Origin of the sequence: Thalassospira lucentensis MCCC 1A00383 = DSM 14000, assembly GCF_000421265.1 — a bacterium.
Lineage (GTDB): Bacteria > Pseudomonadota > Alphaproteobacteria > Rhodospirillales > Thalassospiraceae > Thalassospira > Thalassospira lucentensis.
Genome location: NZ_ATWN01000012.1, coordinates 1 through 57,671, shown reverse-complemented (window position 1 = coordinate 57,671; position 57,671 = coordinate 1). Strand labels below are relative to the sequence as shown.

Sequence of the window (57,671 nt, the reverse complement as noted above, 5' to 3'; positions counted from 1 at the left end):
ACAAAAGCTGTTGCCAAATTCTATCCATACCGCCAACTGGCTGCATCAATGTTGGCTGCCAATCGATATTAAAATTATTAAACAGGAATGATCCTGGCGAGAGTTCGGGATTAGCATCGGCATCGCCAATGAACTGTGAAGCAAGGATGTCATCCAGGCTGATTTGCGAGCGTGTTTTACCCCCGTCGTTCCAGCCCCCCGGTATTTTTTCATAGCCCCCCCTTGTGCTGCCCTCGAATTGGCCGTTTTCGCTAAGATCGCCAAACAGCTGATAGAGATTTTCAAGCTGCTTTTTTTCGTCGGTAGAGAGCGTCTTACCCTGCAGCATGCACCCTTCTTGAATGGCGGTATACATCATCTCCGCCATTTCGCCATAAAGGTTGTAGGTTACATCTCCCATCGGCGCGGGTTTGCCATTGTTGTAAGTAGGGCTTTGCATCAGATTGGACATCGACTGGAAAATATAGGTCTCCAAGTCCACACCAATCTCTTGGCACAAGGCAATCAGATTGACATGATTGGACGGAATGCGACCTGGCCCAGCATTGAGGAATAACTCAACCGGATCGCCCTGATAACCTGAACTCTTCCATTCTTTATCCATGAAGGTACAGGTTTGTAAGTCTGACGCCGGGCTTTCTGATCGCTCCTGATAACTGTCGGCATACATTTCTGGAAACAGATTCGCATCCGGATATTGGCTAAACCACCATTCTTTATACTGCGTATTTTCAGGACGTGCCGTAAGACTTCTACCGCCGTAGCGGTCGTCGGCTTCAAGCACTGCAACTTTGAAACCGGCGTTGGCTAATTTGTAGGCTGCGGTCAACCCCGCAACCCCAGCGCCAATGATGGCGACAGATTTTCCTTTACCGAAATCCGGCGGCAAATCGGGCATCGTGGTTTGGTAGGCAGCATTAGCTATGCGAAAACCTGTCAACAAAGAGGGCGCAGCATATGCGCCAGCCAACGCTGTCATACCTTTTAACAATGTACGTCGCGAGAAAGTGTATTTTGAGCCAGACATCGCTTTTCCCCCTTTTGAAGTGATCTCTCATTTCAACTCAAAAAGGGTAATATGAGAATATACTATTAAGAATAGATCCCTCTCTAATTGTATAGCATCGTCAAATAAAAATCTTGAGTTGCTCTTGCATGGGTGTGACTAGAGCTTTGCGTTCACATTCCGACCTGACATGTGTCGCAAAAGCGATAGGTGTTCTGGACACGCTGAGGATAGTCGTGACATGCTGATTTATCATCGACTAAATAGCATATGCCGTTGACGATTTCGCACGAATAGGAATATCTCTATGCAGCTTGAAACATGGCTTTTATTCATAGGTACGACATTCTTTGTGTCAATCGCCCCTGGGCCCAATAACCTTCTGGCGATGTTTAACGGCGCGCGTCACGGTGTGTCTGCGGCGGCTGTGGGCGGGATTGGTCGGCTGATTGCCTTTGCCTTGATGATTACGGTGACGGCAATGGGGCTTGGCATTGTTTTGGGTGCAAGTGAGATTGCCTTTGGGATTATCAAATGGGGCGGGGCGATTTATCTGGTCTATCTTGGCCTTAAAAGCTGGTTTGCCAAAGTATCGGAAGGAAAGGACAACGGTTCTGATGGCACGGCTGAAGCCCTGATGCCCTATCCCGGTGCGATGACTTTGGCGCGCACGGAATTCTTCACCGCCATCGGTAATCCAAAAGCGATCCTGTTCTTCACCGCCCTTTTCCCGCAATTTTTGGCACCTGATGTGGCCTATGGTGGGCAGTTTGCCGTGATGGGGGCGACCTTTATCGCACTTGAAGGCACAGTTTTGCTGGGCTACGGGTTGATCGGTGGTCAGGTCAAAGGCGTGATCCGTTCAGCACGCCATATGCGCTGGCTAAACCGTATCAGCGGTTCGTTACTGATGGCAGCGGGTGTCTTGCTTGCCTTTACCAGCCGGTCACGAAGCGCGGTCTGATCATTCCGGCAGTATTGCGAAAACACCCCTAAAATGCGCAGGGGCGCAGCTGGTTACAGCGCGCCCCCTTGCTCCCTTGTCTACCCGGAAAACCTGTTTGGCCATCCGGGCGATCACCTGTTGTCAGGCGATTTCTTCGACCCGATGGCACGCCACCTCTCGGCCTTCGAACATGCGCAGTTCCGGGCGGACCTGTGCACAATGTTCGTTGGCGAACGGGCAGCGTTTATGAAACGCACAGCCCGATGGCGGGTTAATCGGCGAAGGCAGCTCACCGGTAAGCGGTTCTGCCTTCACGCGTTGTGCCGGGTCGATCTTTGGCGCCGATGCCAAAAGTGCCCGTGTATAGGGGTGTAATGGCTTGGCAAAGATTTCTTCGGTCGGTCCTTTTTCGGCGACGCGACCGAGATACATCACCATGACGTCATCTGCAATATGTCTGACAACAGAAAGATCGTGCGAGATGAAAACATAGGCGACATTCATCTCTTCCTGCAGGTCCATCATCAGGTTGAGAACCTGTGCCTGCACCGACACGTCAAGGGCGGAAACCGGTTCATCGGCTACGATGACTTTCGGTTCCAAAATCAGCGCACGCGCAATCGAGATGCGTTGACGCTGCCCACCCGAAAACATATGTGGATAGCGGCCATAGAACTCAGGGCGCAGGCCAACCTTGGCCATGGTATCGCGCACCCGTTCTTCACGTTCCTTGCGGCCAAGGTGATCCATATTGAGCAAGACGGGCTCGCCCAGGATCTGACCGACTTTTTTGCGCGGGTTCAGCGACCCATACGGGTTCTGGAAAATCATCTGAACCGTGCGACGGAACATCTTGGCGTCTTTGTCGGAAAGATCACCGACAGCCTCACCATTGATTTTAAGCTGTCCGGCACTTGGCTTTTCAATCAGGGTCAACTGACGGCCAAGGGTCGATTTGCCGCAGCCAGATTCCCCAACAACGGCCAAAGTCTTTTGAGCTTCAAGCGTAAAGGAAACGCCATCAAGTGCCTTGACCGTGGCACTGGGTTTGCCAAGGCCACGATTAACATCGTAGTGGCGGACAAGATCATCGGATTCCAGCAACGGAACACCGGGTTTGGTATCGAGAAAGCTCATTATACTGTCTCCCCGGCAGTTTGGCCGGTGGCTTGACCCGTCGGTTGGCCTTGGTCATTCAGTGGATAGAAACACCGGACATCACGTCCGTTAAAGTCGGTGACTTCCGGACGATCCTGTATGCAGTGATCATTGGCATAACGGCAACGCGGTGCCAGCAAACAGCCTTTCGGGCGGTCATACTGACCCGGAACCACGCCGGGGATTGTGCTCAGCCGGTCATTGCCTGTTGAACGTTCTGGCAATGCTTCAAGCAGGGCCTGCGTATAGGGATGACGCGGTGCTGCAAAAATGCTGTCGGCCGGCCCACTTTCAAACAGTTGACCGGCATACATGACCTGAATGCGGTTGGCCGCTTCTGACACCAAGGCAAGGTCATGGGTGATCAAAAGCAGTCCCATATCGCTGTCGTCCTGCAATTTAAGCAGAAGGTCAATGATCTGGGCCTGAATGGTGACATCCAATGCCGTGGTCGGCTCATCGGCAATCAGAAGGCGCGGCTGACAGGCAATCGCCATGGCAATGACGATACGCTGGCTCATGCCGCCCGACAATTGATGCGGATAGGCGGTCATGCGTGACTTCGGATCGGGAATGCCGACCTGATTAAGCAGATCAAGTGTCCGTTCACGACGCTGCTTTTTGTTGCCGCCTTCATGGACCTTAAGGGCCTCCATGATTTGGGCTTCAACCGTAAAGCATGGATTAAGGGCCGACATCGGATCCTGAAAGATCATGGCGATGTCTTTGCCCGTAATCGCGCGGCGTTTCTTGGCGGGCATCTTGAGCAGGTCCTGACCATCAAAGGTCAGGCTGTCTGCGGTCACGCGACCGGGAAAATCGATCAGCCCCATAATCGCAAGCGACGACACAGACTTACCAGAGCCCGATTCACCGACGATGCCAAGGACTTCTCCGCGATCAACCGAGTAGCTTACTGAATCAACAGCACGAAACGGCTTGTCTTCGGAGCCGAACTCGACTGTCAGGTTTTTAACTTCGAGAAGAGCCATAACTTACCGCTTCATTTTAGGATCAAGGGCATCGCGCAGACCATCACCCATCAGGTTGAAGGCTAGCACGGTGACGAGGATGCAAAGACCGGGGAAGGTGATCACCCACCAGGCGGAGCCAACAAATTCGCGGGCTTCGGCCAGCATGGTACCCCATTCAGGCAGCGGTGGCTGCGCACCAAGACCCAGAAAGCCAAGGGCCGCAGCATCAAGAATGGCGCTGGAAATACCAAGTGTCCCCTGAACAATTAGCGGTGCCATGCAGTTGGGCAGGATGTTGATAAACATCTGGCGCATATGCCCGGCTCCGGCGATCTGGGACGCGATAACATATTCCTTGTTAAGCTCCGTCACCACCGATGCACGCGACAAACGAACATAGTGCGGGAGCTGCACAATCGCGATGGCCAGCATGGCATTTTCAAGTCCCGGACCGAGGATGGCGACAATCGCCATCGCCATGATCAGGCTTGGGAGGGCCAGCATGGTATCCATCATGCGCATGATGGCGACTTCGATCCAGCCGCGGAAATACCCGGCCGTCACGCCAAGCATGATCCCGGCGACCATCGATATGATGACCACAAAAACACCAATGGAAACTGAAAGCTGTGCCCCATGGATCAGGCGCGACAAAATATCGCGGCCCACCGCATCGGTGCCAAGGATATAGCGCGGATCGGCTCCTTCCATCCAGATTGGTGGTTTGAGGAACGCGGAGCGGTCCTGCATAATTGGATCATAGGGGGAGATAAAGGTCGCGAACGCGGCGACAAACAGGATGATCGCAATAACGATCAATCCGACGTAAGCCCCGCGGTTTTTACGGAAATAGTTCCATGTTTCCATGAACGGACTTGGTGGCTTGCTCATGGTGTCGTCTGCGGCATTTTGCGGCGCGGTCGACGGCGTGTTTTGACTTGTCATGTCCCGCGCTCCTTAACGTTTATGCCGGATACGGGGATTGATCACCCCATACATCAGATCAACAAACAGGTTCACACCCATCACGACAAAGGCAATCATCAAAATGCCACCCTGAATGGTCGGGTAATCGCGACGGTTTAGCGCTTCGACAATCCATTTGCCAATGCCGGGCCACGAAAAGATGGTTTCGGTCAGGATCGCACCGGCAAACAGTACACCCACCTGAAGGCCAATGACCGTGATCACCGGGATCAGTGCATTGCGCAGGGCATGGACCATGATGACGCGCATGGGGGTTAAGCCCTTGGCGCGTGCGACGCGAATATATTCCTCGCCCAGAACTTCGAGCATTGATGACCGTGTCATACGTGCGATCACCGCCATGGGAATGGTGCCCAGTGCTATGGTCGGCAGGATCAAGTGGCTCAGCGCACTGGTAAACGCACCTTTTTCATCGCTCAGCAACGTATCGATCAGCATGAAGCCCGTAGTGGGTTCGATATAATAAAAGACCGACAAACGTCCGGATACTGGAGTCCAGCCAAGGGTTGTCGAAAAGAACATGATCAGCAGCAATGCCCACCAGAAGATTGGCATCGAGTAGCCGGTTAACGACAGGCTCATCGTCAGATGGTCCAGCCATTTCCCCCTGTTTATTGCTGCTATTACCCCAAGAGGCAGGCCGATTATGACGGCAAACAATATGCCCATCACACTTAGCTCGATGGTTGCCGGGAACAGGGTTGCGAATTCCTCAATCACCGGGCGTTTGGTGACAAAGGATTTACCCAGATCGCCCTGCAATACGCCGCCGAGATAATTGAAATACTGAACCACAAGCGGCTTATCAAAGCCGAATTCCTTTTGCAGTTCGGCGTAACGTGCGGGATCAACGCCGCGTTCACCCGCCATCATCTGGATCGGGTCGCTTGGGATCAGGTGGATCATCAGAAACACCAGAATGGTAACGCCAAAGAAGGTGGGTATGACGTCACCCAAACGGCGTAAAAGGAAACCTAGCATGCCATCGGGCCTTTATTGCATCCACGCACAGGTAGGGTTGTGGGTGGACGTCTCTCTCTATTTTGCGGAATTGCAAAGAGGCCCGGAAGTCCGGGCCTCTTCGACAAGGTTTTGGTGCGTCTTATTCTTTGATGTCGACACCATAGAAGATGTGACCACCAAACGGATCAATCTTGTAGTCGACAACTTCGTTACGGATCGGTTCGAAAACGATCGAGTGTGCGATGGTTGCCCAAGGCGCTTCACGTTTGAAGACAACCTGAGCTTCTTCGTACAGACGGGTACGCTCAAGAACGTCCGAAGTGGTTTTTGCCTGCTGGATCAGCTGTTCGAATTCGTCGTTACAGAAACGAGCGCGGTTCGAACCACCAACCGCGTCACAGCCGAGAAGCACTGCGAGGAAGTTATCGGGGTCGCCGTTATCGCCGGTCCAACCGAGCATGAAGGTACCCTGTTCACCGTTCTTGGTGCGCTCAAGGTATTCACCCCACTCATAGGAAACGATTTCGGCCTGAACACCAATTTTCGCCCAGTCAGCCTGAATCAGTTCAGCCATACGACGTGCATTCGGGTTGTAAGGACGCTGAACCGGCATGGCCCAGATATCGGTTTTGAACCCGTCCGGGTAACCAGCTTCTGCCAGCATGGCTTTGGCAGCTTCCGGATCGTAGGGATCATCAACGGTATCGTTGTTGTAAGACCAGATCGTTGGCGGGATCGGGTTTTTCGCAGCCGAACCAGCACCCTGATAAACACCTTCGATGATGGCGTCTTTGTTGATCGCCATGGTCAGTGCTTTACGAACCTTCACATCGGTGAACGGTTCTTTCTCGGTGTTATAGCCAAGATAACCAACGTTCAGACCTTCCTGGCTCAGCAGGGTGATGTCTTTGTCGGTATCCATCGCGGTCAGGTCAGCCGGGTTCGGATAAGGCATGACATGGCATTCGCCCGCTTTCAGCTTCTGATAACGAACCGTGCTGTCAGGCGTAATGGCAAAGATCAGATTGTCGATTGCCGCTTTGCCTTCCCAGTATTCCGGGAATGCTTTGTAACGGATAACCGCATCTTTTTGGTACTGAACCAACTGGAACGGACCTGTGCCAACCGGATTGAGGTCAACATTTTCAGGCGTGCCTGCTTCCATCATTTTGTCAGCATATTCACCCGACAGAACGGATGCAAAATCCATGGCCATATTGGCGATGAACGGGGCTTCCGGACGGTTCAGAACGAATTTGACAGTGTAATCATCAACTTTGACGATGTCTTTGATCAGGTCCGGCATGGACATGCCGTTGAAGTACTCGTACGAGCCGCCTGAAACACCATGGTACGGGTGATTTTTGTCAAACTGACGCATGAAGGTAAAGATCACGTCATCAGCATTGAAATCACGGGTCGGGGTGAAGGCATCGGTGGTATGGAACTTGACGCCTTTACGCAGGTTAAAGGTGTATTCCTGACCATCAGCCGACACGTCCCAGCTGGTCGCAAGACCCGGAACGATGGTGGTGGTGCCGCGCTTGAACTGTACCAGACGGTTAAAGACCTGACGCGAGGAGGCGTCGAAGGTGGTGCCTGCGGTGTAAAGCGACGGGTTGAAGCCTTCCGGGCTACCTTCCGAACAATATACCAAGGTTTTTGCCGAAGCAGCAGTCGGAGCAGCAAGTGCGGTCGCTGCAAGCAGACCTGCACCAATCGCCGCTTTGACGAAATTCGCTTTCATTAAATGCCTCCCTCAAGGCTGGCCCGAACACAATGGCACACACCACATGATCTTGTTGAAAGTCATGCTTGGCAGTGTGCGCATTGGAACGGACGGGGTTACCCGATCCAACAACACTCTATGTTGGTAATCGACGAGGGAAAATAATCAGGGTTTCTAGGTATCGTCAACGCTTGCTGCGTGGTTCTACGTAGATAAGGCAAGCCCCTTGAATGATGAATTTATGTCAAGTGTTTGTTATTTTTATGAAAATCACCCCCGCATTTGCGTATGGGAGGTGTGCATTTTTTTCGGGGCTTAGGCGGGGAAACGCGAATATCACGTGTTGGAGATGTGGTTTCAAACGATTCATATCCCATTGAATTTCAATGATTCGTTTGAATAACGTCCCCCGCAAGCACCAGAAACTAACTTATGCGTGCATTAAGTTCGTGGACTTGCGCGATATCCGTGCTCCATGCTGCGACAAAACGATAAACAGTTGAACCAAGCGACGGCCATGGATGAAATTGAACACCAGCCGCACGAAGTTTCTCGGCAAGATCGGTGTCAAGATGGACGAACAGTTCATTGCCGTCTGACGGATGGGCAAGTGTGGCACCGTGCTGGCACAGAATATCGGCAAGAACTGTTGCCGCATCGTTGGCATGGCCCGCATTTTTCAGCCAAACATCGTTTTTAACATAAGCCAGAAGCTGGGTCGCAAGGTACCGGTGCTTGGAATGCAAATGTCCACTGCGTTTGCGGGCCTGCTCAACGCGGGTTTTCAGGTTGTTGTCAAACAGCACAATCGCATCAACGGCCATCGCGCCGTTCTTGGTCGCGCCAAAACTGATGGCGTCCACCCCGGCCTTCCATGTGATATCGGCCGGGTGACAGCCCAGATGCGCAACTGCATTGGCAAACCGGGCTCCATCCATAAACAGGCGTAATCCATGCTTTTTGCACACATCGCCAATCGCGTGGGCTTCTTCAACGCTGTAAACCGTGCCCAGTTCGCTGGCCTGTGTGATGGCAACGCATTCCGGGGCCACCGAATGCACGCCGCGATTTGCCTGTCCGGCGATGAAACGGTCAAGGGCGTCGGCCTCGATCTTTGCGGTCGGGCCATCCATTGGCAAAAGCTTCGCCCCGCCGGTAAAGAACGCAACGCCGGTACTTTCGTCTTCGTTGATATGGGCCTCGTGATGGCAAATCACCCCGCCATAGGGCGATACAAGGGCGGATAGGCTGATGCAATTTGCTGCCGTCCCTGTTGCGACCGGAATGACTTTAACGTCGGTGTCAAACAGTTGGGAAAAGGCGGTATCAAGTTGCTGACTGATATCGTCACCACCATATGCCGGGGCGTTGTCTTTACCTTCTTGGGTAAGGGCAGCGAGGATCTCGGGGCAAAAGGGCGTTACGTTATCAGACGCAAAATTCATCGGTTTTCTCGCATATATCTTGGTGGCAACAGCGGATGGGCCGTTTGTGTTTATGAACGACGTTATCACACGCAATCATTGAAGAAGGCAATGGGGCTGGCATGTGCGTAGGGTGGCCTTTGTTTGAAAATGGACCCGTCTTAGCCAGCGATTGTTTTGCCAAGGTCCCGGATCAAATCTGTGGGGCTGTTCCAAGCACAGACAAAGCGATATGCATCCGGGCCAATAGATGCCCACGGGCGAAAAACAATTCCGGCATCGCGGAGCGTTTTGGCTAGATCGTCATTCATATGAATAAACAGCTCATTGCCCTGTGGTGCGAAGGCCGCCTTCGCACCAAGCGATTGCAGGCTGTCCATCAAGGTCATTGCCGCATCATTGGCATGGCGCGCATTACGCAGCCAAAGGTCATCTTGCACATAGGCCAGAAGCTGTGCGGCAAGGTAACGGTGCTTGGAAAACAGATGCCCACCGCGCTTGCGGCTTTTTTCTGTATGACGGCGCAATTCCGGGTCAAACAGGATAATCGCATCCACCGCCAAAGCGCCGTTTTTGGTCGCCCCAAAACTCAACACATCAACGCCAGCCTTCCACGTGATATCGGCTGGATGGCATTCAAGGGCAGCAACCGCGTTGGCAAACCGTGCACCATCCATGAACAGTCGCATGTCGTGTTTCTGACATACCGAGCCAATCGCATGGACCTCATTAACAGTATAAACTGTACCGAACTCGGTGGTCTGGGTAATGGCGACACATTCCGGATCAACCGAATGCATGCCATTAGGGCTGTGTGCGGTCAAAAAGCTATCAAGTGTCGCCGCCTCGATCTTTGCCGATGGGCCATCAAGTCCCAAAAGCTTTGTTCCTCCGCCATAGAATGCCACCCCAGTTGATTCCGTCATATTGATATGGGCGCGGTGGTGGCAAACCACCCCGCCAAACGGTGACACCAGACCCGAAAGACCAATCAGGTTTGCCGCCGTGCCGGTTGCCACCGGAACAACCGCGACCTCGGTTCCAAACAGCTCGGAAAAGGCGGCATCAAGCTGCTGACTTTTGTCATCCGCGCCATAGGGCAGGGCGGCACTTTCACTTTCGGCTGCGATGGCAGACAGGATTTCGGGGCAGATCGGCGAAACATTGTCAGATGAGAAGTTCATCAAATCCTCTTTGTCGCTTTGGTGGCGGTGGTCTTCTGGTGGGGCTGGAACGGTTGGCCTTCAGCAGAGTGTTGTGATTTCGACAACATGGCAAGAGGCACTATTTGCTGATCGCAACAAAAACACCGTTCCAGTCGGTGGGCGGCGGTGTTGCACGGAAGAGGCGGATGCGCTCCTCATAAAGAACATAAAGTCCGTCGAGTGGCCCAGAGTTGTCAGTGGTGCACGACATTTCGCGGCATTGATCAAGCAAGGCCTTTGCCTCGTCCCAATTCTGGGCACGGTATGCATTTATCATGTTTTGATGTGCGTTACGGTGCAAGGCAAAACCATCCGAGTTTTGCAAGCGTGCATCGCCCAAAAGTGCGTGAATATGAACCGCTTCGCTTTTGCCTTTTACCGCAATCAGATCAAGTTCGAGAATGGCAAAATCTTCTTCAACGCGTTTCGCGATGGCTTCGCCCAGAACGATGTCAACGCCATAGTTTTTTGACTGTCCCTCAAGACGCGATGCCAGATTGACCGCATCCCCCAGAACCGAATAATCAAACCGCTGATCAGACCCCATGTTGCCAACAAGACAGTCTCCGCAATTTATCCCGATCCCGACATTTAGCGGCAAAAACGGGCTGTTTTCATTTGTCGCTTCGGTTTGGCGTTCGATATTGAGTTCATCAAGTGCGCGGCGCATGGCAAGTGCGCTTTCGCAGGCTTGATGAGCATGGTTTTCCACATCAAGCGGCGCATTCCAGAATGCCATGATGCAGTCGCCCATGTATTTATCAATCGTGCCCTCACGCCGAAGGATACAGTCGGTAAGCGGGGTCAGAAGCCGGTTGATCAGGCGGGTTAAGCCTTGCGGATTGGATTTGAACCCTTCGGAAATTGCGGTAAATCCACGCACATCACAAAACATCAAGGTCATGTCACGGGTTTCCCCGCCAAGTTTTAGGCGATCGGGGTGACGGGCAAGCTGTTCGACCAGTGCCGGGGATAAATAGTTGGCGAAGGCTGACCTGACTTGTCGCCGTTCGCCTTCGGTGCGCATAAAGCCGATTGAACTGGTCGCAAGATATACTGCCAAAAGACTGATCAGTGGATAGGCCGGATCAATCAGCAACAATTGGCTACTATAGGCCCACCAGGAAAAGGTGATTGCGCCAAGCGCTAAGCTGCTGCCAATGACCGCGGGCCAAATTGCACCCAGACGTGGGACGGCCAGAACAAAAAATAGACCGAGTATCAATAAGGCAATGGTTTCGGCCTCTGCCGCCCAATAGGGGCGGGTTAGAAAATGTTCAAGGATCATTTGTTCAAGCATCTCGGCATGAACTTCCACACCGGGTAAAACCCGGTCAAGCGGCGTGGACCGCAAATCAAGAAGCCCAGCCGCACTTGTTCCGACCAGAACAACTTTGTTTTGCAGGCTGCCGGTGGGCAGCGCGTCATTCATAACGTCGGCTGAGGAAATATACCGATCCGTCTGATGGCCTGTGAAATGCACCCACATGTGTCCGGCATGATCGGTCGGAATGGTAACTGCGCCAACCCGGATGGCCTCAATCCCCTGTGATTGTGTCCAGCGTTCGCTGCCACTTGCGCCTGACATTCGCACATTCATGGTGCGCGGTGCATCTTGCAGCACCCGCAACATTTCCATCGATAGTGTGGGATATACCGGCATACCAATAGCGGGAAGTTCATGATCAATGGCGGCGAGCAATGGTACCCGGCGGACAATGCCATCCTGTTCGGGCGATACATTGACCAATGCGTTGCCACTGGCTGCATCCTCAATTGCATCAAGATTTTTTGCCGCCCCGGGCAGCACCGGAATAAAATCGGAAAGTGTGCGTCCGGCCTCGCCTGAAACGCTGAAATTGCCGATCTGGCGCGGCAACTTATCGATTTTCTTGGTGGTCAGCTGGATGGCAGTAACCACCTGTCCCGTGCCACGAATGAACTGGGCAAATAGCGCATCATGATCGGGAAGGTTATCGGCCAGAGCCTTGATTTTGTCGGTGTCCGGACCCGATGGCCAATCGTTGACAACACGGGCGGGGGATGTTCGGTCGGGTTCGGCAAACACAATGTCAAACCCGACAACCTGCGCGCCAGCTGACCGCAAACGGTATAGAAGTCCAGCCAACCGGGTACGCGGCCACGGCCATTGACCAAGTTCCTCAAGGCTGCGCTCGTCAATATCAACAATCCGCACCCCGACATCTTCGTAAGTCCGTGGTGAAATGCGATGATAGGTATCAAAAACGCTCAGGCGCAACTGATCAACAAACGGCACATCCTGCCACCGCATAAAAATGCAGGTCAGCAGGACGGCCAAGGGGATCGCATAATGCAGTCCGGCCAAAAGGCGCGATTTACTCAGACGCATGTATCTGGATGCTTTGACATTATTAGTTCAGAGGTGTCGACCCCGAAGCACCAGTTGGTTCGGCGTTTGTTGTAAGTTCAAAATCAATATTGTTGAGATCCTTAAATGTTGCGCTGGCACTACATCCTGCGGCGGAAGCGTTGGTGGTGCAACCACCACCATAATTAAAATCTGTTCCACTAAATGCAGCCGCACCAGATCGACTTGTAAAGTCGAAGCCCAAAATCTCGGCGGACCCAACTGCATTGGTCAAATCGGCCCCACTATCTTTAATCGAGGTGAATTGGATATTGAGAGCGCGTGAAGCAAAGTTTACGGACGCATTAAAATTATAGGATAATGACCCGTTTGCTGCGGTTGTGCTTCCTGTAATTGTAGGACTACTCAGCGATACTTGACTCATTGCATCCAAAGTATATGCAGAATCTGCTGTACTGGTTGCATCGGTGTTTTCAGCATTGTTAAGAATCGAAGCAACTTCGATCTGATTGGATGCTGAACTGGTAGAACTGGCCTGTGCCATCGCAACATCAAGCGTTCCTGCCATGGTCGAGCCTGTCTGGGTGTCGGCCTGACGGAATTGTCCCGATGTTAGGCTTGGTTGCTGGTTCCCGGTGGCGATACTCGAGGTTCCGGCACTGTCGCTCGTAGTCCGGCGCGACGCTGTCCTTACAAGATTGGCCGAAAAGTCATAAGTTGCGACAACGATTGGAAAACGCGCCGGTTCAGTCACAACCGAGTTGCTGACAAAGACGCCGAAATTCTCACCGGTGATGTTTTCGCTGTTGCCGGTCTGATCGGATACGGCAAAGGCGCCGGGGCGCGATGTGGTGTCATTGCGCGACAGCCCCGGCCCCTGGTTGACCGCCATGAAAATCTGCTGATTGGCGCCATCCGGGCTGGATGTATCAAATGTGCCGGGCATGATTTGATTGGCTTGCTCGGCGGAGACCGACCTGATCAGGCCAATGGTGCCGCGAATGCCGATGGAGCCAACCGGAAGGTTGATGTCCATGCTGGCCGGATTGTTGAGTGGGATTTTACCCGTGACAAAGCGCATCACTCCGCGCGCCATGTCGGCCACAATACGGCCATCGCCGGTTACCGGGTCATAGACGAATTCATCAATTGCAATGTCGCTGTTCGGGCCAATGGTAAAAACCGTCTCGTCCAGCAGCAGGATTTGCATCCCGGCATTGGGCGATGTGGTAATGCGGTCCCCGAGATAAACCGGCATGCCACTTTCAACCAACGTGCCGATTTCGCCCGCCGATTTGGCGAGGATAACTTCCCCGGTCACCGCCGCAGAAACACCGGCCATTTCGGCGTTAAGGTCGGCTTTTGCCGGTGCCGTTAGTGACATGCAGAGCGCAAGGGTACTGCCCACTGCAAACGTTTTCATCCATCGCGTAAGGTAACGGTTGGAACGGGTGGTGGTTACATGGTCTGGCATTCCTAGAACTCCCATCGCCGGGTCAGATAAAACTGCGCCCGGGCATTGTGATATTCGTAATTGGGAATGTTTGATTTTGTGTTCAGATATTCACCCGTGATGGACCAATTGATCGGTGCCAAAAAGCTGTATACCTGATCTGCCGCTTTGCTATCCCCAAACAAATCAGACGGCAGTAATTGCGAAAGTGGTGCGCCATAGGTCAATCTTGTCCGTGTGCTGCGATCCGTTCGGTGTTGCGGCGAATTGCCGGTCACCAGAAAATCCGGGTCGCGATAACGATCAATACCATGGCGGATACTTCCGCTTATGTAACTTCCCCCGCCAAATAGATAAGCATGGATCAGCTCGCCGCTCAAGCTGTCATAACTATAATAGGTGCGCGCAGCGTCTTTTTCACCCGCAAAAAGATTAACCGTGGTGCGGTTATTAGGTGTCCACGTGTAGTTACCACCAAGTCGTGTGCCATAGCGTTGCCCGGAATGCAGACGCAGTGCGCTGGACTCAGAGGTGTTTTGATAGCGTTCGTCAGAATAGCTGATATCACCGTTCAAATTAAAGAACGGGCGCGGGTTCCAATCAAGGCGCAGTCGACCCGTGCGCGATGTCAGGTACTTTTCCTTGGAAAGCGATTGTGCGGTTTGGTTGACCGATGGTGTCAAAACCCAATATCCGCCGCGAATACGCGCCCCGGCATCAACCGAAAACGATCCAAGATCAAGGGAGTCCAGTTGCACCTGATCACTGGCATAGCCGGTCATACTGGCAAAGATTTCATGACCTTCCTGATAGCCAAGGTCGTAGCTCAGATCATAGCGCAAAGCCCCGATATAGGCGATGTCATTGGTTGGTTTGTCCGAACTCGACGTGATTTGCGTCAATGTTCCGGTTACCAACTGTTCCTTGTCTGATGCGGCGGCATTTCGGTTGCTGTCGATCTGACTGCCCAGTGTCAAGGTAATGGCCTGCCGCAGGCGTTTGCGACGGCGTTCAATGGCTGAGATATACCGATCAATATCGGCAGCAACTTCTGGTGATACGTTCATCCCCCTTAGGCGATCAAACTGCGCACGCGCTTCATCAAGACTGTCAAGGCGATACAGGACAATCGCGTAATACAAACGCACAGGTGCAAGGTCCGGATCAAGAACCAGAATACGTTCAAGGGTGGCCGATGCGCCGCGCACATCACCGCGCCCAAGTTGCGCCTTGGCCCAGCGGAAATTCAAAACAATGTCATCAGGATTGGCCAGAATGTCGCCATAGGTGATGTCGCCGCCATCATCGGTCTTAAGCAGACGGTTCGCGCGTTCGGTAACATCGGTAAGCCGGTCAAAATCAGTGGAAAACTGACGTGCCTCGTCGGTGCGCACATCGACGCCTTGTTGCGCATCGGCACCGGTTATCCCCATTATCAAGACCCCGAGCACAGCCAATAATGCTGTGCCGTGCCGCGATCGGCTTGTCTTCAAGTTATCCCCCAAAATCTCGCAGATTTTTCCGGTCTCCCAACCGGTCGAATGCAAGGTGCTCAGGTGTCGAAACCCGGCAGACTGCATCCGAAATCTTTTTGAATCTACTTTAGACAGATTATGAGGTACGGGCGCATGATGTAAGCCATGCGCCCGATTGGTGTCCTCGTGATGATCAGCATAGTATCATCATACAATAGGATAAGTTGTCTGTATGGAAATAGGGTATTCCCCTGTTCGGGAGGGGAGGCGGCTTATACCGCCGTTCCGCCCACGGTCAGGCCGTCAATGCGCAGGGTCGGTTGGCCGACACCCACAGGAACGCCCTGACCGTCCTTGCCGCATGTCCCGATGCCATTATCAAGTTTCATGTCGTTGCCAACCATGGAGACCTTGGTCAGGCTGTCGGGGCCATTACCAATCAGGGTCGCACCCTTGACCGGGGCGCCAAGTTTGCCATTTTCGATCAAATAGGCCTCGGATGCGGAAAACACGAACTTGCCCGATGTGATATCAACCTGTCCGCCAGCAAAGTTGACGGCATAGATACCGTTTTTGACCGATGCCAGTATTTCAGCAGGGTCTTTATCGCCGCCGAGCATATAGGTGTTGGTCATGCGGGGCATTGGTGCGTGAGCATAAGATTGACGGCGGCCATTGCCGGTGGATTTAACCCCGGTTAAACGTGCATTCAATCGGTCCTGCATAAAGCCTTTAAGGATACCATCTTCGATCAGAACGGTTTGCTGTGTCGGGGTGCCTTCATCATCAATCGAAAGCGACCCGCGACGATCATGGATGGTGCCATCATCAACAACCGTAACGCCCGGGGACGCAATGCGCTGCCCCAACAGACCGGCAAAGGCCGAGGTGCCTTTACGATTGAAATCACCTTCAAGCCCGTGACCGATGGCCTCATGCAGCAAAATCCCCGGCCAGCCCGGACCGAGCACCACAGTCATTTCACCCGCCGGTGCGGCGACGGATTCAAGGTTCACGACGGCCTGACGCAGCGCTTCGTCCACGGCGGATTTCCAGGTTTTCTCGTCAAAGAAACCGTCATAGCCAATCCGCCCGCCTTCACCGTGGGAACCCGATTCCATTCGGTCGCCCTGTTTGACGACAACCGACACGTTGAACCGCACCAATGGGCGAATATCGCCAATGCGCTGGCCGCCAGAACGCCAGATTTGTACCGCTTGCCAGTTACCCGAAATCGATGCGGATACTTGGGCTACGCGCGGATCGCGTGATCGGGCATAGGCATCAATCTGTGCCAGAAGGTCAACTTTGGCCTCAAACGTTGCCTCACCCAGCGGGTTCACATCCGAATACAGCGATATATTGGTACCAATCGATCCAAGATCGACTTTGCCGGAGCGCCCTTGTCCAACTGCCTTAACGGTTTCGGCAGCCCGGGCAACTGCGTCATTCGAGAGTTCGTTGGAGTGCGAAAACGCGGTGGCTTCGTCGGCAACAGCGCGCAGGCCAAACCCCTGTGCGGTATCAAAATTGGCACTGCGCAGGCGGCCATCATCCCAGACCAGACTTTCAGACTGGCGGTATTCCAAAAACAGTTCCCCGTCTTCTGCTGCGCCAAGCGCGTCATTGACCTGATTTTCAAGCCGTTCGCGATCAAGATCACCTTTGGCGAAAAACAGATTGTCGGTGGTGCGAAGATCGGTCATGAAACCTCCTTGGGGGCCGTCAAAGCGTTGGCCGGGCAAATGATTTTCCCCATATGATGAAAGCACTTGTGACAGTATTTTCCCTTATGCTTTCTGGGGTTTCTGTCACCTTGGACTTTCGTCTATACAGGGTGTGTCGGGTTGCGGTTCAAAATGACGTTTCAAAACCACAGTCCGAACGTTTTATATAGACCGCAATGGCCAATTATGAAAGCCCGTGGCAATGTTTGTTGAACATCCCCAGCGCGTCGCACTGCATAATGAAATTCACGCCCGCCCATTTGGTGGGGTTTCAAGCCCGGCGCGATGTTCTTGCATTGCGTTTCACGCGGGCGAAGACCTTGACGATGAAGTGCGCGATCACTTCCTGTCTTTTTGCCGCCGATACAGCCTGACACCCCCGGCTGCCGACCAGAAATATTACGAAGCCGCCTGTGACGGTTTCACCGTCATTTGGGAGCGTCATGCGGAATTCACGGTCTATGTCTTTAAGCGATCTGCCGAATTTGACGATCCGTTCGAAGACCCGGTGATTAATTTGATCCCGCAGGATTGGTTGTCAGCGACACCCGGACAGTTGATTGTTGGCCTGCACATCGCGGTTGAGAAAACTGGGCGTAACGACGAAGAAATTTCGCGCCTGTTTGATCATAACGGCCTGACCGGCAGCCGGGTTCTGGGTGGAACGGCAAAAGTCTGGACGGACTTTCGCCTGCATGGCGATGGATTTGGCCGCATTCTGATCCGTGATCAGGGGATGGAACAGCTTCAAACCGGGCGTCTGGTTCAACGTCTCAAGGAAATCGAAGTCTATCGCATGATGGCTTTGCTAGCCTTTCCATTGGCCCATTGTGCAACACCCAAGGTTTCCGAGATTGACACCCGGCTGTCAGACATCACCGCTGAAATGGCCAGCAAGACACAAACCAATGACGAAGAAACCCTATCTAAATTGACCGACCTTGCCGCCCAGACCGAAGAAATGGCGGCATCTTTGAATTATCGCTTCAGTGCGGCGCGCGCTTATTACCGCATTGTTCAGGCCCGCTTGATCGAACTTCGCGAAGAACGGGTCGAAGGATTGCAAACCATCACCGAGTTTATGGAGCGCCGCTTGGCCCCGGCGATGCGGACTTGTCAGAATATCGGTGATCGGTTGGAAGTCCTGTCAAAACGTGTCGCGCGCGCCAATAACCTTCTACGCACCCGTGTTGATATCCTGCTGGAAGCCCAAAACCGCGACCTGCTGGCCAGCATGGATCGCAGGGTCAAATTGCAATTGCGCTTACAACAAACCGTCGAAGGCCTGTCTGTCGCCGCCATTACATATTATGCAGTTGGTCTGCTGGGCTATTTGTTTAAGGCGCTTAAGGATACGGGCGTTCCAATCAATGACCGCGTGGCGACCGGGTTGGCGGTGCCGGTGGTATTGGCTGCGATCTGGATTTCGATGCGTCGGATTAGAAAGGCACTGCACCACGCCGATACCTAAATCGGTATGGGTGCTACAAAATCAAAAGGGCAGCTCGTGGGTTGCCCTTTTTACAATATTGCAATTTCGGTGGTTTTGTCAGTCTGCGCGGCGCAGCTTATAGGCTGCATAGGTTGCGGTTCCGACGAGTACTACCGCACCAGCCTGATGCGCGACACCAAGCGGCAACCAGACCACGGACAGCAGGGTCGAAATGCCAAGTGCCACCTGAAGGCAGGCTGCGACCAAGACCAGATGTGTTGCAAAGCGCTGATCTGGTGTCAGGTCCCATTTTCCAGCCCGCCACCAGAACAGAAGTACCAGCACAAAGGTCAGTTTGGCCAGCCAACGGTGATCCCACTGCACGGTCATGTGATCTTCAAACGGCGCCAGCCATGTTGGATCATAGACATAAACCCCATCGGGGATCAGTTGCCCATCCATCAGCGGGAAGGTGTTAAAGGCATATCCGGCATCAAGTCCGGCAACAAATCCGCCTGAAAGGGCGGTAAACACGATAAGACACAGCAATTGCACTGCGCGTTTTGATCCATTGGTTGCGGTACTGCGCGGGGCATATTGGTTAAATCCAACCCACAACAGGGCAATGAAAATCACCAGTGCCAAGCCAAAATGCGCCGTCAGGCGGTATTGGCTGACATCGGGGCGGTCGACCAGACCGCTCATCACCATGTACCAGCCCATCAGGCCTTGAAGCCCGCCAAGGATGAACAGTCCCCACAGTTTCCACTTCGTCGCACCGTCGATGGAGCGTTTTGCAAGGAACCAGACGAACGGGATGAAGAACACAATGCCGATCAAACGGCCCCAAAGCCGGTGAATGAATTCCAGCCAGAAGATGTTTTTGAAATCATCCACGGACATCCAGGCGTTTACTTTCTGAAATTCCGGGTATTGGCTGTATTTGGCATAAAGCGCAGCCCAGTCCGCGTCGTTTAATGGCGGGATGATCCCGGTGAACGGTCGCCATTCAACAATCGAAAGCCCCGACTCCGTCAGGCGTGTCAGCCCGCCAATCACCACCATGATGAACACAAGTGCGGCACAGGAAAACAGCCAGATGGCGACATTTTTATGGGCGACTGTATCTGGGGCCGGGTTTTGAAGGACCTGACCTGACAGGGCGGAGGAGGTACTACTGGGCATTTGGTGGTTCTCTCGTCATTCAGTGCGCGCGGGCACGCTTGCTGGCGGAATTTGGCCCAATATAGGGTGGTTTTCCAAGAAATGCATGAAAAGCTGTACGAATATCTCAATGCCTTCAGATCACTCAGGTTCATGTTAAATAAACACATAAAATAGTGTTGTATAAATTAAAAACACATAAAAAATGTATTGAATTTTTTAATCTCCACACTCATTGTCAGGGTTAACCAATAGAAACCCTTTAGAGGATCGACGATGTTTCCCATCAATCTGGACCTGACGCGGCTTTCGGTCGCATTGGTCGGCAACGGTCAGCCCACGCTGAACCGTTTGCAACAGCTTGACGGTGATGGGGCGAGATACGTCACCGTCTATTCTGAAAACCCGATACCCGAACTGGCCCAACAGGCTGGTGATCGTCTGCATCGCTATTTGCCAAATTCGGCAGATGTCAATGCGGCGTCCATTATGTTTATTGTCGACCTTGGCGAAGAAAAGTCCGCCGAGTTGGCCGCCATTGCCAAGGCGGTCGGCACGATTGCCAATGTCGAAGACGTCAAGGAATACTGTGATTTTTTCTCGCCAGCACGCGTTCAGCGTGGTGACCTGATGATCACGGTTTCAACCAACGGTCATAGCCCAAGACTTGCAGGACGTATACGACGTGCGATAGATAAGTGGCTGGAACCAAACTGGTCAGATCGGCTTACTGCGCTTTCTGCCGAACGAGAAAAGTGGAAAGCCAATGGTGCAAATATGCAGCAGTTGCTTGAAAAGACGGATGAATATATTGATCGTCGTGGATGGTTGCCATGAATGTATTGCGTGAAGAAGACATTCTAACTGGCGGATCCATGTCTCTTGAAGAGGCTACGGATCGTGTTGCGTCTTTGATGAGCCGTTATGGTAATTTGCAGGGTGCGGCTCTGATCGAGCCGATGGTGCATGAAGAATTCAACGGCAAAATCACGATGACCTCATCCTTCGGGACAGAGGCGGCAGCATTGCTGGCGCTGGTGGCCGAGGTTGATGCCAATCTGCCGATCATTTTCCTTGATACCCGCAAGCTGTTTGGTGAAACCCATACGTACCGCGAACAGCTGGTCGATCAGCTTGGTCTGACCAATATCAAGATCATGCGTCCGGACGAAAACAAGCTCAAAGCAGATGATCCCGACGGAATGCTGTTTGCATCCGATGTGGCGAAATGCTGCTATTTGCGAAAGGTTGAGCCGCTTCAACGCGCACTCACGGGCTATGATGCTTGGTTGACCGGACGTAAGCGTTTCCATGGTGGGGAACGTGACGCGCTTCCGGCGATTGAAACGGCTGGTACGCGGATCAAGATCAACCCGCTCGCCGGATATAAGCCCGAAGATATCGACGATATTTTTGAGCATCGCGCACTGCCGCGTCATCCGCTTCAGGCAGAGGGTTTTTTATCCATCGGGTGCATGCCATGCACCGATCGGGTTGATCCGGGCACAACCGATGTGCGTGCGGGCCGTTGGGCCGGGCAGGATAAAACCGAATGCGGTATCCATTACATTATCTGAACATCTCAACATCGGATATCAGAACCAAAACGGCCACCTGTGATCAGGTGGCCGTTTTGAATATAACTTATGGTTCCATTTGTGTGAAACCGGCGTCTTTTTAAAATCCGTCAAAATTATCCCATATTTCATTGAAAAATAAAAAGACATGTCACGTTGCTTTGTGACCCGTCATGCGTTTTTGTTCGTATGGCTAGTTAATCCGATGCTCGTAAAGCTGGTCGAACATGAACCGGTAAGGCGCGGACTGGTTGGACGAAAAGGGCAAATCAACAATGAAAGTAGCGCAAGCTGAACTGCTTGACGTTTTGACAATTGGCATGTTCGAACAACTGCCTGTCAATGTACGCAAAGCAACGAATTCACGTAACTTCTCGGCGGTGTTCTGCGATCAGAATGCCGATTTGTCGCAAGAAGCGATCATTACCCTGCGCGCAGCCGCGACTCACGATCTTTTCCCGATCTATTGGTTTGGTGAAAGTCCACCGGAATTTGTCGATGGTGCCTTTCCCGAAATCAGTCATCAGTTCCTCCATGAAGCAACCCGCGACGCTTATGAAAAGCTAAGCCGGATTGCAAAACTTGGCAGTACACGCCCAAAGGAAGACCGCGAAGGGCTGAATGTTCTGGGCTACCTTGCTACCCGCCAATGTGACGCGGTGCCTGCATGGGCACCCGGAAGCCGATCATCTGTGGCGTATTCGCGACTTCGCCCTGATCTGGCATCGCGAAGCCTTTTGACGCAGTTGTACCGGCAAGGGCTTCTGGAACGTAACTACTGGCGTAAAACCCACCTTTGTGGCCGTTGCGGCTCATCGCGTTTGAATGTTGCCGAAAACTGCCCGGAGTGCCGGTCGTCGGACTTGCAGGAACTCGACATTGTTCATCACTTTTCTTGCGGACATCAGGGGCCACAAGATGCCTTTCAATTAAGCGCAGGTGGCAGGATGATCTGCCCGTCCTGCGAACAAAATCTGGACCATTTCGGGGTAGATTATGACAAGCCCGGACGTGTTGAAAAATGCGGCAATTGCCATGCTGTCACCGAAAGCCCCGATGTATATTTCGAATGCCTTGACTGTGCAGAACTGACCCTGAGTGACGAGGCCCCGCAACGCGACTGGTATCACTACCGTCTTTCCCAGGCAGGCCGCGAAGCCCTGTTGCTGGGCCGGTTGCCGGTCCCCGGTCTTGAAAATGCGCTGGGCGAGTTTGAACCTTCTAAAGATTACGCGACCTTTGTCGCCCTTCTTGACAACGGGTTGAGTACGGCACAGCGTTATGGGCGCCCGTTTAGCATCGCGGCCGTCAGGATTAATACCGGACAGGATGATCTGGATCAGCCCGTCCGGTTTGACAGTGCAATGCGTGAAACTTTGATCAAGCTGTTGCGTGAAATTCTGCGGGACTCAGATTTCCTGTATGCGGCCGGGGATCAGATTGTGTTTGCCTTCCCCGAAACCGATGCCAGCGAATTTGATGCCATTGTCCGGCGTATTGACGCTGGTCTTGGCAAAAATCTTACCGGCCATCCCGATTATCGCTTCGAAGACTGGTCCGACCGTTCCGTGCGCGACATCTTGCGCGAGGTTCGCAATGTTCGCTGACGGTATCAATTATCTGATATCACTAAGCTTTCCGGCATTTTTTGCGATGTTCTGGCATTTCTTTTTGCTGGAGTTACCACGGTTCATGCTGGCCGGGCTTGCGGTCTGCATTGCGACAATTTTCAAAAAGCCGGACGGCCTGCCGCGTAAACCTTTGAACCGTCCTCGTATCTCGGTTCTGCTGCCCGGCCATAATGAGGCGGAAAATCTGCCGCGCGCCATCATGTCGATGCGCGAACAAACAGTGCGCCCCGATCAAATCGTGATTGTTGATGATGGCTCGACCGATAAAAGTGTGGAGGTCGCCAATATCCTGATGCGTGATGGTCTGGTTGATGTGGTTCGGACAAGTCAGGTTCGCGGTGGAAAGTCGGCCGCGGCCAATCTTGGTCTGGCGGAATGCACGGGTGATATTGTGATCATTGCCGATGCGGATACCACCTATGACTGCAACGCGTTTGAGGAATTGCTAAAAGGGTTCGACGACCCGAAAACCGGTGCGGTTGCCGGAAACCTCGGTGCACGTAATCCAGAAGTTTCACTTGCGACCCGTTGGCAGGCTATTCAATACCAGATTTCCATTGGTTTGGGTCGGCAGGTGTCCGATATGCTTGGTGTCTTGTTTATTGTGTCTGGTGCCTTTGGTGCCTTTCGTCGGCAGGCGCTGGAACAGGTTGGTGGCTGGTCGGTTGGTCCCGGTGAAGACGCCGAACTGACCAACAAAATCCGTCGTGCCGGATGGCGGATCCGTTTTGCACCCGACGCATGGTGTTTGACCGATGTTCCCGAAACTTTCGGTCAGCTTGTGCGCCAACGATTGCGTTGGGACAGATCGCTGGTGCGGATGCGTTGGCGGCGCTACCGGGTGTTTCTTGATCCGACAGATGCACAGTTTCGTCTGTCCAATGCGTTGGGAACCATCGATATCCTGTTCTTTCAGGCATTCCTGTCGCTGTCATTCGTGATTTATCTGATTTGGCTTTTTGAAGTCTATGGCAGCTTTGGCTGGATCATCGCGGTTGTGAACCTTCTGGCTTATTCGGCGTTTGGGATTATCGGGTTTGCAATGGCCCAAATTGCCAGTCCGCGTCCGGCAATCGGGCGACTTTGGCTGTATGTCATTGGCTATGGGCTATTTAATACGCTGTTCCTGCGGTTTGTGCGACTTGTCGCCTGCTTTGACGAACTGATTTTCCGTCGGTCCTTTGATGACAACTACGTGCCGCGTCGTGTGCGACATGCCGCGCGTGAAACCCGTGCAGATAATAAGTAGTCGAGAAAATGAAACTTAAAAATCACCGACCATCAACCCGATTGATCCGCGAGCCGCGCGCCATCCCCAAAAAGCGCAATCTTGGACGCTGGATTTATGTTGGCTTGCTTGTGCTTGTCGGACTTTGGGCCTTTGATGTCTTTTTTGGGCAGTTCTTCTTTCTGCGTGGCAATGGTCTTGTTATTGCGCGCCCCTATGTGGTGGCGAGCGAATATATCGGGACGGTGCGTGATATTGCCGTGCGTCAGGGTGACCGCGTTGAACGCGGCGATGTTGTCGCACATTTAAGCTCACGCGAGTATGATGAAGAACTGGCACGGTTGCAGTTTGAACTGGCAACCTTGTCTGCCGACCGTGCGCGCATGACCAGTAAGATCGGCGGCGCACGCCAACTTATTGAACTTGCGCGCAAACGCCTGAAATCGGCGGCTAAATTTCGCACAAGCATGGAAACCGGGCTTGAGGATGGTGTGGCGACCGGCACGGCGTTAAACACGGCCTATGAACGTGAATACACCGCGCGCGAGGACCTTGAACGGATTACGTCCGATATCACCTCGCTTCGTGCGGAACTCGGTGCTCTGTATCAACAGATTGATCAACGCTATGTGCTGATTGACAGGATTGAACGCTCCTACGACGAAGGACGGCTTGTTGCACCGGCTAGTGGCATTATTACCGAGGTTTCAGCAATTGAAAGCAGCGTGATCCGCCCGGGCAATCCGATCATGAAAATTGCATCGGGGAAGCCCTATGTTCTGGCGTATTTCGAAAACGGATCGCTGTATGAACTTGAGCCGGGGCAGGAAGTTACCATGCATTACGGCACCAAAACCCTGCGCGGGACGGTGACGTCGCTTTTGCCGGTATCAGAACAATTGCCCGAAGAATTCCAACGATCTTTTCAGCCGACTAGTCGGGCCCAGATTGCCGAGGTCAAGATTGCTGATGATGCACATCATCCACCGCTTTTTGCCAAGCTCGACATTGGTGGTGGCCTGTTTTCATCTGTTCACCGCCTGTTTGACTGGATGCTCGAAACATAAAGATGGTTGCCCATAACACTGTTACGTCTGCGCAATCAGATCGTAATGCCCTGCAATTTTCGGAACAATGTCACGGCATAACGATCTGTCATGCCTGAAATGTAATCCATCACCCGCATCAGGCGGCTGTAAAGATCGGACGCATCTGAAATCTTGCCAGACAGCAGTTTATCAATCCGGTCCGCCTGTGGCGGCAGGCGCTTGCCGTGATTGATATGTTCGTCAATATCGATGGCCGCGCGGACAAAGCTGTTGAGCAGGCCATTGATGACCTCAAACCCGGCCATTTCAATCGGCAGGACATGCGGCGCGTTATAAATCTTCTCTACCGCGAGTTTTTTACACGCCTTGGCATCAACGCCAAGTGGAGTGTTGGCCAGAAGGTCCCCTTCAATTGTGCCAGTCAAAAGCGCATCTTCATTGGCGATAAACGCATCAACAGCAGCCTTGACCAGATTGCCAATCGCCTTGCCGCGCAGGAACCCGATACGGTCATTTTCCGATTTTTCGGTGTACCAGCTTTCCGTGCGCAAATCGGTCCAGCGTTGATTGGCATCACCCTCATATTTGTCAGGATGGCGCGCAATCGGGGCCAGTGCCCGTTCGACTTCCTCAAACGTCACACAGCCCAATTCCCAGCCATCCTCAAGATCAACCACGGAATAGCAAATATCGTCTGCCGCCTCGACCAGATAGACCAGCGGATGACGGCGCCACGCGCCATCAAACCCGTCCAGCGGTGACATGCCGCATACTTTGGCGATGGCAGATGCAATATCGCGTTCGGCCTGATAATAACCCGGTTTTTTAAGGCCGGTATATTCGCGGCGGCGACTGTCTGGCACCGATGTGCTGCGTGGGTATTTGATAAAACTGCCCAGCGTGCCATAGGTCAGGTTCAACCCCCCGTCAAACCGCTTCATCTCAAGCTGGCTGATAATCCGCAACCCTTGGGCGTTGCCCTCAAAATGGCGGAGGTCTTCAAGTTCCGGTCCCGACAAACGCGATGTCAGCTCATCCTTGGCCAACCGCGATGTGGTGAACCATTCATTGATGGCGTCTTCGCCCGAATGGCCAAACGGTGGGTTGCCTATGTCATGGGCAAGGCAGGCTGCCTGAACCATATAGCCGATATCAGCGACGGTTGTTTCACTGTCTTCGGGCAGCTGTTTGACAATATGCGCGCCAGCCATCAGGCCAAGCGACTGGCCGACCGACCCGACCTCAATCGTATGGGTCAGGCGGGTATGGACATGGTCATTTTCCGACAGCGGATGGACCTGCGTTTTGTTTTGCAAACGCCGGAACGAGGATGAGAAAATCACCCGGTCGACATCAATCTGAAACGGGCTTCTGCCATCAGGCGTTGGATAGGGCGCACCCTCGGGCAGGCGTATTTTGCCATCCCGAAATTCCAGCCGATGTGATGAAAGAAGGTTTTCCCAGCGCATTTTATCACCGGGGGCTTGCGACGCCAATGTCATGGCGGTGCGACTCCCTGTCCGTATCAAACTAATGTTCTTGCGGATGACTTTAGCGATGTGGGGAGTCGGGTGCAATCAGACAAAGCCGATTGCACCAAGTTATTGCCTTAAACCCGGCTGGGCTTAGCCAAACAACCAGCTGCGCGGATTATCAATTGGGCGACCACTAAGGGCCCGCAAAAGACCAATGACATTGCGACCGACAAACCATGCGGTGACGAAAAGCCCCATCAGCCCGACAACAGCCCAGCCAATAAGCGGAATCCAGCCAATCACGAAGGTAAAGAACCCAAGGATAATGGCATAGAGGATGCTGATCCAGAAGGTGCGAATAAGGAACGTGTAATGGCTGTTGGTCCAGTGATCGTCGTCTTCGCGTGCGACATAAGACACGATCAGCGCAATCAACCCGGTGGCAAAGGCGGTAAACAAGGTCGCAATCATCAAGCCATAGCAAACAAGGGCGGTATTGCCGCCACGTTCATCGACAAAGCTTGGTGCATTGTTAAAGGACGCGTCCTGACCGTGCATTTGGTCGTTCATAAAGATAATCCTGTATCGTTTTTGCAATCCCCATTGCGTCTATTCAACATATAGCGAGAAAGTTTAAAAATGCTATCTCTGGTTGGCTGTACTGCGATCCTGTTGCGATTGGCACATGCGGTAACGGGAATTTTACGGCAATAATCCCTGATTATGCCTCGACTCTTGGGATTATCTGCCTACATTTGGCGCCATATCACAAAATGACCGAGAATAAGGATCGTCGTATGTCCGACTATGATTTTGATTTGTTTGTTATTGGTGCCGGATCGGGCGGTGTGCGTGCGGCCCGTGTTGCATCCGGATATGGGGCCAAGGTCGCCATTGCCGAAGAAAGCCGCGTTGGCGGCACTTGCGTCATTCGTGGCTGCGTGCCCAAGAAACTGTTGGTCTATGGCGCGCATTTTGCCGAAGATTTCGAAGATGCATCGGCTTATGGCTGGACCCTTCCCGGTGAACCGACCTTTAGCTGGAAAACCCTGATCGCCAATAAGGACAAGGAAATTGATCGCCTGAACGGCATCTATCACAAACTTCTGGCCGGATCGAACGTCACACTGTTTGAACATCGTGCGACCTTTAAGAACGCCCACACGGTTGTTGTCGATGGCAAGGACGTCACCGCCGAACGCATCCTGATTGCAGTGGGCGGCCACCCGACCACGCCAGACATCCCCGGTGCCGAGCACGCGATCACCTCGAATGAGGCGTTCCATCTTAAAGAGCAGCCAAAACGCATCGTGGTTGTTGGCGGTGGTTATATCGCGGTCGAATTCGCCGGTATTTTTGCCGGACTGGGATCTCAGGTCACCCAACTTTACCGCAGCAAACAAATCCTGCGTGGTTTTGATAACGACATCCGTAGTCATCTGGCCGAGGAAATTGTTAAAAAGGGTGTCGATCTGCGTCTGAACACCAATGTCACCGCGATTGATAAACAATCAGACGGCACCCTGAAACTGACCCTGACCGGCGGGGGCGAGATGGAGGCGGACGCCATCATGTTTGCCACCGGACGTGCGCCAAACACCAAGGGTCTTGGGCTTGAACAGGTCGGGATTGAAACCAAGGACAATGGTGCGATCAAAATCAACAAGGGCCTGCAAACCAGTGTTGAAAACATTTATGCTGTCGGCGACGTCACCGACCATGTCCAACTGACCCCGATTGCGATCAAGGAAGGCATGGCCTTTGCCGATACCATCTATGGCGGCAAACCATCGGCGATGTCGTATCACGCCATCCCGACCGCTGTTTTCAGTCAGCCACCGGTTGGCACGGTCGGTCTGTCCGAAGAAGAAGCGCGTGCCAAGGGCGGTGAAGTGGTGGTTTACAAATCCACCTTTAAGCCGATGCGTCACACGCTTTCAGGCCGCGATGAAAAAACGCTGATGAAGCTGATCGTCGATAAAACCACGGACGTTGTGCTTGGCGCCCATATGGTCGGCCCGGATGCTGCTGAAATCATTCAGGGTATTGGCATTGCGGTGCGCATGGGGGCAACCAAGGCCCAGTTCGATCAAACCGTGGCGGTTCATCCTTCCGCAGCCGAAGAATTTGTCACCATGCGGTTCCCGGTCGGGGAATAAATCCTGATCAAAGAAAACAATTTAGGCGGCCCATTGGGTCGCCTGTTTTAGTTTGCATTCGAAATGGGATCACCAATCGGTACCAAACGTCAAAGGACGCCCTTTGTTGATGATCGAACAGGGTTTTATTGGTCCGCGATGGTCCATGAGAAGTCGGTTTTCATCACGTTCGTAAAATCAGGCCCGCCAAAATCAATTGGTGCGTCATAATTGGCGGGATAACCCGGCGCGTTTGTCGCACCTGTTGCTGCAACATTGGCAGAGCCATGGCAACTAACACAGTTGGACTGGATGCCATCGGGAATTCCGGGGCTTGTTTCCAGATAGGGGTTGTAGCAAAGGTTCATCGTTGCACCACCGTCATAGCTTTGATCATAGGCCGTGCACATCGCATAGCTTGACCAAGGTGCCGCCAGTGATGACGGTTGCGCGGCAAGGCTGCCCGGACTGTCGGTTTCAAAGGCTTCATTCCCCTGCCAATAGAATGTCTGCCAAGTCCAGGAATCTGTTTCCTTACTGTTGACATGCATGGCCATCAGCGCACCAAAATCGCCAGCTGTAATGTCCGGTTGGCCGGTAAAGGCAGCTGCTTCCCCGGCGTTCAGGCTGCGCACAAACATCATGCCAATTGGGGCGTACAGATAACTCTCGCACTGCAATCCCGGCGCAGCGTAAGCGCCCTTTTGTTCATCTGGATTGGCTTTACGCATGCCGGCTGTTGCATGGTTGTCAGCATCGACAATGACGCATGTTTTCCAGGTTTCCGGTGTCGGGTTGGTTGTATTTGTCGTGGCCGAGGCAGCAAGCCCTTGCCAATAGGGCATGATCGACGTGCCAGTGCTTTTAAGCGCGTAATAAACCGGCTTGGTTTCAATCGCGCGGGCGTCAAAATCAAGGATGGCGCGCGCCCCGGCGGAATAGCCTGCCGGGAAATCATTGGCATAATTGTCAATGTTGCTTTTGCCCAAAATGGAATAAATTCCTTGGCCAAACGGCACGATCTGCGGGGTGTTTGCTGACGTTACCCAGGTTCGATTAAATTGTTCGACCTCCAATGTGTAGGTGACCGACGGTTGTGCATCGGCCTTGGCCTTGGGACCGGCCCGTTTAGAATGGCTGAATTGTTTTGGGCGTCGCAGGGCGATTTCTTCTGATTGCTCAAAAAGAAGCTCGCTGGCACCCGATTTTGAGAAAATGGGTTTTAACGCCTGTGTATGATCAGGCCATGTTGTCCAGATGGGTACTTCGATCTCGGCGATTGTCGCGCCGCCGCTGCTAATACTGGTCATTTGCGTCATGCCATTCCACAAGTCCCACCCGTGATCACGGATGTTTTTCAACGCATTTGCCGAGACGGTTTGATCACTTGATCCTGCGTTGGTGATCCACTGTTGAATCACGTAACCCGGTGTTGGAAAATTAAATCCTGCTGGAATAGGCGCAAGGGTTGGGTTCTTTGTTTGGGCTGTTGCGGCGGTGATCATTCCTGCACTTGTGAATGCTAACGCAGTTGAAAGAATGATCGCACGGCACATCTTCTGCGGTTTTGTTGTCATGGCATGATCCCTTCGGGAAAGTTGATGGGATCAGAACCTTAACCTTAAGTTGAATTAGTATCAAATTATATGTTGTTTTCTTTAAGTGCGAGATCGCTGTGGGATCGTCATTTGGCATATATATCCTGTAATATGACCGGCTAGGAACGACTGATCCTTTGGAGCAGGGCATTTGATGCCACGCGGATTCCGTTCAATCACAAAATATTCGAGTTTTGATAGGTTATGAGCCTGTGGTTTCGGGCGGTGCGGCGGGTATAAAGTAAAATCTTTGGGCGCGACTTACCTTGGAAATGCCGTTGTTGTGCGGTGGTTTTGGTGATCGAATTCCTACCAAATTTAAAAAAAAGACAGAGGTTGCGATGCGTTGCGCGAAATGGCTGCTTGGCCTGTTGATGGTATTGGTTACGTTCCATGCCTTGGCGCAAGAGCCGGTGACATATGCGGCAAGTTTTAATTGCGCCAACGCATCACGCCCCATCAAACATACTATTTGTCAAAACGCCGACATTGCCAAGCTTGATCTTGAACTGGCTAAGATCTACGCCGCCGCAACCGAGTTTCCCGATCAAAAAGAACAGATCACAAGCGATCAGTGCGCACGGCTGTAAGGCGTAAGTGATGCTTGAGCAGCGAGTGTTGTCGGCATTGTGAGGCCTTGGGACAACTAAAGCCCAGTTCGACCAAACCGTCGCCGTGCATCCGTCGGCCGCCGAGGAGTTCGTTACCATGCGCTTCCCGGTTGGCGATTAAATATAACCAAGGAAGCTGGATGTGATTCCAAGGCGACATTCATTGGTCAGGATGTCGCCTTTTTTTGTTCCCTGATGTTGGTCAAAACGCCAACGGCGCGTTATCGACAACCTCTTTCATCACAAAGAATGTCCGCGTTTGGCGCACACCGGGCAGGGCAATCAGTTGATCGCCGTGCAGATGGTTGAAATCCGCCATGTCGCGCACGCGGATTTTAAGGAAATAATCAAAATCCCCCGCCACCAGATGGCAATCAAGGATAAACGGCAACGCGCGGCAGGCGGCTTCAAATGCGCCAAAGCTTTCTGGTGTTGAGCGATCCAGCACCACTCCGACCATGACCAACGCGCCGCGATCTACTTTGTCGGGCGCGATCTGAGCGCGGACGTTCTGGATATAGCCGTCTTCAAACAAACGCTGGGTTCGGCGGTGGCAAGTTGCGGCACTGACATTGACCCGTTTGGCGATTTCCGCATTGCCAGTGCGGCCATCTTGCTGCAAGAGGCGTAAAATCTTGTAATCAGTCTTGTCTAGCTCTACAGGCATGCAATATTCTTTCACTTTGATATAGTATTACGGAAGAATATCTGTATTAAATGATCAAAGTAAGTCTTGGGTGGAAATTATTTCCTCAAGTTTGAGAGCACCTTTCATATTTCCTGCGCTAGCCTGAACACGGTTCCAATCCGTTTTCAGGGAGTGCCCGATGAATTTGAACAAGTTTGAAAAATACCCGCTGACCTTTGGCCCGACGCCGATTGAATCTCTGCCGCGTTTGTCCGAACATCTTGGCGGCGATGTTGCACTGTATGCCAAGCGCGAAGATTGCAATTCCGGTCTGGCTTTTGGCGGTAACAAGGTCCGTAAGATGGAATATATCGTGCCTGATGCGATCAAATCGGGTGCCGATACGTTGGTGACGATTGGTGGTGTGCAATCCAACCACACACGGCAGGTTGCCGCGATTGCTGCGAAGATCGGCATGAAATGCCGTTTGGTTCAGGAAAGCTGGGTGCCATTTAACGACGCGGTTTATGACCGGGTTGGCAACATCCTGATGAGCCGCGTCATGGGTGCTGAGATTGAGCTGGTCGATGAAGGTTTCGATATTGGTATTCGCGAAAGTTGGGAAGCCGCCCTTGCGGATGTAAAGGCCAAGGGCGGGGTGCCTTATCCAATCCCGGCTGGCGCATCGGTGCATAAATATGGCGGTCTTGGCTTTGTTGGCTTTGCCGAAGAGGTCCGTGCGCAAGAAGTCGAGCTTGGCTTTAAGTTTGATTATGTCGTTGTTTGTACCGTTACCGGGTCAACCCATGCGGGGATGGCGGTTGGCTTTGCTGCCGATGGTCGGGCGGACAAGGTGGTGGGGATTGATGCGTCCGCCACGCCAGAACAGACCCGTGAACAGGTTCTGGCAATTGCACAGAAAACCGCCGATCTGGTCGAGCTTGATGGTGGCATTTCTGATCGCGACATTACATTAATCGAGGATTATGCCTATCCGCTGTACGGCGTACCGTCCGATGAAACCAACGAAGCGATCCGTCTTTGCGGTCGTCTTGAAGGCATGATGACGGACCCGGTTTACGAAGGAAAATCGATGCAAGGTATGATTGATCTGGTGCGCAAGGGCTATTTCCCCAAGGGATCTAAGGTGCTTTATGCTCATCTTGGCGGGGTGCCTGCGATTAATGCTTATAGCTATCTCTATCGCAACGGCTAGCACGGATAGATAATATTGGATGGCAAAAATGAACAAAGGCGGAGCCTGTTGGCTCCGCCTTTGTGTGTTAGCGTCCGGTAATGCCCGGGAAGATAATCAGCAGGGCGACTGCCAAAATCTGCAAACAGATAAACGGCAGCAATGACTTGAAAATATCGCCCAGTGATATGTCGGGGGGCGCTACGGATTTAAGGTAAAACGCGGCGGGCCCGAACGGCGGTGACAGGAAGCTGACCTGCATGTTCATGGCAAACAGCACCCCGAACCAGATCGGGTCGTAACCGAGGTCTTTAACGATCGGGACAAAGATCGGCATGGTCAAAAGCGCAATGCCGACCCAGTCAAGGAACATCCCGAGGATAAACAGGATCAGCATCATGAACAGAATGATGGTGGTTGGGTCGTCCGAAATGCCCGTAATCAGGGCCGAAACAAACTTGATCCCGCCCATCAGGTTAAACACGCCGACAAGGGCGGATGCGCCAATCCCGATCCAGACAATCATGCCACAGGTCGAAAGTGTTTGAAGGGCCGCACTTTTAAGCATCGCGAGCGAAAATTCACGCCGGACAATGGTCGATGCAATAACCCCGGCAACCCCAACGGCCGATGCCTCGGTCACGGATGCGATGCCGCCATAGATCGAGCCAAGAACACAGAACACGACCAGCATCGGCAAGAACAGACCTTTAAGCAGACGCAGTTTCTCTTCGCGCGGGATATGTTCGGTTTTCGGCGGTGGGGCAATGTTTTTGCCGGTATAAGAACGGAACAGGATATAGGCGACATAAAAGCCCGCCAGCATGAAGCCCGGAATAAAGGCCGAGGTAAACAGATCACCAATAGATACGTTTGCCGTCAGACCATAAATAATCAGGACAATCGATGGCGGGACCATGGTGCCAAGCGACCCACCGGCACAAACCACCCCGATAGCAAGGTTTTTATCGTACCCCTGACGCAGCATCTGGGGCAGGGCAAGCATGCCAAGCAACACGATTTCGCCACCGATAATGCCACTCATGGCAGCAAGAATGACGGCAACAAAGATCGTCTGAACCGCAACCCCGCCCTTAAGACGCCCGCCAAACAGGCGCATGGCATCAAACAGATCGCGGGCAATGCCCGATCGATCAAGGATGGCCGCCATCATGACGAACATCGGGACGGAAACAAAAACAAAGGATGAAACGAATGAAAATACCCTGCTGGTGATCAATGGCACCGCCATCGGGCCAAACCAGCCAAGGGTGAATATAAGGGCGATCAGAAGCGTTACGAACGCAAGCGGCATGCCCGTTAGAAGAAAACCAAGCAGCAGGACGAACATGGCAAGTGTGCCGTATTCAATGCCTAGGGACTGTAATTCAAACATTTAATCTATCCTGTCGCGCCGATCAGATGGGTGACCGTGCAATGACTGATGGGGGTATCAACTTGAAACGGGTGTCATTCTTTCGCGGTCGCGGACATGACAGGCGTTTTGCGGACATAATTGATGGCATGTATCAGAAACTGAACCACCAGCAGGATCAGGATCACCAGCAAGAACAGTTTCAGTATGCCCGGATAGGGAGCGTTAAACGCACTGCCTGTGGTTTCAAAATGAATGTCACCTGTCGGGGTGAGTGTTGCGCGTTTGACCATAAGCCATGCCGCCCAGGCAAAGAAACCCGATGCCGTCATGCAGACAATCGAAATGGCGACATCAAGGGATTTGCGCATTTTCGGCCCGACAATGTCATAGAAAATGACAACCCGGATGTGTTTGTCGCGCGCGGCACAATAAAGCCCGCCGAACACAAAGCCGATGGCAGACAGGAAGGTCGTGGTTTCATGGACCCACAGGGTGGGGCTATTGAAAACATGACGCATGAAAATTTCAAAAATCAGAATGCCCATGGCAAGTATGAAGCCATAGGCAAAAACCGAACTAACCTTATCCACTGCGTGACCCATCAGGCCGGAAACTTCCGGAACCTGTTCGGGGAGTGCATCAGGTACGATGCTTGCGGGGATATCATTATGTGTCGGGTCTACAGGGCTGACAGCCATATTCAGCATTCCTTGCGATGCGGTGAATACAATCCGGCAACAGGGAGGACCTCGTCACCCGGTATCGTCTCTTATACAGGATGCGGCCGGATTGTATTCAAGTCGTTACCGGCGGACATGATCCATGCCGCAGGTAAACCATCTTGTGATCAAAAGATTAGATCATGCCCTGTGCGGTCAGGTATTTGACCAGGGTGTCATAAACGCGCTGTGCGTCTTCTGAACGTGCTGCCACTTTTTCCCACTGGCTGGTGGCAATCTGGCGGAATTTGGCACGCTCTTCGGCAGACCAGTTATGGATGGTGACACCACCGTCTTTACGGGCAGCAGCAACAGCTTCCATGTCTTTCATCGCAAGACGTGCGTCCATGTCATGGGCAAGATCACGGATGGACATTTCCAGGATGGCCTGGAGGTCTGCTGGCATCGAATCCCATTTGGTCTTGTTGACCGAAACTTCCAGCATCGGCATGGAATGGAAGCCCGGATAGACAGGATGTTTGGCAATGTCATGCAGGCCCATCGCCTGGTTGGTCGAGAACACGGTCGCATCCGCCGCATCAATCACTTTTTTATCAAGCGAGGTAAAGACTTCGGACTGCGGGATGTTCACCGGCGAAGCACCAGCTGCGGCAAATACCTGCTGTACCATGCCTTCCGGGGCGCGCATTTTCAGGCCCTTAAGATCGGCAACGCCATCAAGCGGGACCGATGATACAAAGGCTTCGAGGCCCGGAGTAACGGCACCGATGAACTGCAAACCACGTGGGTTCAAAAGGCTGTTCATCAGTTCTTTGCCGCCGCCATATTCGACGAAACGCAGCATTTCAGATGGTGCAGACCAAGCACCGACCGGGTTTGCAATCAGGCCGAAAGCCGGATCTTTACCGGAGAAATAGCTGGTGTCGGTGATGTGGCCGTCAAGAATGCCGGCTGCGATGGCATCTTGTGTTTCGGCATGTTCAACGATCGAGTTGACCGGAAGCATTTCAACTTCAACACGGCCACCGGTCATAACGCCAACGCGTTTTGCCCAGTCCTGTTCCAATTCAAAGTTTGGAACGCCAGCAGAGTCACTCGACTGCATTTTAAGGGTGAATTCCTGCGCATTGGCCGAAAACGGGGCCGCTGCAATCAGGCTGGCAACAAAGGTTGCTCCTACGAGCGATTTAAGGGTCTTGGTCATGTATCTTCTCCCTGGAATACCGGTTTTCCGGCGGTGTTTTCTTTGACAAAGGAAGGACTGCTGTTTTCGCTGGCCTTTAAACGTTCGGTGACCGTGGCAACAACAGTATCGATCGGGGCATCTATCGAGACAGTCACGCAGTTCTCGTCCGGCCCCGGCGGTTCGAGGACTGCAAGCTGACTATCTAGCAGTGCGGACGGCATGAAATGTCCCACCCGGCTTTCAAGCCGCGTTTGGATCACATCACGTGTGCCGTCCAAAAACACAAAAGTCGCCGGGTTGAGTTTCCGACATAAAAAATCGCGGTAGCTTTGCTTGAGCGCAGAACAGGCGATAAAAACGGTGTCTGAACACAGGTCCGACGCACGAATGTCTGCCTGTGCACGGGCCGCATCGGCAACCGCGGCTAGCCATGGCCAGCGCATGTCATCGGTAAGCGGTTTGCCGCTGCGCATATGTTCGACGTTTTCAATCGGATGATGATCGTCGGCATCAAGCCACTGGCTGCGGGTTGCCTTCGCAACGCGCCGGGCGATTTCGGTTTTTCCCGACCCCGAGACGCCCATAACAACGACATAGCTGATCTGCCGATCCATCAAGATATTTCCGCCCGACTCTTTTTTATCAGGGCAGCTTTACGCTTTTGTTTGCCCTGTTGTTTGCGATGTTAGCGCTAACATAATGTTAGCGCTAACATCGAGTCAACAGCCTAATTCACAAGAGACTTGTCCATTATCAAAAGACGTAATAAATGTAAGGGTATGAGGAAACGCAAAGGGGCCGGGCGGCCAACAATTGCTGATGTTGCCAACAAGGCCGGGGTCAGCACCATCACCGTTTCACGCGCCTTGCGCGATCCATCAATGGTGTCCGATCACCTGCGTCGTAAAATCAACAATGCGGTGCGAAAACTCAATTATGTGCCCCATTCGCATGCCAGTGCGCTGGCATCAACGCGATCCAATATTATCGGTGTGATCGTGCCGTCGCTGACCAACAACGTCTTTGCCGAAAGTTTGCGCGCAATTTACGACGCGTTTGGTCAGGGCGCATTTCAGGTCCAATTGGGTAACTCGCGCTACGTCCCGGCGGAAGAAGAACGACTGGTGCGCACCTTTTTGGGGCAGCGTCCGTCGGCGATGATTGTTGCCGGGACCGATCAGACAGATGTAACCCGTCAATTGTTGGAAAATGCCGAATGTCCGGTGGTGCAAATCATGGATGTTGGCGATGACCCGATTGATATGATTGTTGGCTTTTCGCATTTTGAAGGCGGCAAGGCCGCCGGGCTTCATCTGGTACAGCAAGGGTACAAACGCATTGGTTTCCTTGGTGCGCGTATGGACCCAAGGTCACATCGCCGTCTTGAAGGATTTAAGGAAGCCCTTCAGTTCGGGGGGCGCTATGACCCTGACCTGATTATGACCACCACCTTATCGTCAAGTGTTTCACTGGGGGCTGAACTGATCTGGCAATTTTGCGCCCGGCGTCCTGATCTGGACGCGGTTTTTTGTAACAATGATGACATGGCGCTTGGTGCCTTGTTTGGTTGCCAGAAGGCCGGGCTTTCCGTTCCCGACGACATCGGGATTATCGGGTTTAACGATCTTGAAATGATGGCGGCAGCCCATCCGTCGCTGACCTCAATCCGCACTGATCGCTATGCGATTGGCAGACATGCGGTTGAAATGATTCAATCCGTACTTTCGGGCGAAACCCCGGACAAAAAAATTGTCGATCTCGGATTTGAATTACAGGTCCGCCAAAGCACGTCACGTTCTGCTTCTGCAAAAGCTTAGTCTTCAATATTCTCAGGCAGTGAAAAACGTGCGGAAAGTTCTTTCAGGGTGTCACGCGCTCCGGCGATTTTGATGCGTGTGCCTGTGGTGTCAAATTGCCGGTCCAGCACCGTGATGCCGTCCTGACCGCAGGCCTGTTCCAGCGTTCCGGCATCGGAAAAACCGGCAAACAGATCGGCTTCGCCTTGCGGGATGTAATCGATAATCTCGGCTTCGCTACAGGCGGCATTGGCCGCACCGCTATAGGCGCGCACAAGCCCGCCCGTACCAAGTTTTGTGCCGCCGAAATAACGCGTAACAATGACCGCGACATTGATCAGATCACGTCCTTGCAAGACCTTAAGGCACGGAACACCCGATGTGCCGGATGGTTCGCCGTCATCCTTGCCATGTTCAATTAGCTGTTCTTCATCATTGAGATAACGATAGGCCGTGACGTGGTGATTGGCTTTGGGGTGAAGACTGCGCAGTTCACCGATGCGCGTTGCAAGGTCTTCGTAGAAAACCAGCTCGGCCAGAAAACGTGATTTCTTTTCTTCGGTTTCGGCATATGCCGGTCGGGCGATTGTTTTCATCATGCGTTGATAGCAAAGCCTTGGCCGGATCGCTAGTAAGGTGTCGCTAGAAGATAGTGCTAAAGAGTCGCGTACTTACCAATCAGCATCACGCCAAAAATGATCAGCATGACCAGAACGACCTTGCGGAAGGTGGCGGCATCCATGCGGTTACGCACGATGCCGCCGAGCTTGGTCCCCAAAAATACCGGTATCAGTCCGGCAAGTGATATCCAGACGGAATCAAGTGTCATCAGCCCCAGACGCGACAGGCCAAAGGCCATGACGATGCTTGATAAGCTAAAGGAAATGTTGATCGCCTGAATGAAGCGTTTGGGATCAAGCCGGACCGACAGTAGAAACGGCAAAACCGGCATAACCTGTGACCCGGTGATGCCATTGACCAACCCGGTGGCGAAACCCGAAATCGGGGCAATGCGGTCGGCAACGCGATCTGACATCGGGCGGCCGGGCCGCAGGAGGGTAAACACCCCGTAATTCATCAGCACCAGCCCCAATATGGCCCCTGCCATGAGGCCATCAACCATTTCAAGCACAGCAAGCCCGATCAAAAGGCCGGGAATGGTCGCCAGAAACATCGGCCAGAAGCGACTGACGGTTTCGCGGAAATGTCCGGCCTGCGCCATGATAATGCTGTTGCTGACCAATGACGGGATGATCACAAGCGGCATGGCGGCCTTTAACCCGATGCCAAGTGCCAGAATTGGCAGGGCCGATGTCGAGAACCCCAAGCCCGTTGCACCCTTTACGAATGCCGCAATAAAATAGGCGCAGGCAATAATGGCAATTGTTTCTATGGACATCGGGGTTCCGAATGATGGTGGTGGGCGCGGCGCAGTGTGCCCTTAATCTTTGCGATGCGCAAATGGTCTGATGATTGCGGATCGGCGGATTCGCACATACATCAATGTCAGGACCAAGAGGCAATCGGCGACCACCCCATCGCAAATTTCTGGTTTTGAGTGGAATTTTGCGTGAATTTTATGTGTCTTGGCAAAAAATTGCGGGTTTTTGTCATCCTTAAGTCGAGAAGGGGTGGAAATGCGGTGGTAAAACCCGTATCAAGTTTGGCCCGGTTAAATGACCGACGGCACGGCGGAATTCCGCTGGCGAAGTGGATTTGTGTTATAATGCGGCATGACAATGATCATGCACGATTGAGAGGAAGCAAATGAGCAAGAGCTGGAGCATTGATAGCTGGCGTAACCTGCCTGTAAAGCAGATGCCGACTTATCCGGATGCACAGGCCCTCGGGGCCGTAGAGCAAGAGCTCGGCAGCTATCCTCCTTTGGTATTTGCTGGCGAGGCGCGCGCGCTTAAGGAAAAGCTTGGTGAAGTTGCAGAAGGCAAGGCCTTCCTGCTTCAGGGGGGCGATTGCGCCGAAAGCTTTAAGGAATTTCATCCCAACAACATCCGCGACACCTTTAAGGTAATGTTGCAGATGGCGGTTGTTTTGACCTATGGCGCGGCCTGCCCGGTGGTCAAGGTCGGTCGTATGGCCGGTCAATTCGCCAAGCCGCGTTCTGCCGATACCGAAACCATTAATGGTGTTGAACTGCCAAGTTACCGTGGTGACAACATCAACGGGATCGAGTTCACGCCAGAAGCCCGCATTCCGGACCCGCAGCGCCAGATCCGTGCCTATAACCAATCGGCATCGACGTTAAACCTTCTGCGTGCGTTTGCACAAGGGGGCTTTGCTGATCTCAGCAAAATCCACCGTTGGAACCTGTCGTTTGTCGATGGCAGCCCGGCCGGTGAACGTTATAGCAAGATGACCACCCAGATCGATGAGGCGGTTGCCTTCATGCAGGCGTGCGGTATTACCGCGGAAACAGCACCGCAGATGCGCGAAACCGATTTCTATACTTCCCACGAGGCGCTTTTGCTGGGCTATGAGCAGGCATTGACCCGTCAGGACAGTCTGACTGGGGATTGGTACGACTGTTCGGCGCACATGCTGTGGATCGGGGACCGTACCCGTAAGGCCGATGAGGCCCATGTCGAATTCTTGCGCGGTGTGAACAACCCGATTGGCATGAAATGCGGCCCGACAATGGATGAGGATGACTTGATCCGTCTGATCGATATTCTCAACCCGAAAAACGAAGCTGGTCGTTTGACCCTGATTGCCCGCATGGGCGCAGAGAAGGTCAATGATCATCTGCCGCGTCTGGTCAAGCGGGTTAAAGCCGAAGGTCGCAAGGTGGTTTGGTCGTGCGATCCGATGCATGGCAACACGATCAAGGCCACCAACGGCTATAAAACCCGTCCGTTCGATGCGATTCTTTCGGAAGTTAAAACGTTCTTTGACGTGCATAAAGCCGAAGGAACCCATGCCGGCGGTGTTCATTTTGAAATGACCGGAACCGATGTGACCGAGTGCATCGGTGGGGCACGTGAAGTGACGGTAGACAGCCTGTCGGATCGTTATCACACCCATTGTGACCCGCGCCTGAATGGCGGGCAGGCATTGGAACTGGCGTTCCTGATGGCTGAGATGATCAAACAGGAACGCGATGATGCGCGTGAGCTGCTTGCGGCTTCTGCCTGATCTGTCTTGGGATTGATCTGTTTTGGCAAAGGCGTCCGGGAAACCGGGCGCCTTTGTTTTGTCGGGATGGCATATGGTGGACCGGTGTTTGGTACTTGGTACTGATGAGGTCCATGACATCCTTTAGACGTCAATTTTGAGGTCAGAACACGTTTTACGTGATTTTGTTGGTCTTCATTCGATTGAAAAACAGCAAATCCGCATCAATTGACGCCGATTGTTTCATTTTACCTCTACCCAACGGCATCGAATATTCTTAAGTATAGACAAATACAGGCTAATACCTGATGGATATTAGGGATTGAGGGTCGCACATAAATATGACGGATGAAGCGGATTTTGCTGCGTGGCAGAAAAAGGTTGAGGGAACGAATATTTCCTCCACGACGCTTTTGGCGACCGATTATCTGAATCACTTCAACGAAATCGTCATGTTGCTCGAAATGGTCCCAGACATGCCTGACATGATCGAGGATTGCAAAGAGTGGGCTCCAAAAAGCTATCAGGATCATTTCCGCGATAGTGCGTTTTCCGACCGCGAACTGGCGATTGAGGCCTATGATCATGTGCCAAGCCGGTTCCGTGATCCGTTTGAAGAAACCATCAATCACCTCAATACGATTGTCGGCCACGCCAATACGCAGCTTGATGCGATCATTGCCGATGGCAACGAAGAACTGCTGCGTGAAACCGCCAATGCCGTCACCAAATCGCTGCAACGGTTCATGGATGTTGCCAGCGGGATTATCCACGGATCGGCCAAAACCATGAGCCAGGACGAAATCGACGCTGCACTGGATTTGTAGCTTTCACGGTTCCCACCAAAATCACATCGAAGACAAAACAAAACCGGGGCCACTGATGCCGCCCCGGTTTGCTTGATGTGTCTTGTTTCGGTGTCAATCGGGCCTAATTGGCCATATCGGCCAATTCACTATCCAAACGTTTGATTTCCGATTGCAGTAACGGCAGGACGTCTTGACGGGCCGTAGCAACGATTGTTGTCATTTTTTCCATGGCTTTGCGGGCATAGCCATTTGCATTTTGCTGCATGAACAAAATGGTCATCTGTGCTTCGATATCGCCATAAAAGCGACGCACACCGGTCAGAACTTTTGGGTTTACCTCAAGCGTGCGGTCGGAATAGCGCATGGTTTGCCAAACCATATCGTCGAGTTTGTGGGCTTCGCGCGGTGCTAGCGTTTGGGCGTGCCACGTCATCGGGGCCTCTGGATAATCGGCGATCCATGTTTCGACCTTTTCGATATTGTCGCCAAACTCAGCTTCGAGCGATTTTTCCAGATTGCTGACATCGGACATCGTCTGATACCGATCAAAGTCAACGGCGATCTGAAAACCAGCAAAACTTGCCAGATACACACCGATTATTGTGGATGCCAAAATGACGCATTGGGTGAGCCAAAACTCGATGTTCGGGCGACCACTTACGCTTAGGAAGCGGAAGGGGAAAAGAAATCCACGCATGTGTGTCAGTCTTTCGTGGTTGTGAGGCTAAATTTACGGCCTTCCTCACGCGCGCTTTCCGGGATTTCGCCGGTACGCACAAGGAAGTCTTCGAAGGCTTCTTCTAGGTCGACAGGTTCGCCCATCGGAAGGTCTTGGTCGCGAGCCATTTTATACAGCCGGTCAACCCGGTCCTGTGGGTGCGGGTGGGTTGCCAGATAATCCATGACACTGTGCCCGCCCTGCATTTGACCAAGCTTTTCAAAGGTCGTTGCGACTTCGCCAACATGGCCGTATTTCGCCATCAGGATCTTGAGGCTCCAATTATCGGCGTCAAGTTCCTGACTGCGCGAATAATCAAGGTCGGTCAGCAATTTTGGCCAGCCGGCAATCCAGGTGGTCAAAACCGCATCGGTCTGAAACATCATGGCTGACAGGGCAACACCGACAACTTCGCGCCCCAATCCTTCAAGGTGATCGCGCCCGTTATAATGGCCGATTTCATGGCCAAGGATCGACAGCAGCTCGTTCTCGCTTTCGACCAGATCAATCATGCCTGAATGAACAAGGATCAATCCTCCGGGAAGGGCCGCCGCATTTGGTGTCGGATCGGGAACGATCACGACGTCAAAATCGTAGGCCGCTGCCGGACCAAGAGCCGTTTTGGGGATCGAATTGATCAGATCAACCAGATAGTTTTCCGCCAAACTGCGGTCGTCTGCGGTGCGGTGATGGTTGATCAGCTCGGGTTCAAGCTGCGACCAGATGGCAACTTCGTCCTCGACCGAGATTTCATGGCTGGCCCATTCGACCAACAGGCCACTGGCCGCATAAATTCCCCAGCAAATCAGAAGAAATGCTGTGCTTGCCGACAGGAATTCGACGAGCAGGTTACGGTGGCTGATATTAACCCCGTCATCGGGCAGGGCGGATGGAAAGCCGCCCTTTGGTCGATGATCGGTATAAAGGGCGGTGCCAGACACAATCATTTCGATCATGCCGCGACTTAGTTGTGCGGAATCAAACCGAATACCGATAATATGGCTGGCACCCTTGGCGTTGGTGCGCAGGCGCAACATGGCCTCGCGTTTGGCGCGGGTTATTGATGCTTCATGCGCACTAAGGCGCCCACCGACAAAAATGCGCAAGCGGGCCAGAAGATTGCGAAAACGATCTTCGGCAATCACGACTTTGCCGGTTACCATGGCAGTGTCGTGCAGTTTTATGTCACCGGGAATGTTGCTTCCTGAATCAAGAACCTGTCGGGGCAGTAACGACTCATCGCGTTTTAATGCGCGGTCATGTACCCCATCGGCCACGCGGCCGGTCAGATAGGCAATTCCGATCAGGATGGTCAGCAAAATTCCCGGAAGAATGATTTCTTCCATTTTTGGGAATCCTAACCGTTATTTCAGGCGAACAGCGGTGCCATAGGCGAAGATTTCAGCCGCTTTATAGGCAACCTGTGACGTGGCAAAATGCACATCAACAACGGCATCTGCATCAAGCTTTTTGGCCTGTTCGAGCATGCGGCTGGTCGCTTCTCTCTGCGCGTCGTCGAGAAGACGGGTATAGGAACGTACTTCACCGCCAAACAGGTTTTTGAATGCGGCAAAAATATCAAACAGGAAGTTGCGGCTTCTGACCGAACTGCCAAAAACAATGCCAAGGTTTTCGGAAGCTTCGCGTCCGGGGATATAGGAAACGGTGACGGCGGGCATAGGTGCCGTTGAATTTTTGGTGGTGCTCATGTGTTTGCTCGTATTTTAAATTTTGATTTTTTGTGCGCTGCATTTTACAGCGCGGGCAATAGAGCGATATTTGATCGATTTTGCAAGTCATTATCAATTATGCAGAGCTGATATGCAGTGCTGATTTAAGAGCAAAACACTTTGACTTGATGGGAGTGCGGCGTAAATTTTAAGCGCCTTGCACGTTTGGAACAGGCGATATTCGTTATTCGGCAATTGACAGTGCGCGGGGGGGCTCTTATTCCAACATCATGACAAATATGCTTGCCATTGCGATTGCCCAGCTCAACCCGATTGTCGGTGATGTAACCGGGAACCGGGACAAGGTTGTGGCGGCCTGGGAAACTGCGGCTGATCAGGGCGCGGATATCGTTTTGTATTCTGAACTGGTTCTGTCGGGCTATCCGCCCGAGGATCTGGTGATGAAGCCTGCGTTCATGCGCCATTTGCGCGACGCGGTCGATGCGATTTGTGCCCATACTGCCAAACGCGACAATGGTCCGGCATTGCTGTTGACGACACCATGGGACATTGATGGCACACGCTTTAATGCAGTTCTTCTGATCGAGCGGGGCAAGATTGTTGACGTTCGGGCCAAGCAGGACCTGCCGAACTATGGCGTGTTTGATGAAAAGCGCGTCTTTGCCGCCGGTCCCATGCCCGAGCCGATTTCATTCAAGGGCGTCAAAATTGGTGTGCCAATCTGTGAAGATGTCTGGACGCCCAATGTGGTGGCCCATCTTGCCAAGGCGGGAGCCGAGATTTTCCTTGTGCCCAACGGATCACCGTTTGAAGCCGACAAGGGGGGCTTGCGTCGTCAACTGATTGCAGACCGCGTCGGTGAAACCGGCGCGCCGATGATCTATTGCAACGAAGTGGGTGGTCAGGACGAGCTGGTTTTTGATGGCGGCTCGTTTGGTTTGAACGGTGATGGATCGCTTGGCGTGGCTTTGCCGTGCTTTGCCGAGGGGGTTGTCACATCAAACTGGGTCAAGGGTGATGATGGCACATGGGCCTGCGCATCCGATGCGCCCAAGGTCGCACACCCGACCGGCCTTGATGCGATTTATCAGACCCTTGTTCTGGGCTTGCGTGATTACGTCAATAAAAATGGCTTCCCCGGTGTTGTCATTGGCATGTCGGGCGGGATCGACAGTGCGTTGTCGGCCGCGGTTGCGGTTGATGCGCTGGGACCTGATCGCGTGCGGCTGGTGATGATGCCGTCACCTTATACCTCGGCCGATAGCCTTGAGGATGCAGAGCTGTGTGCCAATATGCTGCGAACCGGGATCGAAAGCATTAATATCGGTCCGGCAATGGGCGCGTTTGATCAAATGCTGGCCCCTGCATTTGAAGGGCGTGAACCTGATATTGCCGAAGAAAACATTCAGGCCCGGTCGCGCGGGATGATCCTGATGGCGATTTCAAACAAGTTTGGCCACATGGTGCTGACGACCGGTAATAAGTCGGAAATGTCGGTCGGCTATGCCACGCTGTATGGCGATATGTGCGGTGGCTATTCTGTTTTGAAAGACCTTTATAAAACGACCGTGTTTGACCTGTGCCATTGGCGCAATGAAAATACACCGGCTGGTGCGATGGGCCCGGATGGTATGGTGATCCCCGAACGGATCATTACCAAGCCGCCATCTGCTGAATTACGGCCGGACCAAAAAGACGAAGACAGCCTGCCGCCTTATGATGTTCTTGATGATATTTTGCATCAGATGATTGAAGGTGAGCGGTCTGTACGCGATATCGTGGATAGCGGTCATGACGAGGCGACTGTACGCCGGGTTTGGCGATTGCTCGATCGGGCGGAATATAAACGCCGTCAGGCCCCGCCGGGGGTCAAGATTACGCCGCGCGCCTTTGGCCGTGACAGACGCTATCCTATTACAAATGGTTTCACGAACCTCGTGACCTGAACCACTTGAACTGAAAAGTTTGAAATGACAAAACCTGTCCTGCGATTTGCACCCAGCCCGACCGGGCTTCTTCATGTCGGGAACGCCCGTGTTGCCCTGATGAACTGGCTTTATGCCCGTAAATCGGGCGGCGAATTCATCCTGCGGTTTGATGACACCGATCCGGTTCGCTCCAAGGACGAATATGTCGACGCCATCCGCGAAGACCTTACGTGGCTTGGCATTGATTGGGACCGCGAAGAACGCCAGTCCCTGCGTCAGGATAAATATGACGCGGCGATTGCCGACCTTAAAAAGCGTGAATTGCTGTATCCGTGTTACGAAACCGAAGGCGAACTGAACTGGAAACGCAAGGCCGCCCGCCAGCGTCATCAGGCGTTTATCTATGACCGTAAGGCATTGACGCTAAGCGATGATGAAATTGCCGCGCTGGAAGCCGAAGGGCGCAAACCACATTGGCGTTTCATCCTGACCGACGGCATGGTCGAATGGGATGATTTGGCACGCGGCGTTTGTTCGTTTGATACCGAACATGTGTCGGATCCGGTTTTGATCCGTGAAGACGGGTCGTTGCTGTATATGCTTGGTTCCGTGGTGGATGACCTTGAAATGGGTGTTTCCCACATCATTCGCGGCGAAGATCATGTGACCAATACCGTGTCGCAGATTTTGCTGTATCTTGCACTTGGCGGGAAACCGGGTGCGCTTGAATTTGCCCATATGCCGCTTTTGGCGGGGCCAGGTGGGTCGCAGCTTTCAAAACGTCTTGGCAGTCTGTCGCTTCGTGAATTGCGCAATGACGGGTTTGAGGTCGAAGCATTGGTCGGTCTTTTGACCGGCCTTGGCGCGTCCGATAAAATCGAACCGGCAAGTCTGTCTGAAGTGCTTGAGAAATTCGATCTCGATCATTACGGGCGTTCAACCCCGAAATTCGATCCGGCTGAATTGGCCAGCCTGAATGAAAAAGTCATTCATGACATGTCGTTTGAAGCCGCACGGCCCAAACTGATTACTGCGGGCATGGCAACCGCCGATGAGACGTTCTGGAACGCGGTGCGTGGCAATTGCTGGCGCGTGTCAGAGGCACTGGAATGGTGGGATGTGATCCATCAGCCCGTGGTGCCGGAAATCGACGATAAAGATGCCGAGTTCTTAAAACAGGCGGCTGACCTTCTGCCGGAAGGCGCGCTTGACGGGACGAGCTGGAAGTCTTGGACGACTGCGGTAAAGGATGCGACTGGACGTAAGGGCAAGGAATTGTTCATGCCGCTGCGTAAGGCGCTGACCGCACGTGAACATGGCCCGGAAATGTCGACCATGCTGGTTCTGATTGGCGGGGATAAAGCACGTAACCGGCTGTGTGGGAAGGCGGTCTAAGCATTCTGCTTTGATCGCCGATAAATGCCTGCATTTAACCCGACACCACAGCCAAACGGACAATTATAATGAACAAGACCCTTCGTATCTTTGACACGCTCACCCGTGAAAAACAGGTGTTTGAGCCGATTGACGCCAATAACGTGCGCCTCTATGTGTGCGGGCCGACGGTGTATGATTACGCCCATGTTGGTAATGCGCGCCCGGTTGTTGTGTTTGATACGCTGGTGCGTGTTTTGCGCCATATCTATCCAAATGTGACCTACGTTCGAAACGTTACCGACGTTGATGATAAAATCAACGCGCGCGCCAAAGACAGCGGCGAGACGATTTCTGACATCACCAAACGCACCCATCAGGCCTATCTTGATGACATGGGGGCCTTGAACGCGGCCAAACCCGATATCGAACCGCGTGCGACCGAACATATCGCTGAAATGATTGCCATGTGCGAAAGCCTGATCGAACAGGGCTTTGCCTATGCCGCCGAAGGACATGTTCTCTTTTCGGTCGATAAGTTTGATGACTATGGCAAGCTGTCGCGCCGTGATCGTAAGGAAATGATCGCCGGTGCCCGGGTTGAAGTCGCGCCGTACAAAAAAGATCCTGCGGATTTCGTGCTGTGGAAGCCGTCCGAAGACGACATTCCAGGCTGGGAAAGCCCATGGGGCCGGGGGCGTCCGGGCTGGCATATTGAATGCTCAGCCATGTCGACGCGCTATCTCGGTGAGAATTTCGACATTCATGGCGGCGGATCGGACCTTGTGTTCCCGCATCATGAAAACGAATTGGCGCAAAGTTGCTGTGCCAATCAGGGGTCGAGCTATGCCAAATACTGGATGCATAACGGTCACCTGATGGTTGAAGGCGAAAAAATGTCCAAGTCCTTGGGCAATTTTGTCACCGTGCATGAGTTGCTTGAAAGCTGGCCGGGGGAAGCGATCCGCCTTGCGATGATCGGCACCCATTATCATCAGCCGATCAATTGGACCGAGGACAACCTGCGTCAGGCCAAGGAATCGCTTGATCGGTTCTATACAGCATTGCGTCAAAGTGCAGATGTGACCCCGGAAGATATGCCGGTACCGCGTCTGTTCCTTGAGGCGCTGTGTGATGACCTCAATACCCCACTGGCGATTGCCGAATTCCACAATCTGGTGACCCGGTTCAACAAGGCGGAAAAGAAATACGAGCGTGCGGAAGCCAAGGGCGAGATTCTCGCCGCGGCCAAGTTGCTTGGTATTTTGGAAGCCGACCCGGAAGATTGGTTTACCGGCAGTGCGGGCGAAGACGAAGCCGCCGAGATTGATGATCTGATCAATCAGCGTGCGGATGCCAAGAAGAACAAGGATTTCGCAACCGCCGATAAAATCCGCAATGATTTGCTGGCACGCGGCATTCTGCTGGAAGACTTCAAAGATGGCACGAGCTGGAAACGCGTTTAAGCATCCGGGCTTTCTGAACTGACATACGTAAGGCCGCAGCTTCTTGCTGCGGCCTTTTGTGTTTGCTATGTGATGAGCGCGCTTGGTTCAGGCGGCTTCAGCATCGATTACGTCAAAGCATTCCTGCGCGGCATTCAGTCCGTTAATGGCAGCGGGGAGACCACCGTAAATGGCCATCTGCCATATGGCTTCGATAATCTCGGTGCGCGAAGCCCCGGCTGCCAGTGTATGCCGGATATTGACCTGAAGTTGCGGGGCGGTTTGGCCGCCAAGCACGGTCAGGGCGGAAATTGTGCACAGTTGCCGGGTTTTCAGATCAAGCCCCGGACGGGCGTAATGACGGCCATAGGCCCATTCGACAAGGCTTTCGGCAAAGTCGGGAACCTGCGTGTCATACTTTTCAGCCAACTGGCCTTCAAGCGTTGGGTTCAGGGTCGCAACGATGTCACGGCCGGCATCAAGGGCGGATTTTTGGGTGGTCATTTTCGGGGTCCTTTTAACGGGGTACCCGTCGTGTCGTAACTGGCGATTTTGGCATCGAGGACGTCAAGCGTTTCGGTCAAGCTGATTACCCGCTTGGCCAGTGCATCACGATAGGTTTGAAGCAAACGGCGGCGGGCTTCGATGGTGCTGTCACCTTCTGTGCGCAATCGGGCATACAGCACCCGGTCACGGATCGGCATGCCCAGATCCTTTAAACGGCTCAGAAATTCAAGCCACCGCAGAACATCATCGTCATAAGACCGTCGACCACCTCCGTCGCGATGCGACGTTGGCAGAAGGCCGATCTTCTCGTAATACCGCAGGGTGTGAACAGAAAAACCGCTTTTCTCTGCCACTTCGCCAATCATCATGACGGTCACCTTTTTGGTTGGGTTTGTTCAATCCTGCATCAGGCTAGGGGCTAGAGCGTGCTCTAAGTCAAGCATTAATCTGTACTCGTCTGGTGTCGCATCAGCAGTTGGCATTGGTACGTATTATGCAAGGCGGTTTTTCCGTGTGGTTGCGTATGGGCAGATTTTTGCCCAATTCATGTGGATGATGGTGAACAAACAGTAAGACAGGATGGACCATGTCTGAAATTGATCGTCGAACATTTCTGAAATCTGCCAGTGCGTTAAGTGCCTTGGGCGCTGCGACGGCGCTTGGCGGGGCGGGCCCGCTGTGGGCGCAAACAATTGCCGGGCAAAAACGCCCCGATGTGATCCGCAAGGCGATTGCGTCAACCGGTGAAGAAATTCCGGCGGTCGGACTGGGCAGCTGGATCACCTTTAATGTCGGCAATGATATGGAACTGCGTGATCAATGTGCGGACGTGATGTCCGCCTTCTTTTCTGCAGGCGGGCGGATGATTGACAGTTCCCCGATGTATGGATCGTCGCAGGATGTTATCGGCTATGGGCTTGATAAGCTCGGTGCCCGCGATCAGGTCTTTTCAACCGACAAGGTTTGGACGTCGGGCGACGGGATGGAACAGCTTGCCCAGACCCAGGAACGCTGGAACATCAAAAGTTTCGACCTTTTGCAGGTACATAACCTTGTTGGCATAAACGAAAACCTGCCGCTTTTGTTCAAGCTGAAAGACGAAGGATTGCTGCGCTATGTCGGTGTGACCACATCGCACGGACGGCGCACCGAGGATGTGATGGCGGTGATGAAGAACGAACGCCTTGATTTCGTGCAGGTTACCTACAACCCGATTGACCGCGATGTCGAAGAATACCTGTTGCCGATGGCTTATGATCGCGGCATTGCTGTAATTGTGAACCGTCCGTTTCGGGGCGGTAGCCTTGTTGAGAAACTCGAAGGTGAGCCGCTGCCGGAATTTGCCGCTGAACTTCAGGTGCAAAGCTGGGCGCAGCTGATTTTGAAATATCTGATTGCCCATCCGGCGGTGACCTGTCCGATCCCGGCCACCACCAAACCGGCGCACGCAGCCGAAAACATGCGTGCGGCGACCGGGCTTTTACCCGATGACAAAATGCGCGAACAGATCGCGGCCGTGATCGGGGTTTTAATATGAAGGGGGCACGGTCATGAGCGAATGGTGGAGCTATGGCTTGGCCGATTTCCTGCTGTTTTCGCCACGGGTGTATTTCCGGCTGTTTGAAACGATGAATACAACATGGGGGCTGGCGGTGGTATCGGCCCTTGTTGCCGGGGTCATCGCGGCGGGTTTGGCAATGCGCCATGGCCATCGCGGCAACCGGGTTATTCTGGTGGTGCTGTCGCTGATATGGGCATGGGTAAGTTACGGTTTCATGTGGCAATATTATCAACCGATCAACTGGGTTGTGCCGTATGTCCTGCCCGGGTTTGTCGCGGAGGTCGTGCTTTTGGCAGTTTTTGCCGCACGACCGTTGCCGTTGCGGTTTGGCTGGCGCGGGGACTTTTCATCCGTGGTCGGGGCCGCGTTTATCGGCATTGCCTTGGTGGTCTATCCGTTTGTCGGATTGTTCGAAGGACGGGACCTTATGCAGGCCGAGCTATTTGGCAGTGCGGCAGATCCAACAGCCCTTGGCACGCTTGGTTTTGTTTTGATGGCACGCGGTACCTGGCGATGGCTTTTGGTGCCGGTTCCTTTGATCTGGTGTTTGATTGCCAGTGCCACGTTGTGGGTGATGGATCAGGAAATTGCCATCGTCCCGCTCGTTGCGGTTTGGCTAACGGTCTTTTGCTGCTGGCTCGATCTTAAAAACGGGGTAACGACCCGGCGAATGACGCAGGCAGAACTGGTTGAACCCACTGATTAATTACTGTGTTGTAGGTTTGTATTATCGGTTGATCAAAAGCCCGATGCCGATCATGGTGAACAAGACGCCAAGCAGTCCGTTGAGCCATCCATAACTCAACGATCTGGCGCCACTGTCATGCGTGAGAGGGCATTCGATGTTTAAGGTTTTGTCTAGTGTCTGGGCGCTTTTGTTTGGGATCGTCCTGATCATGCTGGGCAATGGCATGCATTCGACCCTTATCGGTGTCCGTGGCGGGATCGAAAACTTTTCCTCAGCAGAACTGGCCATTGTCACATCGGCCTATTTTGCCGGATTTTTGTCGGGTGCGCGCCTGACGCCGTTGATGCTGCGCCGTGTGGGGCATGTGCGTGTTTTTGCCGCCCTTGGCAGCTTCATGTCGGCGGCACTGATTGCCTTCCCCTTATTGACGGAGCCATGGGCGTGGACGCCGCTTCGCATTCTTGTCGGGTTTTGCATGTCGGGCATCTATGTCACGGCGGAAAGCTGGCTTAATGATGCTGCGACCAATGAAACACGCGGTAAGGTTCTATCGGCCTATATGATTGCGCAGACGCTGGGAATTATCGGCGCACAGGGGCTTTTGACACTGGGTGATGCCGCGACATCGGTGCTGTTTATTGGGGCCTCAATCCTTGTGTCGGTTTCTTTCGCGCCGATCCTTTTGTCGGTATCCTCGGTTCCGGTGACCGAGGCCGCGAAGGCAATGCCATTACGTGAATTGTTTGTCGAGGCACCGCTGAGTACTGTCGGGATTTTCCTGCTGGGCAGTGTGTATGCCACGCAGTCGGGCATGGGGGCCGTTTTTGGCACCAAGATTGACCTGACCACAGCACAGATCGCGTTGTTTATCGGGATGCTGTTTGCGGGGGCGTTGCTGTTTCAATATCCCATCGGCTGGTTGTCGGACCGAATGGATCGGCGCAAGCTGATCTTTGGTGCGGCGTTAATGGGAGGGATATCCTGTGCACTGGGCTGGATGGCCGGCGATCAGCTTTGGCCCCTGATGGCCGCGGCATTCTTTGCCGGCGGGATGACAACGCCGCTTTACGCATTGTTCTTGGCCTACACCAATGATTTTCTGACGCTTGAGGAAATGCCAGCCGCGTCTGGGGCGCTGGTTCTGACCTTTGGCATTGGGGCCATTTCGGGACCGCTTGTCACCGGTTGGGCGATGCAGCAGTTTGGTCCATATGCATTCTGGTTGGTGCTTGTCGTAACATTTGGCGCCATTGCGCTTTATGCGCTCTATCGCATGACCAAGCGTGAGGCGATCCCGACTGACGAGACCGAAAGTTATCTGGGCGTGTTGCCAACAGCGTCGCCGATGGCTGTGGAAACCGCAGGCGTGTGGGCCGCAGAACAGGCTGAAGCAGAAGCGGACGCCGAAGCCGAAACCGAAGCTGAAACCGAGAAAGAAGATCCGGCGCGGCCCTGACGCCAACTTTATCGGTTAAACAGTAACCGGATGCCGACCACGGCAAAGAAAACGCCAAGTACTCCGTTGATCCATCCGGCGGCACGCCGGTAAATCGAAATCGCCGGCGCGGTTGAAAAGGCTGTGGCATAGATCAGATGCATACAGGTTGAAATCATCCCGCACCCGATCACGATGGCAGCCCCCACCCAAAGCGGCGCACCATGGGTAAAGCCGATTGAAATGATCGCGATCCAGGTCAGGATCGCCTTTGGATTGGTAAGATGCAGGGCCAGCCCGCGCAGGTAATAGCCTTTGCGTGTGATTGGATCGCTTACCGGAACATCATCATTTGCACTGGCGGGAACGGGTTTGCGAAAGGCCGTGCGAAACGCCCTATACGACATCCACAGCAAATAAAGCCCGCCAAAAATACGAATGGCGGTCATCGCATCGGCATAGGCCGCCAAGACCGCAGATAACCCGGTCAGGGTTAAAAGGCCGATGGAAAAGGAGCCGGTGCCGATGCCCAAGGCGAAGCTTTGCCCGGCCAGCCGTCCGCGATCAAGTGAAACACCCATCAGTCCAAGCAAGGCCGGTCCGGGGCTGATGACACCAACAAGCAAGGCAAGGTAGGATAGCAAAATACCGGGCAGGTATTGTGTGATTTCAGTAAGCTCAGGCATAGGGGCGTTCCTGTTTAGCGGTGGTGGCAGAGAAAAGTTACTTCACCTTGAAAAGACTGTCGATGGATACAAAAAATCCCCGGTGACAAAGCCGGGGATTTTGAGTTTTGTTGTCGTCGATGTATTACCGAACCGTCTTTCTAAATTCATACGTTTTCGTCGGCCTCTGCATCAGCAAGAATCTCATCGCCCTGACGGGCAATTTCGCTCAGCGCCTGTTCGAAGACTTCTGGCGGGTGGCCACCGGAAATGGCGAACTTGCCATTAACCACATAGGTCGGCACCGAACTGATGCCGGCATTGCCGAATTCTTCTTCCTCGGCGCGAACTTCTTTGGCGAACTCGTCACTCGCCAGAATTTCAGCAGCACGTTCCGGCGAAAGGCCGACTTCTTCGACGGCACGGTTTAGAACGCCATGATCGCCCGGATTTTCGGCATCTTGGAAGTAGGCCGTGAACAAGGCCATTGTCAGCGCGGTTTGTTGGCCGCTTTTGCCTTCTTTCCCTGCCCAATACAGCAGGCGGTGGGCATCAAAGGTATTGTAGATGCGGCTGTCGGAGCTGAAATGGATCGGGAAGCCGACATTTTCGCTCATCATGGTGATGCGGTCACGATTGTCTGTGCTTTGATCGGGCGTGAGGCCGTATTTTTCGGTAATATGCTCGGACAGGTCCTGACCTTCTGGCGCCATGTTCGGGTTCAGCTCGTACGGGTGCCAGCGGACTGTGATGTCAACTTGCTCATCCAGCCGCGCAACGGCTTCTTCGAGGTTTTTATAGCCGATAATGCACCATGGGCAGACCACGTCCGAAACAATGTCGATCTGCAGGGGGATGGTGTCAGTCATGAATTTGCCTTGCGTTATGAAACCGTGTGATGGTCCATCACATAATCGCTGTGACAGCAAACGCAAGAACAGATCATCCATCACATAACAGAAAAAATGTCATCTTCCTGTCGGGCGCACGTCATGGGCCGCACATAAATGATCAAAAACGGTGGTGTCGCGAGGAGAGGTGAAGCGCGTCCAATGGCGTAGGCTTGCTTAGTGGGCGTTTTCGTTTGGCTGACGGCGTGCGTGATCAACCATATATTCGGCAAAGGTTTCCAAAATCGGGCATGACCAGTCGGCACGGGTTTTTTCCCCGTCACGTTCCCATTCGCCGTACCAGCGTTGGTCAATGTCGCGGAAAATGGTGTAATGGGCAAACCGGTCCGTTGCCGTCCAGCAGTTTTTACCTGATCTTTCCCAAGTAAGCCCTGCAAGCATCATGACGTCGATGCCGGTGGTGGCTTTCAATGCCATGGCGTTTGTCCTTTGACAGTGGATGGTTACATCAATTGGTGGAGCAGCAACCAAACACTTTGCAATGTATGGTAGAGTTAAGCATTGAATAAGGAGGGGCGCAACAGTCCAAGGGGACAGGTTTGCTATCCTAAAGAGGGGTATTTTCACCGAAATGAGTGGAAAACGGCTCTGATTGTCGGATTTGCGTAATGCTGTTGCGCTGATGGCGCTTTTCCGGCAATTTGCCTGACTCGCCGGGACCGGTCGGTTTCTGGATTCGAAAGACTACGATCAGTTGGAATGAATATGTCAGACAAGCGCGTCTATCTTTATGACAGTACCTTGCGTGATGGGCAGCAAACCCAGGGCGTGGATTTTTCGACCGCGGATAAAACCGCAATTGCCAAGGCGCTGGACGAATTGTCGATTGACTATATTGAAGGTGGGTGGCCCGGGGCCAATCCAACGGACGATGCATTCTTTGCCAATCCGCCGAAATTGAAAAATTCCAAGCTGACGGCCTTTGGCATGACGCGCCGTGCCGGTCGATCTGCGTCGAATGATCCGGGGCTTGCGTCTTTGGCGCAGAATGCACCGATTGTCTGCATGGTCGGGAAAAGCTGGGATTTTCAAGTGACCGAGGCCTTGGGCATCGAACTTGATGATAACCTTTCGATGATCGCGGATTCCATCGCACACCTTAAAACCAAAGTGTCCGAAGTGATGTTCGATGCCGAGCATTTCTTTGATGGGTATAAAGCCAGCCGCGACTATGCGTTATCGGCAATCAAGGCCGCCTATGAGGCCGGGGCACGCTGGGTTGTTTTGTGTGACACCAATGGTGGCACGCTGCCCGACGAGATTTTTGACATCGTGACCGATGTTTGCAGCCAGATCCCCGGTGCCCATGTTGGTATTCATTGCCACAATGATACGGAAAATGCGGTGGCCAATTCACTGGCCGCCGTCCGTGCCGGCGCGCGTCAAGTGCAGGGAACGTTGAATGGATTGGGAGAACGGTGTGGCAATGCCAACCTGATTTCGATCATTCCGACCCTGATGCTTAAAATGGGATTTGATGTTGGTGTTTCCAAAGATCAACTGACCCAGTTGCGCCGGATTTCGCATATTCTTGACGAACGGTTGAATCGCGAACCAACCCGTCAGGCTGCCTACGTTGGGGATAGTGCCTTTGCCCATAAGGGCGGGTTGCATGTGTCCGCGGTTGAAAAGAACCCGGCCTGTTACGAGCATGTCGAACCTGAACTGGTTGGCAATCAGCGCCATATTCTGGTGTCGGATCAAGCAGGGCGATCAAACATTCTGGCGCGGTTCCGTGAAATCGGGGTGGATGTCGATCCGAAATCCGAAGCGGTCGGCAAGCTGGTTGAAAATGTCAAACAGCGTGAATTTGATGGCTATGCCTATGATGGGGCCGAGGCAAGCTTTGAACTTCTGGCGCGCAAAGCCATGGGTGAGCTTGACCGGTATTTCCGCGTCACATCATTTAGGGTGATTGATGAACGGCGCTGGGGCGATGAGCAGGACGATCAGGTCATCACCATGTCCGAAGCAACCGTAAAGGTCGTTGTCGGCGATGATCAATTCATGTCGGTCGCCGAGGGGAATGGCCCGGTCAACGCCCTCGATGCAGCCCTGCGTAAGGTGCTTTTGACGGTGCCAGAATATCGTGACGCGGTCGAACAGATCGAGCTGATTGACTATAAGGTCCGCATTATAACGCGCGGTGATGGTACGCGTGCGGTAACGCGTGTGATGATCGAAAGCCGCGATGCGGAGGGCAATAATTGGGCTACCGTTGGTGTTTCAACCAACATTATCGAGGCGTCCTATAACGCGTTGCGTGATTCAATCACCTATAAGCTGTTTAAATCAGGCGTGCGCAGCCAGCATGGTTAAGCGGTCAATGATTTGGTTTGTGCCGTCCTAAAATACGTTGACGGTTTTCAAGGAGCCAGCGGATATCGTCCGCTGGCTTTTTGATGCACTTGTTCTGGTGTTTGCATCGCCAGTGCGAAGTGCGGTCGCATGGTATTGTATGTCTGTATGGCCTCCTTGACCAGTTGCCTGAGATCTTCGAATGTCTTGCAGCGGTGAAACAGGAATTCCTGTTTGAGAATGCCGTTGATGCGTTCGGCCAGCGCGTTCTGATAGCAATCATATCCATCTGTCATCGACGGAGTGATCCTGTGTTTGCGCAAGACAGATTGATAGCAGCCAGAGCAGT

Annotated in this window: 52 protein-coding genes (1 of these 52 running past the window's edge); 20 read left to right on the top strand and 32 right to left on the bottom strand. The window is 53.1% G+C overall.

What is annotated here, in order from left to right; all coding sequences use genetic code 11:
- Positions 1 to 1,027 carry the 5' portion of an FAD-dependent oxidoreductase gene (locus K355_RS24600; RefSeq protein ID WP_022734071.1) on the bottom strand. It extends 884 nt beyond the left edge of the window, so the window shows 1,027 of its 1,911 coding nt (coding positions 1-1,027); it begins with the start codon at positions 1,025 to 1,027; the stop codon falls past the left edge of the window.
- A gap of 286 nt (positions 1,028 to 1,313) precedes the next feature.
- On the opposite strand from K355_RS24600, the gene K355_RS0120645 reads away from it, so the two are divergent.
- Positions 1,314 to 1,970 carry a LysE family translocator gene (locus K355_RS0120645; protein ID WP_022734070.1) on the top strand — a complete coding sequence of 219 codons (657 nt, stop codon included), beginning with the start codon at positions 1,314 to 1,316 and terminating at the stop codon, positions 1,968 to 1,970.
- Positions 1,971 to 2,093: 123 nt separating this feature from the next.
- On the opposite strand, the gene K355_RS0120640 is transcribed toward K355_RS0120645, so the two are convergent.
- The 11 genes from K355_RS0120640 to tldD form a co-directional block, all read right to left on the bottom strand.
- A complete protein-coding gene (locus tag K355_RS0120640; protein WP_022734069.1) occupies positions 2,094 to 3,089 on the bottom strand; it encodes a peptide ABC transporter ATP-binding protein in 996 nt (331 codons plus the stop codon).
- The gene (gene dppD, locus K355_RS0120635; protein ID WP_022734068.1) at positions 3,089 to 4,102 is read right to left on the bottom strand and encodes a dipeptide ABC transporter ATP-binding protein; all 1,014 of its coding nucleotides are present in this window, start codon (positions 4,100 to 4,102) and stop codon (positions 3,089 to 3,091) included. Before dppD ends, K355_RS0120640 begins: the two co-directional genes overlap by 1 nt.
- Positions 4,103 to 4,105: 3 nt before the next feature.
- Complete coding sequence (locus tag K355_RS0120630; protein WP_022734067.1) at positions 4,106 to 5,029, bottom strand: ABC transporter permease subunit; 924 nt, start codon at positions 5,027 to 5,029, stop codon at positions 4,106 to 4,108.
- Positions 5,030 to 5,041: 12 nt separating this feature from the next.
- Complete coding sequence (locus K355_RS0120625; protein ID WP_022734066.1) at positions 5,042 to 6,052, bottom strand: ABC transporter permease subunit; 1,011 nt, start codon at positions 6,050 to 6,052, stop codon at positions 5,042 to 5,044.
- A 121-nt stretch (positions 6,053 to 6,173) separates the two neighbouring features.
- Positions 6,174 to 7,781 (bottom strand): ABC transporter substrate-binding protein, encoded by a 1,608-nt coding sequence (locus K355_RS0120620; RefSeq protein WP_022734065.1) that lies wholly within the window; start codon positions 7,779 to 7,781, stop codon positions 6,174 to 6,176.
- A gap of 407 nt (positions 7,782 to 8,188) precedes the next feature.
- A complete protein-coding gene (locus K355_RS0120615) occupies positions 8,189 to 9,208 on the bottom strand; it encodes a threonine aldolase family protein (RefSeq protein ID WP_022734064.1) in 1,020 nt (339 codons plus the stop codon).
- Positions 9,209 to 9,348: 140 nt separating this feature from the next.
- Positions 9,349 to 10,371 carry a threonine aldolase family protein gene (locus tag K355_RS0120610; RefSeq protein ID WP_022734063.1) on the bottom strand — a complete coding sequence of 341 codons (1,023 nt, stop codon included), beginning with the start codon at positions 10,369 to 10,371 and terminating at the stop codon, positions 9,349 to 9,351.
- A 100-nt stretch (positions 10,372 to 10,471) separates the two neighbouring features.
- Positions 10,472 to 12,763, bottom strand: coding sequence for a CHASE2 domain-containing protein (locus tag K355_RS0120605; protein ID WP_022734062.1), 2,292 nt, complete (start codon positions 12,761 to 12,763; stop codon positions 10,472 to 10,474).
- Positions 12,764 to 12,785: 22 nt separating this feature from the next.
- Positions 12,786 to 14,216 (bottom strand): FecR family protein, encoded by a 1,431-nt coding sequence (locus tag K355_RS0120600; protein WP_022734061.1) that lies wholly within the window; start codon positions 14,214 to 14,216, stop codon positions 12,786 to 12,788.
- Between the two features lie 2 nt (positions 14,217 to 14,218).
- Positions 14,219 to 15,628: a tetratricopeptide repeat protein gene (locus tag K355_RS0120595; protein WP_245562985.1), complete on the bottom strand. Its 1,410-nt coding sequence runs from the start codon at positions 15,626 to 15,628 to the stop codon at positions 14,219 to 14,221.
- Between the two features lie 314 nt (positions 15,629 to 15,942).
- Positions 15,943 to 17,376 (bottom strand): metalloprotease TldD, encoded by a 1,434-nt coding sequence (gene tldD, locus K355_RS0120590; RefSeq protein ID WP_022734059.1) that lies wholly within the window; start codon positions 17,374 to 17,376, stop codon positions 15,943 to 15,945.
- Between the two features lie 223 nt (positions 17,377 to 17,599).
- Between tldD and K355_RS0120585 the strand changes: the two genes are divergently transcribed.
- The gene (locus K355_RS0120585; RefSeq protein WP_022734058.1) at positions 17,600 to 18,868 is read left to right on the top strand and encodes a DUF3422 family protein; all 1,269 of its coding nucleotides are present in this window, start codon (positions 17,600 to 17,602) and stop codon (positions 18,866 to 18,868) included.
- 78 nt (positions 18,869 to 18,946) lie between these two features.
- Here the strand turns inward: K355_RS0120585 and K355_RS0120580 are convergent, their stop codons facing one another.
- A complete protein-coding gene (locus K355_RS0120580; RefSeq protein ID WP_022734057.1) occupies positions 18,947 to 20,014 on the bottom strand; it encodes a COX15/CtaA family protein in 1,068 nt (355 codons plus the stop codon).
- A 255-nt stretch (positions 20,015 to 20,269) separates the two neighbouring features.
- On the opposite strand from K355_RS0120580, the gene K355_RS0120575 reads away from it, so the two are divergent.
- The 5 genes from K355_RS0120575 (at position 20,270) to K355_RS0120555 (ending at position 25,496) form a co-directional block, all read left to right on the top strand.
- Positions 20,270 to 20,830, top strand: a complete 561-nt coding sequence (locus tag K355_RS0120575; RefSeq protein ID WP_022734056.1) for a precorrin-2 dehydrogenase/sirohydrochlorin ferrochelatase family protein — start codon at positions 20,270 to 20,272, stop codon at positions 20,828 to 20,830.
- The gene (locus tag K355_RS0120570) at positions 20,827 to 21,570 is read left to right on the top strand and encodes a phosphoadenylyl-sulfate reductase (protein WP_022734055.1); all 744 of its coding nucleotides are present in this window, start codon (positions 20,827 to 20,829) and stop codon (positions 21,568 to 21,570) included. The genes K355_RS0120575 and K355_RS0120570 overlap by 4 nt, the downstream gene beginning before the upstream one ends.
- A 275-nt stretch (positions 21,571 to 21,845) precedes the next feature.
- Positions 21,846 to 23,177, top strand: coding sequence for a TackOD1 domain-containing metal-binding protein (locus tag K355_RS25690; RefSeq protein WP_022734054.1), 1,332 nt, complete (start codon positions 21,846 to 21,848; stop codon positions 23,175 to 23,177).
- The gene (locus tag K355_RS0120560) at positions 23,167 to 24,450 is read left to right on the top strand and encodes a glycosyltransferase family 2 protein (protein ID WP_022734053.1); all 1,284 of its coding nucleotides are present in this window, start codon (positions 23,167 to 23,169) and stop codon (positions 24,448 to 24,450) included. Before K355_RS25690 ends, K355_RS0120560 begins: the two co-directional genes overlap by 11 nt.
- Positions 24,451 to 24,458: 8 nt before the next feature.
- Positions 24,459 to 25,496 (top strand): HlyD family secretion protein, encoded by a 1,038-nt coding sequence (locus K355_RS0120555; RefSeq protein ID WP_022734052.1) that lies wholly within the window; start codon positions 24,459 to 24,461, stop codon positions 25,494 to 25,496.
- A gap of 35 nt (positions 25,497 to 25,531) precedes the next feature.
- Here K355_RS0120555 and K355_RS0120550 read toward each other — a convergent pair whose 3' ends face one another.
- Together K355_RS0120550 and K355_RS0120545 are read right to left on the bottom strand one after the other, a co-directional pair.
- Positions 25,532 to 26,980: a deoxyguanosinetriphosphate triphosphohydrolase gene (locus K355_RS0120550; protein ID WP_022734051.1), complete on the bottom strand. Its 1,449-nt coding sequence runs from the start codon at positions 26,978 to 26,980 to the stop codon at positions 25,532 to 25,534.
- 123 nt (positions 26,981 to 27,103) lie between these two features.
- Positions 27,104 to 27,523, bottom strand: a complete 420-nt coding sequence (locus tag K355_RS0120545; RefSeq protein WP_022734050.1) for a DUF4870 family protein — start codon at positions 27,521 to 27,523, stop codon at positions 27,104 to 27,106.
- A 227-nt stretch (positions 27,524 to 27,750) separates the two neighbouring features.
- On the opposite strand from K355_RS0120545, the gene gor reads away from it, so the two are divergent.
- Positions 27,751 to 29,112, top strand: coding sequence for a glutathione-disulfide reductase (gene gor, locus K355_RS0120540; protein WP_022734049.1), 1,362 nt, complete (start codon positions 27,751 to 27,753; stop codon positions 29,110 to 29,112).
- Between the two features lie 125 nt (positions 29,113 to 29,237).
- Here the strand turns inward: gor and K355_RS0120535 are convergent, their stop codons facing one another.
- A complete protein-coding gene (locus K355_RS0120535) occupies positions 29,238 to 30,668 on the bottom strand; it encodes a hypothetical protein (RefSeq protein WP_022734048.1) in 1,431 nt (476 codons plus the stop codon).
- 287 nt (positions 30,669 to 30,955) lie between these two features.
- Here K355_RS0120535 and K355_RS25220 point away from each other — a divergent pair, with 287 nt between their 5' ends.
- Positions 30,956 to 31,279: a lysozyme inhibitor LprI family protein gene (locus K355_RS25220; RefSeq protein WP_147250401.1), complete on the top strand. Its 324-nt coding sequence runs from the start codon at positions 30,956 to 30,958 to the stop codon at positions 31,277 to 31,279.
- A gap of 223 nt (positions 31,280 to 31,502) precedes the next feature.
- Here K355_RS25220 and K355_RS0120525 read toward each other — a convergent pair whose 3' ends face one another.
- Complete coding sequence (locus K355_RS0120525) at positions 31,503 to 31,967, bottom strand: Lrp/AsnC family transcriptional regulator (protein ID WP_022734046.1); 465 nt, start codon at positions 31,965 to 31,967, stop codon at positions 31,503 to 31,505.
- A gap of 160 nt (positions 31,968 to 32,127) precedes the next feature.
- Between K355_RS0120525 and K355_RS0120520 the strand changes: the two genes are divergently transcribed.
- Positions 32,128 to 33,144 carry a 1-aminocyclopropane-1-carboxylate deaminase gene (locus K355_RS0120520; protein WP_022734045.1) on the top strand — a complete coding sequence of 339 codons (1,017 nt, stop codon included), beginning with the start codon at positions 32,128 to 32,130 and terminating at the stop codon, positions 33,142 to 33,144.
- 67 nt (positions 33,145 to 33,211) lie between these two features.
- Here the strand turns inward: K355_RS0120520 and K355_RS0120515 are convergent, their stop codons facing one another.
- The 4 genes from K355_RS0120515 to K355_RS0120500 all read right to left on the bottom strand — a co-directional run bounded on the left by K355_RS0120515 (position 33,212) and on the right by K355_RS0120500 (position 36,981).
- Entirely contained in the window at positions 33,212 to 34,519 is a 1,308-nt protein-coding gene (locus K355_RS0120515) for a TRAP transporter large permease (protein WP_022734044.1), read from the bottom strand.
- A 74-nt stretch (positions 34,520 to 34,593) separates the two neighbouring features.
- Positions 34,594 to 35,199 carry a TRAP transporter small permease subunit gene (locus K355_RS0120510; RefSeq protein WP_022734043.1) on the bottom strand — a complete coding sequence of 202 codons (606 nt, stop codon included), beginning with the start codon at positions 35,197 to 35,199 and terminating at the stop codon, positions 34,594 to 34,596.
- 157 nt (positions 35,200 to 35,356) lie between these two features.
- Entirely contained in the window at positions 35,357 to 36,385 is a 1,029-nt protein-coding gene (locus tag K355_RS0120505) for a TRAP transporter substrate-binding protein (protein WP_022734042.1), read from the bottom strand.
- Positions 36,382 to 36,981 (bottom strand): gluconokinase, encoded by a 600-nt coding sequence (locus K355_RS0120500; protein WP_022734041.1) that lies wholly within the window; start codon positions 36,979 to 36,981, stop codon positions 36,382 to 36,384. Before K355_RS0120500 ends, K355_RS0120505 begins: the two co-directional genes overlap by 4 nt.
- A 165-nt stretch (positions 36,982 to 37,146) precedes the next feature.
- Between K355_RS0120500 and gntR the strand changes: the two genes are divergently transcribed.
- A complete protein-coding gene (gene gntR / locus K355_RS0120495) occupies positions 37,147 to 38,184 on the top strand; it encodes an HTH-type transcriptional regulator GntR (protein WP_022734040.1) in 1,038 nt (345 codons plus the stop codon).
- Here the strand turns inward: gntR and K355_RS0120490 are convergent.
- Entirely contained in the window at positions 38,181 to 38,762 is a 582-nt protein-coding gene (locus K355_RS0120490; protein WP_245562984.1) for an IMPACT family protein, read from the bottom strand. The two genes, gntR and K355_RS0120490, sit on opposite strands and share 4 nt — an antisense overlap.
- Before the next feature lie 56 nt (positions 38,763 to 38,818).
- Positions 38,819 to 39,562 (bottom strand): sulfite exporter TauE/SafE family protein, encoded by a 744-nt coding sequence (locus tag K355_RS0120485; RefSeq protein ID WP_022734038.1) that lies wholly within the window; start codon positions 39,560 to 39,562, stop codon positions 38,819 to 38,821.
- 368 nt (positions 39,563 to 39,930) lie between these two features.
- On the opposite strand from K355_RS0120485, the gene K355_RS0120480 reads away from it, so the two are divergent.
- Together K355_RS0120480 and K355_RS0120475 are read left to right on the top strand one after the other, a co-directional pair.
- Positions 39,931 to 41,313 (top strand): class II 3-deoxy-7-phosphoheptulonate synthase, encoded by a 1,383-nt coding sequence (locus K355_RS0120480; protein WP_022734037.1) that lies wholly within the window; start codon positions 39,931 to 39,933, stop codon positions 41,311 to 41,313.
- A gap of 320 nt (positions 41,314 to 41,633) precedes the next feature.
- Complete coding sequence (locus K355_RS0120475) at positions 41,634 to 42,119, top strand: hypothetical protein (protein ID WP_022734036.1); 486 nt, start codon at positions 41,634 to 41,636, stop codon at positions 42,117 to 42,119.
- Between the two features lie 103 nt (positions 42,120 to 42,222).
- Here K355_RS0120475 and K355_RS0120470 read toward each other — a convergent pair whose 3' ends face one another.
- The 3 genes from K355_RS0120470 to K355_RS0120460 are packed head-to-tail and all read right to left on the bottom strand — an operon-like array spanning position 42,223 to position 44,528.
- Positions 42,223 to 42,798 carry a hypothetical protein gene (locus K355_RS0120470; RefSeq protein ID WP_022734035.1) on the bottom strand — a complete coding sequence of 192 codons (576 nt, stop codon included), beginning with the start codon at positions 42,796 to 42,798 and terminating at the stop codon, positions 42,223 to 42,225.
- A gap of 5 nt (positions 42,799 to 42,803) precedes the next feature.
- Positions 42,804 to 44,165, bottom strand: coding sequence for a M48 family metallopeptidase (locus tag K355_RS0120465; protein WP_022734034.1), 1,362 nt, complete (start codon positions 44,163 to 44,165; stop codon positions 42,804 to 42,806).
- A gap of 18 nt (positions 44,166 to 44,183) precedes the next feature.
- A complete protein-coding gene (locus tag K355_RS0120460; protein ID WP_022734033.1) occupies positions 44,184 to 44,528 on the bottom strand; it encodes a YbjQ family protein in 345 nt (114 codons plus the stop codon).
- 251 nt (positions 44,529 to 44,779) lie between these two features.
- On the opposite strand from K355_RS0120460, the gene K355_RS0120455 reads away from it, so the two are divergent.
- From K355_RS0120455 to cysS, 3 genes are all read left to right on the top strand, one after another.
- The gene (locus tag K355_RS0120455; RefSeq protein ID WP_022734032.1) at positions 44,780 to 46,456 is read left to right on the top strand and encodes an NAD+ synthase; all 1,677 of its coding nucleotides are present in this window, start codon (positions 44,780 to 44,782) and stop codon (positions 46,454 to 46,456) included.
- A gap of 24 nt (positions 46,457 to 46,480) precedes the next feature.
- A complete protein-coding gene (gene gltX / locus K355_RS0120450) occupies positions 46,481 to 47,833 on the top strand; it encodes a glutamate--tRNA ligase (protein ID WP_022734031.1) in 1,353 nt (450 codons plus the stop codon).
- A 68-nt stretch (positions 47,834 to 47,901) separates the two neighbouring features.
- A complete protein-coding gene (cysS, locus tag K355_RS0120445) occupies positions 47,902 to 49,278 on the top strand; it encodes a cysteine--tRNA ligase (RefSeq protein WP_022734030.1) in 1,377 nt (458 codons plus the stop codon).
- 87 nt (positions 49,279 to 49,365) lie between these two features.
- Here the strand turns inward: cysS and K355_RS0120440 are convergent, their stop codons facing one another.
- Together K355_RS0120440 and K355_RS24880 are read right to left on the bottom strand one after the other, a co-directional pair.
- Positions 49,366 to 49,761, bottom strand: coding sequence for a carboxymuconolactone decarboxylase family protein (locus K355_RS0120440; RefSeq protein WP_022734029.1), 396 nt, complete (start codon positions 49,759 to 49,761; stop codon positions 49,366 to 49,368).
- Positions 49,758 to 50,132: a MerR family transcriptional regulator gene (locus tag K355_RS24880; RefSeq protein ID WP_022734028.1), complete on the bottom strand. Its 375-nt coding sequence runs from the start codon at positions 50,130 to 50,132 to the stop codon at positions 49,758 to 49,760. The genes K355_RS0120440 and K355_RS24880 overlap by 4 nt, the downstream gene beginning before the upstream one ends.
- Before the next feature lie 218 nt (positions 50,133 to 50,350).
- Between K355_RS24880 and K355_RS0120425 the strand changes: the two genes are divergently transcribed.
- From K355_RS0120425 to K355_RS0120415, 3 genes are all read left to right on the top strand, one after another.
- Complete coding sequence (locus K355_RS0120425; protein ID WP_022734026.1) at positions 50,351 to 51,301, top strand: aldo/keto reductase; 951 nt, start codon at positions 50,351 to 50,353, stop codon at positions 51,299 to 51,301.
- Positions 51,302 to 51,314: 13 nt separating this feature from the next.
- Entirely contained in the window at positions 51,315 to 52,031 is a 717-nt protein-coding gene (locus K355_RS0120420) for a DUF6064 family protein (RefSeq protein WP_022734025.1), read from the top strand.
- Positions 52,032 to 52,167: 136 nt separating this feature from the next.
- Positions 52,168 to 53,469: an MFS transporter gene (locus K355_RS0120415; RefSeq protein WP_022734024.1), complete on the top strand. Its 1,302-nt coding sequence runs from the start codon at positions 52,168 to 52,170 to the stop codon at positions 53,467 to 53,469.
- An 8-nt stretch (positions 53,470 to 53,477) separates the two neighbouring features.
- Here the strand turns inward: K355_RS0120415 and K355_RS0120410 are convergent, their stop codons facing one another.
- The 3 genes from K355_RS0120410 to K355_RS0120400 form a co-directional block, all read right to left on the bottom strand.
- Positions 53,478 to 54,134, bottom strand: coding sequence for a LysE family translocator (locus tag K355_RS0120410; RefSeq protein WP_022734023.1), 657 nt, complete (start codon positions 54,132 to 54,134; stop codon positions 53,478 to 53,480).
- A gap of 146 nt (positions 54,135 to 54,280) precedes the next feature.
- The gene (locus tag K355_RS0120405) at positions 54,281 to 54,982 is read right to left on the bottom strand and encodes a DsbA family oxidoreductase (protein WP_028791811.1); all 702 of its coding nucleotides are present in this window, start codon (positions 54,980 to 54,982) and stop codon (positions 54,281 to 54,283) included.
- Positions 54,983 to 55,180: 198 nt separating this feature from the next.
- Positions 55,181 to 55,441, bottom strand: a complete 261-nt coding sequence (locus K355_RS0120400) for a hypothetical protein (RefSeq protein WP_022734021.1) — start codon at positions 55,439 to 55,441, stop codon at positions 55,181 to 55,183.
- A 288-nt stretch (positions 55,442 to 55,729) separates the two neighbouring features.
- Here K355_RS0120400 and cimA point away from each other — a divergent pair, with 288 nt between their 5' ends.
- The gene (cimA, locus tag K355_RS0120395) at positions 55,730 to 57,343 is read left to right on the top strand and encodes a citramalate synthase (RefSeq protein ID WP_022734020.1); all 1,614 of its coding nucleotides are present in this window, start codon (positions 55,730 to 55,732) and stop codon (positions 57,341 to 57,343) included.
- Positions 57,344 to 57,390: 47 nt separating this feature from the next.
- Here the strand turns inward: cimA and K355_RS0120390 are convergent.
- Positions 57,391 to 57,671, bottom strand: a 281-nt coding sequence (locus K355_RS0120390; protein ID WP_022734019.1) for an integrase core domain-containing protein, incomplete at its 5' end; no start/stop codon positions are given.

Coding starts and splice junctions, on each gene's coding strand:
- K355_RS0120645 (WP_022734070.1), top strand. CDS start 1,314: ATGCAGCTTGAAACATGGCTTTTATTCATAGGTACGACATTCTTTGTG.
- K355_RS0120640 (WP_022734069.1), bottom strand. CDS start 3,089: ATGAGCTTTCTCGATACCAAACCCGGTGTTCCGTTGCTGGAATCCGAT.
- dppD (WP_022734068.1), bottom strand. CDS start 4,102: ATGGCTCTTCTCGAAGTTAAAAACCTGACAGTCGAGTTCGGCTCCGAA.
- K355_RS0120630 (WP_022734067.1), bottom strand. CDS start 5,029: ATGACAAGTCAAAACACGCCGTCGACCGCGCCGCAAAATGCCGCAGAC.
- K355_RS0120625 (WP_022734066.1), bottom strand. CDS start 6,052: ATGCTAGGTTTCCTTTTACGCCGTTTGGGTGACGTCATACCCACCTTC.
- K355_RS0120620 (WP_022734065.1), bottom strand. CDS start 7,781: ATGAAAGCGAATTTCGTCAAAGCGGCGATTGGTGCAGGTCTGCTTGCA.
- K355_RS0120615 (WP_022734064.1), bottom strand. CDS start 9,208: ATGAATTTTGCGTCTGATAACGTAACGCCCTTTTGCCCCGAGATCCTC.
- K355_RS0120610 (WP_022734063.1), bottom strand. CDS start 10,371: ATGAACTTCTCATCTGACAATGTTTCGCCGATCTGCCCCGAAATCCTG.
- K355_RS0120605 (WP_022734062.1), bottom strand. CDS start 12,763: ATGCGTCTGAGTAAATCGCGCCTTTTGGCCGGACTGCATTATGCGATC.
- K355_RS0120600 (WP_022734061.1), bottom strand. CDS start 14,216: ATGCCAGACCATGTAACCACCACCCGTTCCAACCGTTACCTTACGCGA.
- K355_RS0120595 (WP_245562985.1), bottom strand. CDS start 15,628: ATGGGGATAACCGGTGCCGATGCGCAACAAGGCGTCGATGTGCGCACC.
- tldD (WP_022734059.1), bottom strand. CDS start 17,376: ATGACCGATCTTCGCACCACCGACAATCTGTTTTTCGCCAAAGGTGAT.
- K355_RS0120585 (WP_022734058.1), top strand. CDS start 17,600: ATGTTTGTTGAACATCCCCAGCGCGTCGCACTGCATAATGAAATTCAC.
- K355_RS0120580 (WP_022734057.1), bottom strand. CDS start 20,014: ATGCCCAGTAGTACCTCCTCCGCCCTGTCAGGTCAGGTCCTTCAAAAC.
- K355_RS0120575 (WP_022734056.1), top strand. CDS start 20,270: ATGTTTCCCATCAATCTGGACCTGACGCGGCTTTCGGTCGCATTGGTC.
- K355_RS0120570 (WP_022734055.1), top strand. CDS start 20,827: ATGAATGTATTGCGTGAAGAAGACATTCTAACTGGCGGATCCATGTCT.
- K355_RS25690 (WP_022734054.1), top strand. CDS start 21,846: ATGAAAGTAGCGCAAGCTGAACTGCTTGACGTTTTGACAATTGGCATG.
- K355_RS0120560 (WP_022734053.1), top strand. CDS start 23,167: ATGTTCGCTGACGGTATCAATTATCTGATATCACTAAGCTTTCCGGCA.
- K355_RS0120555 (WP_022734052.1), top strand. CDS start 24,459: ATGAAACTTAAAAATCACCGACCATCAACCCGATTGATCCGCGAGCCG.
- K355_RS0120550 (WP_022734051.1), bottom strand. CDS start 26,980: ATGACATTGGCGTCGCAAGCCCCCGGTGATAAAATGCGCTGGGAAAAC.
- K355_RS0120545 (WP_022734050.1), bottom strand. CDS start 27,523: ATGAACGACCAAATGCACGGTCAGGACGCGTCCTTTAACAATGCACCA.
- gor (WP_022734049.1), top strand. CDS start 27,751: ATGTCCGACTATGATTTTGATTTGTTTGTTATTGGTGCCGGATCGGGC.
- K355_RS0120535 (WP_022734048.1), bottom strand. CDS start 30,668: ATGACAACAAAACCGCAGAAGATGTGCCGTGCGATCATTCTTTCAACT.
- K355_RS0120525 (WP_022734046.1), bottom strand. CDS start 31,967: ATGCCTGTAGAGCTAGACAAGACTGATTACAAGATTTTACGCCTCTTG.
- K355_RS0120520 (WP_022734045.1), top strand. CDS start 32,128: ATGAATTTGAACAAGTTTGAAAAATACCCGCTGACCTTTGGCCCGACG.
- K355_RS0120515 (WP_022734044.1), bottom strand. CDS start 34,519: ATGTTTGAATTACAGTCCCTAGGCATTGAATACGGCACACTTGCCATG.
- K355_RS0120510 (WP_022734043.1), bottom strand. CDS start 35,199: ATGGCTGTCAGCCCTGTAGACCCGACACATAATGATATCCCCGCAAGC.
- K355_RS0120505 (WP_022734042.1), bottom strand. CDS start 36,385: ATGACCAAGACCCTTAAATCGCTCGTAGGAGCAACCTTTGTTGCCAGC.
- K355_RS0120500 (WP_022734041.1), bottom strand. CDS start 36,981: ATGGATCGGCAGATCAGCTATGTCGTTGTTATGGGCGTCTCGGGGTCG.
- gntR (WP_022734040.1), top strand. CDS start 37,147: ATGAGGAAACGCAAAGGGGCCGGGCGGCCAACAATTGCTGATGTTGCC.
- K355_RS0120490 (WP_245562984.1), bottom strand. CDS start 38,762: ATGATGAAAACAATCGCCCGACCGGCATATGCCGAAACCGAAGAAAAG.
- K355_RS0120485 (WP_022734038.1), bottom strand. CDS start 39,562: ATGTCCATAGAAACAATTGCCATTATTGCCTGCGCCTATTTTATTGCG.
- K355_RS0120480 (WP_022734037.1), top strand. CDS start 39,931: ATGAGCAAGAGCTGGAGCATTGATAGCTGGCGTAACCTGCCTGTAAAG.
- K355_RS0120475 (WP_022734036.1), top strand. CDS start 41,634: ATGACGGATGAAGCGGATTTTGCTGCGTGGCAGAAAAAGGTTGAGGGA.
- K355_RS0120470 (WP_022734035.1), bottom strand. CDS start 42,798: ATGCGTGGATTTCTTTTCCCCTTCCGCTTCCTAAGCGTAAGTGGTCGC.
- K355_RS0120465 (WP_022734034.1), bottom strand. CDS start 44,165: ATGGAAGAAATCATTCTTCCGGGAATTTTGCTGACCATCCTGATCGGA.
- K355_RS0120460 (WP_022734033.1), bottom strand. CDS start 44,528: ATGAGCACCACCAAAAATTCAACGGCACCTATGCCCGCCGTCACCGTT.
- K355_RS0120455 (WP_022734032.1), top strand. CDS start 44,780: ATGACAAATATGCTTGCCATTGCGATTGCCCAGCTCAACCCGATTGTC.
- gltX (WP_022734031.1), top strand. CDS start 46,481: ATGACAAAACCTGTCCTGCGATTTGCACCCAGCCCGACCGGGCTTCTT.
- cysS (WP_022734030.1), top strand. CDS start 47,902: ATGAACAAGACCCTTCGTATCTTTGACACGCTCACCCGTGAAAAACAG.
- K355_RS0120440 (WP_022734029.1), bottom strand. CDS start 49,761: ATGACCACCCAAAAATCCGCCCTTGATGCCGGCCGTGACATCGTTGCG.
- K355_RS24880 (WP_022734028.1), bottom strand. CDS start 50,132: ATGATGATTGGCGAAGTGGCAGAGAAAAGCGGTTTTTCTGTTCACACC.
- K355_RS0120425 (WP_022734026.1), top strand. CDS start 50,351: ATGTCTGAAATTGATCGTCGAACATTTCTGAAATCTGCCAGTGCGTTA.
- K355_RS0120420 (WP_022734025.1), top strand. CDS start 51,315: ATGAGCGAATGGTGGAGCTATGGCTTGGCCGATTTCCTGCTGTTTTCG.
- K355_RS0120415 (WP_022734024.1), top strand. CDS start 52,168: ATGTTTAAGGTTTTGTCTAGTGTCTGGGCGCTTTTGTTTGGGATCGTC.
- K355_RS0120410 (WP_022734023.1), bottom strand. CDS start 54,134: ATGCCTGAGCTTACTGAAATCACACAATACCTGCCCGGTATTTTGCTA.
- K355_RS0120405 (WP_028791811.1), bottom strand. CDS start 54,982: ATGACTGACACCATCCCCCTGCAGATCGACATTGTTTCGGACGTGGTC.
- K355_RS0120400 (WP_022734021.1), bottom strand. CDS start 55,441: ATGGCATTGAAAGCCACCACCGGCATCGACGTCATGATGCTTGCAGGG.
- cimA (WP_022734020.1), top strand. CDS start 55,730: ATGTCAGACAAGCGCGTCTATCTTTATGACAGTACCTTGCGTGATGGG.